We start from the raw sequence: 57671 nt of genomic DNA, 5'->3' as shown, positions 1-57671 counted from the left end.
TGAAGTTTCCGGGCACAAAAATTAGTTTCCCTTAAATTAAGCTTTCCAAAACGACCTTCATAATAATAATCATAGTCGATAAGCAGACTCACTGGAGTTTCTTGATGAACACGGCATCCACGCCCAAAACCACGGGGCCCGACATTGCCGGGCAGATTGCCTATGCCATGCGGAGCATGGGTGTTTCGCCGATCCCGCGTAACTACAGCCTCTTTTACGAAGCCTATATCGGTTCGAACCCTGCCCTGACGAAGGATCTGGCCGCGCTTGGAAACCGGGTCACGCAGGAGGATCTGGACGAGCTGTCCTCACGTTACGGGGAAGGCAATCCCGCCCGGTCCATCGACGATGCGCATGAGAAGCTCAGGCGCGAACTGGAGGGCCTCCTGGGCACGCTGAGGCGCGAACAATCCTCCATCGAAAACTACAACAGGATTCTCGGCGAAACGCGTCAGCGCATCGATGACAAGAATGCCGCCAGCAGCAATATTCTGAGGAATGCGATTTCGCTGCTGGCCGAGGCCACCGGCTCGAAGATCATCGACGGCGAAAAGACCTTCAACGATGTCAACCGCCATGCCGAGGAAATGCATCAGGTGCGTCTGGAGCTGGATGAGTACAAGCGCATCGCCAATACGGATTCGCTGACGCGCCTGTCCAATCGGCGCGCCTTCGACGACCGGCTGGCATCCATCTATGACAGCTCCATCGGCCTGCAATATACCACGCTCGTCCTGCTCGATATCGATCATTTCAAGCGGATCAACGACACTTTCGGCCATCCGGTCGGCGACAAGATTCTCGCCACCGTCGCCTCGGTCATCCGCGCCAATGTCCGCAAGGATGGTTTTGTCGCCAGAAGCGGCGGCGAGGAATTCGCCATCATTCTGGACGGCAATACGCCGGAAGAGGTGATGGTGATGTGCGAGCGCATCCGCCTGTCGCTGGAAAGCACGCCCTTCCGCAATTCGAGATCGGGCGCCGACTACGGCACGGTGACGATCTCCCTCGGCTTCGCTTCCGCCGCACAGGCCACCAATCCGAGCGAGCTTTACGGCCATGCCGACACCGCGCTCTACCATGCCAAGGAAACCGGCCGGAACCGCTCCGTCTATTACGAGGACGGCATGCAGAAGAATTATACCGGCAAGAACTGGCTGATTTATCGGACGTGAGGATGGTGGTGTGTGCGCTACTATCTCCTCCGTCATGCCGGACTCGATCCGGCATCCAGTCACGGCGCGTCTGCGCCGTGAGAAAAGCCTCTTGCGATCAAGGACTTGATCGCGCTAGACCCCGGATCCAGTCCGGGGTGACGGAGTGAGACGCTCCGCTTTCGCCAATGACGTAAGCCTTGCGAGGATTGCCTCAGCGGCCCAAGGTCGGTCGTTACTGCACCTCACCACATGGTCTTCGCCGCCCGCGCCGCCCATTCCCGGTCATAGGTCTCCTGATCGAATTCCGCCTTGGCCGCCTTGAGCAGAAGACCGGGTGTCGGAAGCGAGGCCGGGTCGACGAAATTATCGGGGTTCCATAGTTCCGAGCGCATCAGCGCCCGGGCGCACTGGAAATAGACTTCATCGATTGTCACCACAATGACGGTGCGCGGATGTTTGCCGTCCATCTCGAAGCTTTCCAGCAGGTCGGGATCGACGGAGACCACAGCACGGCCGTTGATGCGCATCGTCGTATTCGAGCCGGGTATCAGGAACATCAACGCCACGCGCGGATCGCGCACGATGTTCAGAAGCGAATCCACACGGTTGTTGCCGCGCCAGTCTGGCAGAAGCACGGTCCTCTCATCGGCCACCCGCACCACGCCGCCCTTGTCGCCGCGCGGCGAACAGTCCATGCCTTCCGGCCCGACCGTCGCCAGCGCCAGGAACGGCGAAGTCTCGATCATCAGCCGGTATTCGGCCGTCAGCGTGGCTGTCACCTTGGCGATCGATGCCTCGCTCGTGCTGTCATAGATGGCCTTCAATTCCTCAACCGTGCGAATGATCGTCATGTCCTATCCCTGCCAATTCCCTCTGTCGCCGCCGAAAGACCGGGGCGTGCTATTCCTCTGCGGCTTCTGCCTTTTCCCGCTCGGCCCGCTCGCGGGCGGTGCGGGCGGCAACGAGATCGGCCGGCTGGGCATTGCCGCGGATCAGCGAACGGCCGGCATAGATGCCGCCGACGACTTCCATGGCGAAACGTTCCTCGTCGCGGTCGCGGAATTCTTCCACCAGACGCGCGGCATCTTCCCGCTCCTCGCCCATGGCGCCAAGCACTTCCTCGCTGAAATTCAGCGCCGATTCCAGCGTCTCACGAATCTGGTAATCCACACCGGCCTTCAGAAGATCGATCGCGTGGCCGCGGTCATAGGCGCGGGCGAGAACCGGAACCAGCGGGAATTCGTGCTTGACGATCTCCGCGATCCTGACGGCCGCCTCCTTGTCATCGACGCAGATAAGCACGGCACGCGCCGTGCTCGCACCGGCAGCATGCAGGATTTCCGCCCGCGAACCGTCGCCATAATAGACCTTGAAACCGAATTCAGCCGCATCGCGCACGAAGTCGGCATCCTTGTCGATCAGCGACAGCGTATAGCCGCGCGCCAGAAGCGGCTGGCTGACGATCTGGCCGAAACGGCCGAAGCCGATGAGGAGAATGCTGCCCTCGACATTTTCAGGCACGTCGAGATCGTCGGTATTGGGAACCGCCGCCGGCACCAGCCGGTCATGCAGGATGACCATTAGCGGCGTCAGCACCATGGAGATGATGATGGTCGCCGTCAGTATGGCGTTCGCCTCCCGGTCGAGAATGCCGGCGCTGACGGCGGCAGAATAGAGCACGAAGGCGAATTCGCCGCCCTGCGCCATCAGCACCGCCCGTTCCAGGCTTTCACGCCTGGTGGTGCCGAGCGCCCGCGCCACGCCATAGATCAGGAAGGCCTTGAGCAGCATGTAGCCCGCAACGCTGATGACCACGAGCTGCCAGTTGGAGGCGATGACGGCAAGATCGATCGCCATGCCGACGCCGAGGAAGAACAGACCGAGCAGAATGCCGCGAAACGGCTCGATATCCGCCTCCAGTTGATGGCGGAAGGAGGATTCCGACAGCAGCACGCCGGCCAGAAAGGCGCCCATGGCCATGGAAAGACCGCTCACCTGCATCAGAAGCGCCGAACCCAGCACCACCAGCAGCGCCGCGGCCGTCATCACCTCCCGCGCACCAGAGGCCGCGAGCAGGCGAAAGAACGGGTTGAGAAGATAACGCCCGGCAAGGATGAGCGCGCCGACGGCGGCAAGCGCGATGCCGACGGAGGCCCAGCGCTCCGACGCCGCGACATGTTCGCCGCCGGAACCGAGGAAAGCGACAAGCGCCAGCAGCGGCACGATGGCCAGATCCTCGAACAGCAGGATGGCGATGATGCGCTGGCCTTTCAGGCTCGACATGCTGTTGCGCTCCTGCAGCATCTGCATGACGATCGCCGTCGACGTCAGCACGAAACCGGTGCCGGCGACGAAGGACATGATGACGGGAAAGCCGAGACCGACCCCGATCAATGTCAGACCCGCCATGCAGACCAGCACCTGCAGCGCACCCAGCCCGAAAATATCCTGCCGCATCGACCACAGCCGCGACGGCTGCATTTCAAGGCCGATGATGAACAGGAACATCACCACGCCGAGTTCCGCTATATGCAGAATGGCCTGCGAATCGGAGAAAAAACCGAGACCGTAAGGCCCGATCACCAGGCCGGCGGCGAGATAACCCAGCACCGAGCCGAGGCCGATACGCTTGAAGATCGGCGCGGCGACAACGCCCGCCGCCAAAAGCACGACCACCTGGGCCAGATCATTTCCGTTCGCTTCTACAGCCACACGCCACCCCGTTTAAATAGTGAGACAAGAGCTTTGCCCTCGTCCGATTATCGGCAACGCGCAAGAACATTTCCTCCGTCATGCCGGACTTGTGTGGACGTATTGTGGTTTACTTGATGCATAGGCCGGGATGCGCATCCCGGCCTATGCATCAAGTAAACCACAATACGTCCACACAAGTCCGGGGTGACGAAGCGCGGAGGCAACAACGTTGCCAAACGCACCAGTTCTTCAACCCCTTTGCCATCATTCTCACAAGGGCGCTTCCCTCGATGTTTTCTCTACCGGTATCGCGGTTCCCTGCTCAAGCCCTTTTCGGCGAGCTGCCGCTCATAATCCGCAAACAGCGCGTCCCCGGTCTCACCCAGTTCCTTCAGATATTTCCAGGTGTAGATGCCGCTATCGTGGCCATCGTCGAAAACGATGCGAACCGCATAATTGCCGGTGGCGACCATGGAACGGATGGTAACGTCGCGTTTGCCGGGCACTGTGACCTTTTGTCCCGGCCCATGGCCCTGCACCTCGGCCGAGGGCGAAAGCACGCGCAGCATCTCGGCCTGAAGGCGGTAAACGCTTCCATCATCGAAGGAAACGGTCAGTTCGCGCCGGTCTTTCGACACAAGCAGCTCGGTCGGCCAGGCATCGCTCATTTTTCACTTCCGCAAGCTCGTCATATGCGTCAGAATTACGGACTTGCCTCACGATAGGCAAGCCACTACATCAGCTAATAGAGCACACATTTGGCGTGTGAGCCCGGCGCAAGGCGCATTGAGGATGGAGACGTGAACGGTTTCTCCGGCTCGCTTGAAAAAGCGAAAACCCTGACGGAAAACAGCACACCGATGGTGGACCCTTTCGGCCGCGCCATCACCTATCTGCGCGTTTCCGTCACCGACCGCTGCGATTTCCGCTGCACCTATTGCATGTCCGAACACATGACCTTCCTGCCGAAGAAGGACCTTCTGACGCTCGAAGAACTCGACCGGCTCTGTTCCGTCTTCATAACGCGCGGCGTGCGCAAGCTGAGGCTGACCGGCGGCGAGCCGCTGGTGCGCAAGAACATCATGTCGCTGGTGAGGAACCTCGGCCGCCACATTGAAACCGGTATGCTGGAAGAGCTAACGCTGACGACAAACGGCTCACAGCTCGCCAAATTCGCCGTCGAGCTTGCCGATTGCGGCGTGCGCCGCATCAACGTGTCGCTCGATACGCTCGACCGCGACAAGTTCCGCCACATTACCCGCTGGGGCGATCTCGACCGTGTCATGGAGGGGCTCGACGCCGCCCAGACCGCGGGCATCAAGGTCAAGCTCAACGCGGTGGCGCTGAAGGACTTCAACGACGCCGAAATGCCCGACCTCATGCGTTTCGCCCATGGTCGCGGCATGGACCTGACGGTGATCGAAACCATGCCGATGGGCGAGATCGAGGAAGACCGGACCGACCGCTACCTGCCGCTTTCGCAGTTGCGCGCCGATCTGGAAAAGAGCTTCACGCTCATCGACAGCGATTACCAGACCGGCGGTCCCGCCCGTTACGTGACGGTGAAGGAAACCGGCGGCCGGCTCGGCTTCATCACGCCGATGACGCATAATTTCTGCGAAAGCTGCAACCGCGTCCGCCTCACCTGCACCGGCACGCTTTATATGTGCCTGGGCCAGGATGACGCCGCCGATCTGCGCACCGCGCTGCGCGCCTCCGGCAGCGACGCCTATCTTTCCAGCGCCATCGATGAAGCCCTTCTGCGCAAGCCGAAGGGGCATGATTTCATCATCGACCGCACCCACAACCGGCCTGCCGTCTCCCGCCATATGAGCGTGACCGGCGGCTGAGCGACGGCTGAAACTGTTTCTCGTCCACCCACCCATATAAACGGTTGAAATGCCGGCTGTGCCGTGCCACGTCTCTTTACATGGAGGAATGCGCGGTCACGCCGGAAAGGCGGCCCAAACCGCCCCGAAAGGGCGGCCGGGAAAACCGCGCATGGTCTGGGATATTTTGGAATGGCATTGACGGACAATACGCGCGGCGCCCTGTTGATGGCGCTCGCCATGGCAAGCTTCACGGCCAATGACGCCCTGACGAAATCCGTCACCCCCTATATCAACACCGGCCAGATCATGTTCGTCCGCGGCATCATGACGGTGGTGCTGATCTACATCGCCGCCCGCCATTTCGGCGCGCTCCGGCCGCTGAAAACCCTCATGCGCCCCATCATCATCCTGCGCTGTCTCTGCGAGGTGACGGCGGCCGTGCTCTATCTGACGGCGCTCGGCCTTATCGAATTTTCCAATGCCTCGGCCATATTGCAGTCCCTGCCCCTGGTGGTGACGCTGGGTGCGGCGCTGTTCCTGCGCGAACCCGTGGGCTGGCGGCGCTGGGTGGCGATCATCGTCGGTTTTATCGGCGTGCTCGTCATCATCAGGCCCGGCCCGGAAGGCTTCACGCCGGGTGCGCTTCTGGTCGTCGCATCGCTCGCCGTCACTGCTGCGCGCGATCTGCTGACCCGGAAAATGTATGCCGATGTGCCCTCGCTCGCCATCACCGTCATCACCGCCTTCGTCAACATGGCGGTGGGCGGCCTGCTGATCGTGCCCTTCGGCGGCTGGCAACCGATGAACTTCATGATCGTGTCGCATCTGGCGGCTTCGGCCATTCTGGTGCTCGTCGGTTATCAGGCGATCATACTGTCGATGAGATCAGGCGAAATCTCCTTCGTCGCGCCGTTCCGTTATACCGGTCTGCTCTGGGGTTTCATGATCGGCGTGTTCTTCTTCAACGAAAAGATCGATAATTACACCATTGTCGGCGCCATGATCGTCATCGGCTCCGGCCTTTATACCTTCTACCGCGAAAGCCTGCGCAAGCGCTCGCAGATGGCCAAGCGCGCAGCCGCCACACCCACCGCCGCAACCACGGTACGGCCGGCTTCCGTAACGAAAGCTGCCGTTACGGAAGAGGCGGGAGAATGACATGAACAGCGGCCGTTTTCTAGACAGGACCACCCCGCCCCACATCATCACGCTGGTCGTCATCGCCGGCGTCGCGGCGCTGTGCATGAATGTGTTCCTGCCCTCGCTTGCGGCCATGGCGGTTTATTTCGAGACCGACTACGCGGTGATGCAATTTGCCGTTTCGGGTTATCTTGCCGCCACCGCCTGCCTGCAACTCATCATCGGCCCGCTTTCCGATCTCTTCGGACGCCGCCCGGTCATGCTGGCCAGCATCGCCATCATGATCGTCGCAACGCTCGTCTGCATGCTGGCGCCCAATATCACCGTCTTCATGATCGGGCGCGTCGCGCAGGCGGCCGTCGTTTCCGGCTTCGTGCTGGCGCGCGCCATCGTACGCGATATGGTGCCGATGGAACAGGCGGCCTCGATGATCGGCTACGTGACCATGGGCATGTCCGTGGTGCCGATGGTGGGGCCGACGGTTGGCGGGTTGCTTAACGACATTTCCGGCTGGCAGTCGAGCTTCGCCCTCCTCTCCCTGCTCGGCGTCGGCATTCTGGTGCTCGCGTGGTTCGATCTCGGCGAAACCAACCATAATAAATCGGCGAGCTTTTCGCAGCAGTTTCACGCCTGGCCGGAACTTCTGCGCTCGCCGCTGTTCTGGGGTTATGCGCTGACATCGACCTTCTCGTCAGGCATGTTCTTCTCCTTCCTCGGCGGTGCGCCCTTTGTCGGCAGCGTGCTTTACGGGCTTGCGCCGGCCATGCTCGGCCTGCAATTCTTCTTCATGGCAAGCGGTTACATGCTCGGCAACTTCATCTCCGGCCGTTATGCCAGCGAAGTCGGCATTACCCGTATGATGCTGTCGGGCAATGTCATCGCCATTGCGGGCATCGCCACGACCATGCTGCTGATCTCCGCCGGGGCGGAAAGCGCCTATGCGTTTTTCGTGCCGCTCGCCTTGATCGGCGTCGGCAACGGCGTGACACTGCCAAGCGCCAATGCCGGCATGGTCAGCGTCCAGCCGCATCTGGCCGGTTCCGCCTCCGGCCTCGGCGGCGCGATGACCATCGGCGGCGGCGCCGCCCTCTCGGTGCTCGCCTCCTCGGTCCTGTCCAGAGAAGATGGAACCTGGCCGCTTCTTCTGGTGATGCTGGCGACCGGCCTTGTCGCCCTCCTCACCACCTATGTCGTAAGGCTGCAGGAAAAGCGGGAATGACGGCCCCTTTCGAAATACCCGGTCTCGTGCTCGCCGGCGGGCTTTCGCGGCGCATGGGCAGCAACAAGGCGATGGTGCAATTGGGCGATGCGCCCCTCATCTCCCATGTCATCAGCCGCATCACGCCGCAGGTCTCAGACGTCACCATCAATGCGGCCAATGGCTGGGCGGAGAGTTTCGGCCTGCCGCTGCTGCCCGATACGCTGAACGGCCATGCCGGGCCGCTTGCGGGTATTCTGGCCGGCATGCGCCATTTCCAGCACCGCGGGGATGCGGGGAGCCACTTTCTGACGGCGCCCGCCGACAGCCCGTTTTTTCCGGACGATCTCGTGGCGCGGCTTTGCGAACACCTGTCGGACAATGCAATCGTCATCGCCGCCTCCAGCGGCCAGCTTCACCCGGTTTTTGCGCTGTGGCCGCTGGCGCTGGCCGACGATCTCGAGGCGTGGCTGAAGAACGATGCGAACCGGCGCATCCGCGCCTATCTCGCCCGCCATGTCACCCTCGGCGTGGCCTTCCCGCCGCTGGAAACAGCAAAGGGCAGCCTCGATCCGTTCTTCAACATCAACACGCCGGATGAACTGGCGCTGGCGCGCAGCTATCTGGAGAACCTGCAATCATGACAGCACAAAAGGTCTTCGGCATCGCCGGCTGGAAGAACTCGGGCAAGACCGGCCTTGCGGTCCGTATCGTCACCGAGCTGACGGCGCGCGGCTACCGCGTCTCCACCATCAAGCACGCCCATCATGATTTCGATATCGACAAGGTCGGCGCGGATAGCTGGCGTCACCGCCAGGCCGGCGCACACGAGGTCACCATCGTTTCCGGCACCCGCTTCGCCATCATGCATGAATTGCGTGGCGAACCGGAACCCTCTTTCGAGGATATTCTCGCCCGCCTCGCCCCCTGCGATCTGGTATTGATCGAAGGCTACAAATACGAGCCCGTGCCGAAGATCGAAGCACGCCGGCTGGAGGCCGCCAAGACCGAACCGCTTGCGCCGCTCGATCCGCATATCGTCGCAATCGCCGCCGATCACGCGGTGACGGACACGGCGCTTCCGGTTTTCGATCTCGACGATACCGGCGCCATTGCCGATTTCATCGAGAGGACGGTGGGGCTGGTGAAGGGGTAATGCCCCTGAAACCGGGGATGATGTCCGAGTCGACTGCCTCCCCACTTCCGTCATACCGGCCCTGAGCCGGTATCCAGCCAGCCCAAGTCCTTGGGCTGAAAGGACTCCATCGCCGCGCCGACGCGCGTCGGCTGGATGCCGGATCAGGTCCGGCATGACGGAGGAGAAGTGCCGTGAAGCCCAAACCCACAACGACGACGCAACCTCCCGTGATCCCTCACCCCAAAAAAATGAAAAAGCCGGGCTCTTCACCCGGCTTCATCATTCCTTGAGACGCAATACCTATTCAAGGAAACTGGAGGGGTTCACCGGCGTCGCATCCTTGCGAACTTCGAAGTGAACCTGCGGACGCTTGGCGCTGCCCGTCATGCCCGATGTGGCGATGGTCTGGCCGCGCTGGACCTTCTGTCCGCGCTGCACGTCGAGATTGGCGGCGTTGCCGTAAACGGTGACCTTGCCGTCGTCATGGCGGACGAGAACCGTGTTGCCGAGCTGCTTCAGGCCGTTGCCTGCATAGATGACCACGCCGTTTTCGGCAGCCTTGATCGGCGTGCCTTCCGGAACGGAGATGTTGATGCCATCGTTGCGGCTGCCTTCGACATTGTCGCCGAAATTGTTGATGACCGCGCCGCGAACCGGCCAGCGATATTTGCCGATGCCCGTGGATTCCGGTGCGACGGAAGCCATGTCGGCCTTTTTCTCGATATCGCTGACACTGGCGGTGGCCGGTGTGGCAGGCGCAGTCGGAGCTGCGGCAGCAGCCGGTGCCTTGTAGGGCTCAGGCTTGGCAGATGCGGTTTCGACCGGCTTGGCCGCTTCCTTGGCGGGAACGGAAGCCGTCTTGATGGCATCCGTCGAAGCGCCGGGCATGTTGAGCGTCTGGCCGACGCGGATGCTTTCGTTGCTGAGACCGTTTGCCGCCTTGAGGGCAGCGACCGACACGCCGTTTTCGCGGGCGATCTTCGCCAGGCTATCGCCCGGCTGAACCTTGTAGCCACCGGTCGGCGGCAGCGGCTTGCCGCCGGGAGGCGTCAGCTTGCCGGTTTCGGAGGAAACCTTGTCACGGGCGGCGGCCTGCGACGGCAGCACGGCCACATTCCCTTCAGGACTACGCAGCGGTGTCGGCTGGTCGCCATTGCGGTTGAGAGCGATATCGCCGGCCGCGTCCTTGGCGGCATTGCGGACCTGACCGAACTTCGGAATGAGGATCGACTGGCCGGCCTGCGCCGAAGATGCGGTCTTCAGACCGTTGACGCGCAGCAGTTCCTTTTCCGGAACGCCGTAGCGGTTGGAGAGGGTCGCGATGCTTTCGCCGGGACGCAAGGTCACGGAGGAAGCGCCGTCGGTGTGCCAGCCGTTCTTGTCGGAACGAACGGTTGCGGTGGTCAGATTGTCGGTGACGGGAGCGGCAGCCTGCCGGGCGGGCGCTGCAAGAGACGGTGCGGCCTTGGGCTGAGCGGACGGGAAAGGCTGGGCCATGGCTTCGTTGCGGGTCGACGGATCGCGGCTTGCCACCGCCGTCGGCGCCGACAGCTCGGAACGCTGCACCGGAGAGGCCGAAGCCGAGCGGGCCGTGGAAGGCTGAACGCCGCCATAACCACCCGATTGCGGGTAGGAATTGCCCGCCATGTTCTGGTTGGCATAACCGCCCTGCGGTGCGGCAGAGGCGTAACCGCCATTCATGTCGCCCTGCGGAACCGGGGCCTGCCCGTAAGCACCGCCGCCCTGACGGGCAGGAATTGACGCCGTGGTCATCTGATCCGGTCCACTGGAAAAGAGGCCGCTGAACCGCGTTGCATCCGAGCTACAGCCCGTTGCGACGCTTGCCAGCAATGCCGCTGCGAACATTTTTGCGACTGATTTTCCGATTTTAGACGAATGTCTCATACGCATGACTCGATCTACACTGACGCCAACCCGCCGCATCGAGACCGATCCGGCACAAATTTCACTTCTTGCAAGGCCCATTTCCCGAGGTGGGGAAAACCATGCGTCGATGTTTATGATTAAAGCGCGTTAGTGTTACCACGCCGTTAAAACGTTAAGCCGTTCAGCGCTTTTTTGACACTTCGATAACCATGACGAAAACCGGATGCGTCATGTTGATACAATAATGATATTGAAAATCAGATAGTTGCGACAATTCAGAACATTAGGAGACAAAAATAGAATGTCTCCAAAATTTTCATTTTGTCACAAATGACGCGCAATATGAGTGCTGAGCGGCAGGTAAGGCGCCTCGAACAGCTCTTCCTTCTCGAAGCGGCTGCCAGTCTTGGAGAAGCGCGTCATCACGCAACGCTCGTCTTCGAGAATGATCGGCGCGATCATCATGCCGCCCGAAACGATCTGTTCGGCAAAGAAGCGGGGCATGGTGGTGAAGGCGGCGGTGGAGACGATGCGGTCGAAGGTACCCTCGCCCACCAGACCGTTGCTGCCATCCGCCTGACGAATGACGACATTGCGGATGGAGAGATCGTCGAGACAGTTCTGCGCCTGCTGCACCAGCGTCTTGTAACGCTCCAGCGAAAAGACGCGCTCCACCCGGCGAGCGATGATCGCGGTCATGAAACCGCTGCCCGTGCCGATTTCCAGCACGCGCTGGCCGGGTTTCAGCTGCAGCCGGGCAAGGATCTTCACCGCCATGTCGGCGCCTTCCATGAAGGCGCCGCAGTCGATCGGGATCGTGCGGCTGGAATAGGCGTCCGCCGCAAATTGCGGCGGCACGAATTTGGAGCGCGGCGTCTGCTCGACCGCCGTCAGAAGGTCGAGATCGGAAATTCCCTCGCCCCTTAAGCGGAGAACGAGAGCGGCAAAACCTTCCTTTTCGACCATTGCGGATTTCAATCGGCGACTCCGAATCCAAGTGCTTGCGCAACCCGATCCTTCACCGTGTAGTCCGTCAGGTCAAGCTTAAGCGGTGTGACGGAAATCTTGCCATGTTTCAAAGCGTGGATATCGGTGCCTTCGCGGAAGGTGCCGAGACGCTCGCCGAAGCGCAGCCAGTAATAGGGAAAACCGCGGCCATCCTGGCGTTCTTCCACCGTCAGGCCGAAATCGAGCTTGCCCTGCCCGGTCACGGAAACGCCCTGCACATCCTTGGGAGCGCAATTGGGGAAATTGAGATTGAGGAAGGTGCCATCGGGCAGTTCCACATTCATCAGCTTGCGCAGGAGGTCCGGCGCATAAGTCTCGGCCACTTCCCACGGCACGACGCGGCCATCGGCGTGGCTGAAGGCCTGGCTGAGTGCAAAGGAGCGCACGCCCTGCAGCGTGCCTTCGATGGCGCCGGCAATGGTGCCGGAATAGGTCACGTCATCGGCCATGTTGGCGCCGGCATTGACGCCGGAGAGCACGAGATCGGGCTTTTCCGGCAGGACTTCGCGAATGCCCATGATGACGCAATCGGTCGGCGTGCCGCGCAGCGCGAAATGCTTGTCGGATACTTTTCGCAGACGCAGCGGTTCGGACAAGGTCAGCGAGTGCGCAAGACCGCTCTGGTCGGTCTCCGGCGCGACGATCCAGACATCGTCGGACAGCGTGCGGGCGATACGCTCCAGCACTGCCAGACCTTCGGCGTGAATACCGTCGTCATTGGTCAGCAAAATCCGCATGTTTCTCTCTCCGCTGCTGTATCCCACTATGAGGACACAATGATTTCTCTCACAGAAGCACCCCCACGACCGTCATTCCGGCCTTGAGCCGGAATCCAGTCGACGCGCGTCTGCGCGGCGGGAAGAGTCTTTTTCAGCCCAAGGACTTGGGCTGGCTGGATTCCGGCTCAAGGCCGGAATGACGGCCGCGCCCTTAGAAGACGAACAATCAGGCCGCCTTCTCGATGCGCTTCAGACCGCCCATATAGGGCAGCAGCACGTCTGGAATTGTGACGGAACCGTCCTCGTTCAGATAATTTTCGAGAACCGCGATCAGGCAGCGGCCGACAGCCGTGCCGGAGCCGTTCAGCGTGTGCACGAACTTCGTCGCCTTGTCGTCCTTGCCGCGATAACGCGCATTCATGCGCCGCGCCTGGAAATCGCCGCAGACCGAGCAGGACGAAATTTCGCGATAGGTGTTTTGGCCAGGCAGCCACACTTCCAGATCGTAGGTCTTGCGGGCGCTGAAGCCCATGTCGCCGGTGCAGAGCGTCATGGTGCGGAAATGCAGGCCAAGGCGCTTCAGCACTTCCTCGGCGCAGGCCGTCATGCGCTCATGTTCGGCAACGGCGCTTTCCGCATCGGTAATGGAGACGAGTTCGCACTTCCAGAACTGGTGCTGGCGCAGCATGCCGCGCGTGTCGCGGCCGGCCGAGCCCGCCTCCGAACGGAAGGACGGCGTCAGCGCGGTGAAGCGCAGCGGCAGCTTCTCCTGGTCGAGAATTTCGCCGGAGACGAGATTGGTCAGCGTCACTTCCGCCGTCGGGATCAGCCAGCGGCCATCCGTGGTCCTGAACAGATCCTCGGTAAACTTCGGCAATTGGCCGGTGCCGAACATCGCCTCGTCGCGCACCATCAGCGGCGAGGACACTTCGGTATAACCGTGTTCGCCCGTGTGCAGGTCGATCATGAATTGGCCGAGCGCCCGTTCCAGACGCGCGAGCTGGCTGGTCAGCACGGTAAAACGTGCACCGGAAAGCTTGGCGGCGCGCTCGAAATCCATATAGCCGAGCGCTTCGCCGATATCGAAGTGTTCCCTGGCCTCATGGTTCCAGCCGGGCTTCTGGCCGACCACGCGGGTCACCACATTGTCATGCTCGTCATTGCCGTCGGGCACGTCGTCGAAGGGCATGTTGGGCAGGCGCGACAGTGCATCGTTGAGCTCGGCGGTGACCTGACGGTCCTCCTCCTCCGCGCGCGGCATGTTGTCCTTGAGATCGGCGACTTCGGCTTTAAGCGTTTCTGCAAGCTCCATGTTCTTCTGCGCCATGGCGGCGCCGATTTCCTTGGAGGCGGCATTGCGGCGCGACTGCATATCCTGCAGGGACTGGATGACGGAACGGCGCTTTTCATCGAGCGCGATCAGGCCGCTGGCGGCGGGCTCAGCACCTCGGCGCGCAAGCGCCGCATCGAAAGCTTCGGGGTTTTCGCGTATCCATTTAATGTCGTGCATCGTCGTTCCAGACCGTTGTTGCATCGTCGCGTTTTACAGCAAAACGCCGGGCATAAGCCCGGCGCGAGGAAATGTCGTGAGCGGCGAGACCTTCAAGAATGTCAGGTCTCCTCCAGCTCCGTGCTTGCGGATTCTGCCGCACGTTTCCTCTCCACGAGTCGAGCCATGTAGATGGAAATCTCGTAGAGAATGATCGCAGGCAGCGCAAGACCGATCTGGGACATGGGATCCGGCGGCGTCAGCACGGCGGCGACCACGAAGGCGAGGACGATCGCAAACTTACGCTTTTCCCGCAGCCAGTCGCTGGTCAAAAGCCCAACGCGCGCCAGAAGCGTGGTCACGACAGGCAGCTGGAACACCAGACCGAAGGAGAGAACCAGCGTCATGATGAGGCTGAGATATTCCGATACCTTCGGCATCAGCGAAATCGCCACCTCGCCGTCCTCGGGCAATTGCTGCATGGCGAGGAAGAACCACATGACCATGGGCGTGAAGAAGAAATAGACGAGCGCCGCACCGATGAGGAAAAGGATCGGCGACGCGATGAGGAACGGCAGGAAAGCCGCCCGTTCGTTCTTGTAGAGCCCGGGTGCCACGAATTTATAGAGCTGCGAGGCGACCACCGGAAACGAGATCACCATCGCGCCGAACATGGCGACCTTGATCTGCGTGAAGAAGAATTCCTGCGGCGCGGTATAGATCAGCGACGATTTCGTGACATCGAGACCCGCCCAGAGAACCGCCCATTTGTAAGGAATGACGAGCAGGTTGAACAGGTGCTTGGCGACGGCGAAACAGGCGATGAAGGCGACGAAGAACGCGCCGAGCGCCCAGATCAGCCGCGTGCGCAACTCCATGAGATGCTCGATAAGCGGCTGCGGCTTGTCCTCGATATCCCCGCTCATGCTTCATCCTTTTTGGGCTTTGCGGCCTTGGTTTTTGCCGTTTTCGCCGGCTTGGTCTCGGCCACGACCGCCTTGTCTGCGGCCGACTTCCTGACGGCAGCCTTTTTGGCGACGGCCTTCACGGTGGGATTGGAAACGGCGGGCTCACCGGTTTTCGCGGCGGTTTTCGCGGCAGTTTTAACGACCGGGGCGGTTTCGGGCGTTGCCGCTGCGGCCTTGCTGCGGGCGGCGCGTTTGGGCTTGGCGGCAACCGCTTCGGCCTCCACGGTCGCAATCGATTTCGCCCGCGCGCGCTTCGGCTTCTCCTCCGCAGCGACGGCTGCGGCGACCGGCGCGGCGGATGCGGCGACAACAGGCGGCGCATCCGGCAGCTTCATCTCCGGCTCGGGCACGCTCACCAGCGGCGCAACCGGCTCGCTTGTGACGGGCGCTTGGGTGGAAGACAGGCCGTCCGGCGGGGTGGTCGCCTTCTGCAGATCGGACTTGATCTCATTGCCAAGCTGGCGAAGCGGGTTCATCGCATCGCGCAGCGAATTGGTGGGGTTGAGATTGCGGACATCGGAGATGGTCTGGCGCACATCGTCCATGTCGGCCTCTTTGAGGGCCTCGTCGAACTGGGTGCGGAAATCCCCCGCCATCTTGCGAAGGCCGGCCATCGTCTTGCCGAAAGCGCGGATCATGGGCGGCAAGTCCTTCGGCCCGACGACCACGATCAACACGACCGCAATCACCAGAAGCTCGCTCCAGCCGATATCTAACATCAATATGCTCCCGAGACCCTAGCGCATCGGCCCCGAAAATCGGAATCGATTTTCGACCGGAACGATGCGCAACATACAAGTGGTAGAGCGTCCTTGTGCGTCCGAAAGAACGCACGGCGCTCTAGCGCCAGTCCCACACCAAGCGGCGACAGGCCGCTTACTTGATCTCGTCAGCCTTGTGGTCGACGGTCTTCGTGTTGGCATCGGCCGGCGGCGGCGTCTGGTCTTCGTCAGCCATGCCCTTCTTGAAGCTCTTGATGCCCTTTGCGACATCGCCCATCAATTCCGGGATCTTGCCGCGTCCGAAGAGGACGAGAACGATCACCAGCACGATGAGCCAATGCCACACACTAAAAGAACCCATAACTGAAACTCCTGAATTTCGCTTTCAGACGATGTAAGACGTTTGAAAGGCTTTTTCAAACGACAAATCGCCGCTTCGACAGCGAGTGCGCATAAAGTTTTCGTGGCCCCGCCAACAGGATGGCGATATCAGTCGTCGCCATCGCCCCCGCCAGGCGCAAGCAGGCCCAGTTCCTCGAGATCGAGCTGCGTGATCGGGTCTTCGTCCTCGCGCAATTCGTCGCTCATCATCGGCAGAGGAACGCCGAAATTGGAGGGAATGCGGCCCGAAAGCAGCCCTGCCCCCTTCAGCTCCTCGAGGCCCGGCAGATCGCGCAATTCCTCAAGGCCGAAATGGTCGAGAAACTCCACCGTGGTGCCGATCGTCACCGGCCTGCCGGGGGTACGCCTGCGGCCACGGAACCTGACCCAGCCCGCCTCCATCAGCACATCGAGCGTGCCGCGCGAGGTCTGCACGCCGCGGATTTCCTCGATTTCGGCGCGTGTCACCGGTTGATGATATGCGATAATCGCCAGAACTTCCAGCGCCGCGCGCGACAGCTTCTTCGGCTCCTTTTCCTCGGCGCGGATGACGAAGGAAAGATCGCCGGCGGTGCGGAAGGCCCATTGCCCGCCCACCTGCACGAGATTGACGCCCCGCTCCGCATAAAGAACCTTGAGATGCTGCAGAATGGCGACGACATCCATGCCGCGCGGCAGGCGCTCGGCGATGAAGGCCACGGAAACCGGCTCGGACGAGGCAAAGACCAGGGCCTCGGCGATCCGCTCGGCCTCCTTCAACTGGCGCTCGGAAAATACCGTGGGCTCGGGCTCGGCCCCGTCGGCCGCGATGGTGACCTCGGCGGTTTCATCGTCATTCATCATTGTCAGTCCTTTCGGCATTCACCGCACGGTCGTCTCGTCCACCCTTACGCATATAAATGGGCTGGAAAGCGCCCTCCTGCCGGATTTGCAGCGAGCCCTCGCGCACCAGCTCCAGCGACGCGGCAAAGGCGCTGGCAATCGCCGTCACCCGCATGGCGGGATCGGGCACATATTGCAGCAGATACTGATCGAGCACGGTCCATTCCCCGACATCGCCGAGGAGGTGGGTCAGAAGCTCACGCGCCTCGACAAGCGACCAGACCTGCCGTTTTTCAATGGTGACCTGGGTAATCGCCTGCCGCTGCCGCAGGTTGGCATAGGCGCTCAGGAGATCGTAGAGGTTCGCCTCATAGGCCGAGCGGTTGATATGGGGAATATGCTCCGGCGCGCCACGGGCAAAAACGTCGCGGCCGAGCTGGGCGCGGTTGACCAGGCGTTCCGCCGCCTCGCGCATCGCCTCCAGGCGTTTCAGCCGGAAGGCCAGCGTCGCGGCCATTTCCTCGCCCGAGGGACCGTCATCCTTCGATTGCTGCGGAATGAGGAGCTTGGATTTGAGGAAGGCGAGCCACGCCGCCATGACGAGATAATCGGCCGCAAGCTCGATGCGCACGCGCCGCGCGCTTTCCACGAATTGCAGATATTGTTCGGCAAGCGCCAGCACAGAAATGCGCGACAGATCGACCTTCTGCGTGCGGGCAAGATGCAGCAGCAGATCGAGCGGGCCTTCGAAACCCGCGACATCGATGACCAGCCCAGCCTCACCCGTCAACCGCTCCGGCGTTACATCCTGCCAGAGCTTGTCCATCGGTGTTGAATTGCGAGACTTGTCTGCGGCCATTGTTCCATCCGCCGGGCGTCCGGCCTGTCGTCCCGAGTAACGGGCCGCCGCCCGACTGTCAGGAAACGGCCCACATGGCGTTGAATTCGGCTCTCAGCTCCGCTTCGTCGGAAGGGTCCGCAACGGGGAAACCCGCTTCCACGGCCCGCACCCGCTCCAGCGAACGACCTGAAAGAACGGGAACCTCCTTCACGACCTGAAGCATTTCACCCATCACACCGTTGCAATGCAAGACTATATCGCAGCCGCCCGCAACAATATTCGCAGCTCTTTCACCGAGCGTGCCCTTCAGCGCATTCATGGAACTGTCGTCGGACATCAGCAGGCCGTCAAAGCCGATGCGGCCGCGAATGATTTCCTCGATGACCTTCGGCGAGGTCGTCGCCGGCCGCTCGCGGTCGATGGCGTTGAACACCAGATGCGCGCTCATCGCCATCAATTCGCGGTTCAGCGCCCGGAACGGTACGAAATCGTGGGCGTCCAGCTCATCGAGCGGCACATCGACGACCGGCAGTTCATGGTGCGAATCCACCATGCCGCGGCCATGGCCCGGCATATGTTTCATGACAGGCAGCATGCCGCCCGCCTTCAGCCCGTCGGCCGCCGCCTGCCCCATCTCGGCCACCATTGTCGGCGTGTAGCCATAGGCGCGATTACCGATGACATTACTGGCGCCTTCCACCGGCACATCAAGCACCGGCAGGCAATCGACATTTATGCCGAATTTCATCAGGTCAAACGCGTGCAGGCGCGACATCAGCCAGGCGGCGCGCAGACCCGCCCCCCGGTCACGCTCATAGATTTCACCGAGAATGCGGGCGTTTGGATAGGCCTGCAGGATCGGCGGCTTGATACGCTGCACGCGCCCGCCCTCCTGATCGATCAGCACCGGCGCATCTGGCCGCCCGACAGCATCGCGCATGGCGGCGACGAGATCGGTGATCTGCTGCGGCTCGCCAATATTGCGCCCGAACAGGATGAAGCCCCAGGGCTGCTCATCGCGGTAAAGGGCAATCTCGTCGGCAGTCAGCGAAAGCCCGCTGCATCCGAGGATCATAGCTTTGCAATCGGTCATGGTGTCACGCTCGCAGGAAATGGAATGGGAAATGGCCTTGTACCGAAAGGCGTGGGGAGGAGTGTCAAACTCTCCGCCGTCATGCTCGGGCCTGTCCCGAGCATCTGCAACCGACCGGCTGGCGAAACGTTGGCAGATCCTCGGCACAAGGCCGAGGATGACGTCGCGTGCGGAGAAAACCCTTCCCCACCTAAAGAAGGGTTGCCTTAGACGGCAACCCCAATCTTACGAGCCGTATTGGCCTCTATCACCGCGCCACGAGGCAGCTACCGCCGGCCGAGCGGAACTTTTCGCACAGCGCCACGGCTTCGTTCTTGTCACCCGCCGGGATGCGGACGCGGTAGAACGTGCCCTTGCCAGCGATTTCGGCGGCCTTGATGTCGACGCCGCGTCCACCGATGACCGAGCCGAACTTGGCCGACATGTTCTGGTAGGACTTCTGGGCTTCCGCCTGGCTCGGCAGCGAGGCGATCTGGATGTAATAGCCACCGGCAGACGGCGTGCTGGTCGCTGCAGGCGTCGCGGCTGCCGTCTGCTGCTGCGCGGCCTGCGGCTGCGCCGGAGCGGTCGCAGGGCGGACATTGCCCTGGTTGGTCACCGTTGCCACCACATTGGCGGGCTGCGAGGACGGACGCGCCGCTGGAAGCGGTGCTGCCGACTGCGCTGCCGGCTTGGCGGCGGCGGCAGGCGTATTTGCCTGGGGCTGAGCCTGTTCCGGCGCAACCGGAACCCGCGATGCGGCGATGACGGCGGGAGCGCCCTCACCCGGCTTTGCGGTCTGCGGTGCTGCAAGCTCCTCGACCTTGTCGGCCTTCGGCGGCTGGGCTGCCGGTACCTCGACTTCCTGGGCAACCAGCGTGCCGTCAGGCTTGACGATCATGGTGCGGACCTTGCGCGGCGAAACGCCGGTTGCAGCCGAACCTTCGCTCTGCGCGGCCTTTTCTTCCGGCGAAAGCAGGCGCGGATCTTCCGTTTCACCAACCGGCGTGCCGGCGGCTTCCATATCCGCGTCGTTTTCGCCTTCAAGCGGCAATTGTTCGGGGATCAGCGTACGCTGAACCACATCCACCGGCTGCTCGTTGCTGGAAATCAGTGCCGGCTGCTTCGGATCGGCAGCGCTGCCGCCAGCCACGCGGTCATAAACCGCCTTGTCCTGGTTCGGCACAACGCGACCGCCCGGATTTTCCGGCACGACCTTCATCGGATCGTTGTCGGCGGAGATGATGACCGGCGCGCCATTGGAACCGGTGCTGGACGAACCGCCGGAGACCAGCGCGTAAACGCCGCCACCGATCAGCACCAGACCGATTGCGGCGGCAACCGGCATGATCCAGCGGCGACCGCCGCGTTCATCTTCCTCACGATAGGCCGCCTGATGGTCGACATAGGTGTTTTCGGCATCGCGCTGGGCGCTGCCACGGGAAGCCGCAGCCTCCTGCATGGAGCGGCGGAAATCCTCTTCCAGCGCCCGTTCGAATTCATCGGCCTCTTCCGGAGCCTGCGCGGGACGCGCCTGGGCGGCGCCACGGTTTTCCGCGTGCTTATGACGGTCGAGACCGCCGGCAACCGCGGGCGCAAACAGCGTCGCAAGCTCGGTATCGATATCGAGATCTTCCTCGTGGCGGCGCGCGGCCGGCTTGGGTTCGAAAACCCCGACCGGCAGTTCCGGCACATCCATCTCGACGATGTTTTCCGGATGTTCTTCCGTCTCGCCGATCTGGGAAGGATCGAAAGGCAGGCTTTCCAGCGTCTGCGGCGCGGCCGGCTGCGGTGCTGCGGCGGCCGGACGCGGCTGAACCGCAGCAGCGGCCACGGGTGCGGCAACGGCAACGGGAGCCGGGCGCGGTTGAGGTGCCGGCTGTTCCCTCACCGGCTGCGGCGCAACGGCAGCAGCGGCAACCGGAGCGGCCGGCGGCTGACGAACGGGCTGCGGTGCGGGCGTAGGCGCAACTTCCGCCTCGGCAATTTCAGACAGGTCCAGATCAAGATCGAGATCGTCGAGCGCAAGCTCGAAATCATCGTCGTTGAAGCCAGCGAAATCCGTGAAATCAAGTTCTTCAGCGGGTGCTGCGGGCGCGGCAGCGACAATCGGCGCTGCCTTCACCGGCGCGGCGGCAACCACGGGCGGCTCCACCTTCGCGGCCTGCGCAGCGGGAACGTCCTGCACCAGCGGTGTTTCGCCGCGACCGGGAATGGAATATTTCGCGACGTCGTAAATCAGCTCGTCCATCGGCGAGAGATGTTTCGCTGCCGGCTTCTCGGCAGCCTCGAACGCCAGAGGCTCTGCGGCAGGCGCAAAGGTCTCGGCGACCGGAGGCATAAAGGACGGCGCGGTCTCTTCCGCCTTCACGACGGCAGGCGCTGGAACGGGCTCCACCTGCGGCTCGATACGGGCTGCGGCAGGCTGCTGCTCGGAACGCGGCTCGACCCGCTTCGGATCGGCGGCCGAAACATCCCGGCGCGCGCCGAAATTGGCGAGCGGCAGCCGCAGGCTGGAAAATTCCAGCGAAGAACGGCCGCCATGCGATGGCGGACGCACGGAAACCGGTGCGGGCGCCTCCTCGGCGACAGCTATTTCCACCTCATCGGCGAGATCGAAAGCCTGCGGCTCCGGCGCATAGGAATGAATATCGGCGTGAATGTTGCCCGAAACATCGGCCGGAAGCTCCGGCATCGTGTGCCATTCCGGCTCTGCGGGTTCTGCGGCCTGCGGCTCTTCCCATGCCACCTGCTGGGCGGCGGGCTGGTAAACCATCGGCTCGGCGGGGCGCGACTGGCGCGAATGCACATCGAAAACTTCCGCCACCGCGGAGGCATCGTCGCGGAAATCCGCGCGAATGTCCTGCGTGGTCGTTTCGACGTAGTTGTGAATATAGGCCTGATCGACTTCCGGAAGCGGCTCTTCGATCACCTCCGGTGCGGATGCGGCCACGGGCGCAGGTTCATCCGCCGGCGCAAGCTCTGGCTCGCGGCGGGCGAAAACCGATTCGACACGCTGCATGAAATCTTTGGGGTGGATGCCCGCACGAACATCGTTTGCCGGATCAAGAACGACCGGATCGGCGTGCGGTGCGTCGTAAACCTCGAATTCCCTCAGAAGCTCATCTTCGAGATTGAATTCGGGTTCGCGGCGGGTCCCCGATGGCTGAGCCTCGGAACCCGCATGCGAAGGACGATCTTCGAAGCCGACGATACGCGCCAGTTCTGCCAGAGGATCGTTGTCAGCGAACCCTTCGGACCGGGCGTCCCGGTTATACGCGACATTTTTTTCGACCATTACGTGTTCCACCATCTACGCATTGCAGCTCTTGCCAGCGTATTGTGAGCAAATAATGGTGATATGTTATCGCATTTCAGCAGGTGCGTCCGCTCCTAAAAGCGTAAGGCCGGACCTCAAAACATTTGCGACAGCATTCACCAGCCCAAGTCTGGCAATGCTCAATTCTCGGTTTTTATCGTTAATAAAACGTAATTCCGGCTGGTCTTTACCCTTGTTCCAGTGTCCATGGAAGGAACTGGCGAGATCGTAGAGGTAAAAAGCAAGCCGGTGCGGCTCATGCGAAAGGGCCGCCGATTCGATCAGGCGCGGATATTCCGCAAGCTTTGCAACCAGCTGCAACTCATTGATATCGCTAATCAAAGCAACAGAAGCCGCCATCTCCTCAGCCGAAGGAGAAAGCCCCGGAAACGCTTCCTGCGCCTGCCGGAAGATCGACATCGAACGGGCATGCGCATATTGCACGTAAAAAACCGGATTATCCTTCGATTGTTCGGTCACTTTCGCGAAATCGAAGTCCAGCGGCTCGGAATTCTTCCGATAAAGCATCATGAATCGCACTGGATCGCGACCCACTTCGTCGACAACATCGCGCAGCGTGACGAAGTCGCCGGAGCGCTTCGACATCTTCACCGGCTCGCCGTCACGGAACAGCTTGACGAGCTGGCACAGAAGCACCGTCAGTTTCGACTTGCCTTCGGAGACGGCGCGCGCAACCGCTTCCAGCCGCTTCACGTAACCGCCATGGTCGGCGCCGAGCACATAGATCATCTCGGAGAAACCACGGTCGAACTTGTTCTTGAAATAAGCGACGTCGGCGGCGAAATAGGTGTAGGAACCGTCCGACTTCATCAGCGCACGGTCCATGTCGTCGCCCACCTCGGTGGAGCGGAACAGCGTCTGTTCGCGGTCTTCCCAGTCTTCCGGCAATTCGCCCTTCGGCGGCGGCAGGGTGCCCTTGTAGACATGGCCCTTGAAGGTGAGATCGTTGATGGCCGAGAGGATCGGACCGCCATTGCCCTCATGCAGCGTGCGCTCCGAGAAGAACACGTCGTGCCGGACGTTGAGCAGCGCCAGATCCTCGCGGATCATCGCCATCATCGCGTCGATCGCCTTGTCCTTGACGATCGGCATCCACTTTTCCTCGGGCATGGCGCGCAGCTTGATGCCATATTCATCCGCCAGCGCCTGACCGACGGGAACGAGATAGTCGCCGGGATAAAGACCGGACGGAATGGTGCCGATATCTTCGCCAAGCGCCTCGCGGTAACGCAGGAACACAGAACGGGCCAGCACATCGATCTGCGAGCCGGCATCGTTGATGTAATATTCCTTGGTAACGCCATAACCGGCAAAAGCGAGCAGGTTCGCCAGCGTGTCGCCGACGACGGCGCCACGGCAATGGCCGACATGCATCGGGCCTGTCGGATTGGCGGAAACATATTCGACGTTGATCTTCTGGCCCGCACCGATGGTCGAGCGGCCGAAATCGACGCCCTGCGCGATCATGTCTGCCAGCAGACGCTGCCAGTAACCGACCGAAACCTTGAGATTGATGAAGCCGGGACCCGCGACATTGACGCTGTCCACATCGCCATCGGCCTGAAGAGCCGGCACGATGAGTTCGGCAAGCGCGCGCGGATTGGTGCCGAGCGGCTTCGCCAGCACCATGGCGGCATTGGTTGCGACATCGCCGTGGCTCAGATCGCGCGGGGATTCGACGGTAATTCGACTGAAATCGACCTTTTCGCGGTTCTCTTTCACGAGATCGAGGGTCTCGAGCGCGTTTTTGATCCTGGTATCGAAATCGGCAAAAATGTTCATCGTTCCAACCTGCGCGAAGGGCTTCTGTTTATATCCGGCCTTTTAACCGGGTCGGCTTCGCGATCGCCCGCTGCCCTATCGCAAATCGGGGGTGTGGTCAAACAGCCGCTGGTGGGCGCGCAGTGCATAACTGTCGGTCATGCCGGCCAGATAGTCGCCCACATGCCGGGCTTTTGCGGCCACGCTCATGCCGGAAATGCTGTCCACCCAGTAGTGGCTCTGCATTTCCGCCGGCGTCTCCATATAACGGTGGAAAAGATCGGTGACGATCTGTGTCGCGCCGGCGCGAATGCGCATGATTTCCGGATGCCGGTAGATATGGCCGAACAGCAGCTTCTTGATCTGCCGGTCGGTCTCGGCCATCTCGGGCGAGAAGGTCGCGACAGTAAAATCGGCAGCGCGGATATCCGCCGCACTCTTCGGCTTCAGACGGGCGAGATTCTGCTGCGCAACCCCGATCACATCCTCCACCATATGGGTGATCTGCCGACGCATGATCTCATTGGCGAAACGCTCCTTGTCGAGCACGGGATATTTCGCCCGCACCTCGGCCATCAGGCCGCCAAGGAACGGCACTTCCTCCAGCATCTCGAAGGTGAGATAACCGGCGCGCAACCCGTCATCGATGTCGTGGGTATTATAGGCGATGTCATCGGCAATCGCCGCCACCTGCGCCTCGAGGCTGGCATAGCTGCCGATTTCCAGATCCTGCAGCTCGCAATATTCGAGGATGGGCAGCGGAACCGGTCCCTTGATCCCCTCGCCCCTGGCATTCACCAGCGGGCCATTGTGCTTGACCAGCCCTTCGAGCGTCTCCCAGGTCAGGTTGATGCCGTCATATTCGGCGTAACGACGCTCCAGCTTGGTGACGATGCGCAGCGACTGGGCGTTATGATCGAAGCCGCCATAGGGCAACAGCACCGCATCCAGCGCATCCTCGCCGGTATGGCCGAAGGGCGTGTGGCCGAAATCATGCACCAGCGCCACGCCCTCTGCCAGATCCTCATCGAGCTTCAGCGCGCGGGCGAGCGCCCGGGCGATCTGCGCCACCTCAATGGTGTGGGTGAGACGCGTGCGATAATGGTCGCCGTCAGGGCTGATGAACACCTGCGTCTTATGCTTCAGGCGGCGAAAGGCCGTCGTATGGACGATGCGGTCACGGTCGCGCTGGAATTCCGAGCGCGTCAGGCTTCCGGTTTCGGGAAAAAGACGCCCGCGCGTGGTCCATGGATCCGAGGCGAAAACCGCCCTCTCGCCGCTTCCGAAACCCAATGCGCGCTGGTCTATGATCATGCATCCACCTGTTGTCTTCTCCAGCCGGGACTTCCTTTTGGTCTCGGCCATTGACCTTTTCATTCACCCTTCATACCTATCGCAGAGGTCGGCGCAAAGCATCATCGCCGCGCAGACCGCCTTCACACAGGCTATAGACCGTTAATTTGACCGGTTTATAATGGTGACAACGAGATTATTGCTCTCCGGTTCTTGACCCCGGCAGGAGAAACGACATGGAAAACAGCGACATTACCCTTTCTGAAGCTGCGGCGAAGCGAATCGCCCAGATCGTCGCGGCCGAAACCGGCAAACAAGCGCTGCGCGTCTCGGTGGAAGGCGGCGGCTGCTCGGGCTTCTCCTACAAGTTCGATCTGGCCGAAGACAAAGCCGATGACGACATCGTGATTGCCCGCGGCGACGCCAAGGTGCTGATCGACAGCCTGTCAGTTGTCTATATGGCGGGCTCAGAAATCGACTTCGTCGACAATCTGCTCGGCCAGTCCTTCCAGATCAAGAACCCGAACGCTGTGGCAAGCTGCGGCTGTGGCACCAGCTTCTCGATCTGACGATTCTATCCACCACATCCTCGCCACCGTTTTTCAAAAACGGTGGCATTCGCTTTTCCATCGGGTAAAAGTACCTCCGCAAAAGGGAAACTCCGATGAAGATTGCCACCTGGAACATCAATGGCGTCAAGGCGCGTATCGAAAACCTGTGCCAGTGGCTGAAGGATTCCTCGCCCGACATCGTCTGCCTTCAGGAAATCAAATCGGTCGATGAGGGTTTTCCCCGGCTGGAGCTGGAGGCGCTCGGCTATCACGTAGAGACCCATGGCCAGAAGGGCTTCAACGGCGTCGCCCTGCTGTCGAAGGTCAAGCCCGACGAGGTCAATCGCGGCCTGCCGGGTGACGATGCCGATGAACAGGCGCGCTTCATCGAAGGCGTGTTTTCCGTCGATGGCGGTGCCATCCGCGTCTGCTCGCTTTACCTGCCGAACGGCAATCCGCCGGACGATCCGGTGAAATATCCCTATAAGCTTGCCTGGATGGAACGGCTGCGGCATTTTGCCGAAGATCGCCTTGCGCTCGAGGAGCCGCTGATCCTTGCGGGCGACTACAACGTCATTCCCGAGCCCTTCGATTGCCACGACCCACGCGTGTGGGAAGGCGACGCATTGTTCCTGCCGAAGACCCGTGCCGCCTTCCGCAAGCTGGAAAATCTGGGCTTCACCGATGCCGCCCGTGCGACGACGGATGAAGCAGGACTTTATTCCTTCTGGGATTATCAGGCCGGGGCATGGCCGAAAAACAATGGCATCCGCATCGATCATCTGATGCTGTCAGCGGAAGCGGCCGACAGGCTGCAATCCGTCAGCATCGAAAAACATGTGCGAGCCTGGGAAAAACCGTCCGACCATGTGCCGGTCTGCGGTTATTTCGATTTCAGTCCGGTCGGCTGAGCCACTCCTGGCGGGTGGATAAAACCACCCCGATCAGCACCCTCAATCCGGATCGTTGAACTGCATGTTCTGCGCCATGGCGATGGCGGCGCGGCGATCGTTCTCACCGGCGAGCGAAAAAGCCTGCTCCTGCAGGTTCTGTATCCAGGTGCAGTCCGCTGCCGTGCACTTGTCGAGCGCCGCCGTCATGAATGCCAGCCCCTGCGTCGTCTGGCCTTCCTGGAAGATCAGGTTGCCGAAAATCGACATGGCGCCGGCATGGCCGTGCTTGCGGGCCTGGTTGAGCCACTTTTTGGCCTGCTGCACATCGGCGCGGCCGCCCTCGCCGGCGAGAATCATCTCAGCCAGACGGAACTGCGCCTCAGCGACGCCAAAGGTGGAAGCAACCTGGAAATAAAGCTGGCGGGCCTGCGACAAGTCCATCTTCACCGGGCTGCCGGGAATGCCGTGACGGTAATAATCGGCAAGGGAAAGCAGCGCATTGACGAAAAAGCCGGTATCTTCCGAACCCGGCTCCACGCCCTGATTGGCGATTTCGCTGTAGATCTTGAAAGCTTCGAAGTCGTTCTTGGCGACGCCATCGCCATAGGCATACATATTGGCAAGCGCCCAGCGCGAGCCGGTATGGCCCTTTTCAGCCGCGTAGCGATAGGCCTCGACGGCTTCGCCCTTGTTGCCGTTCTTGTAGGCCTTGAAGCCGAACTTGAACAGGTCGAAGGGGCCGGATTCCTTGGTCACGCCCGCATTGATGTCAAAAGCCGCAGCAGGCATTGCGAGCGACGCAAGCAACATGCCCATAAGGAGCGGCTTTAAAACGTTGGCTTCACATTTCAGCATTTCAGCGAACTTCTCTCAACTCTTCCCGGCATATAGCCAATACTTGCGGAATACTGCAAAGCCGAACCCCGCCGGGTCGCGATTTTTCGAACACACTGCGTCTTTCCGGCAGCACTTTCCAGCGCACCACCGGTGGTCTTTTGCGGCAATTGCCCTAATTTTCCAGTGAGACAGATATAGGCATAATTTCCGGCAACATAACGGCATTCCGTCATCCGCCGGTCAGCGCCAGACAAGAAAGCCGGGCGAAATTCCCGTATTACTTGCTTAAACGCTGAATCCAAACCCGTTTTCACTTTCTGCAACTCCGCAGGCCCACATCAAACGCCTGCATGTTCTTTCATTCCCGCGCCTTTAAACATAAGCCAAGCACCCTGTTTGTGGCGGGAAATGGACAGATATGCTCACATTCCAACGCGCCCACACGCTTGCAGAAAAGTGTTGCCAAATCGTCACAAAACTTTCGGGCTAGAAAATTTTATCGAGCAGGAATCATAGTCGCGCATGAAAAAAGGCCCGGTTGGTAAACCGGACCTTTATTTTAGCATCTACGGAAGGATGACGTCAGAACTTGACCTTCACACCGGTCGAGATGGCTGCGACGAGGTCGTTGCCGAAGTCGTAGCCCGCCTCGTTGCCGCAGGTGAAGCCTGCACCGCACGGTCCGCCATTGATGGACGAGCTACCGGAGGTCAGGAGGCCGAGAGCGCCGGCAATCTTGAACTCGATGTTCTTGTTCGGGGAGTAGACGATCTGCGTGCCCAGTGTCCAGGTGTCGGTCTGGGTGCCGATGACAGTCGACGTACCGCGATCCCAGGTCAGGCTCACAGCACCGCTCCACTGTTCGTTGAACTTGTGACCGACGCCACCCGAAATCGTCCAGCCGTCGCGATAAAACAGGTCAAGCGTGTTGAGCGTGTCAGCTCCGCTCGGAACGCACGGCGACGTGCCGACCGCGCAGAAAGGAATGACCTGAATCTGGCTCCAGTCCGTCCACTTCACGGAACCGAAAGCAAGCCAGTCCGGCGCGATACCAGATTGCACCTTGAGTTCGATACTGTCAGGCATGGAAACAGAGCCATAGATCGGCACGAGCTTGCCACCGTATTTCGCAAGCGTCGGAGAAATGGACGGCGGCGTCTGCGGGATCGCCCTGACGTCGGCGAAACCGGTCAGGTCGTGATCAACGGCGCTGTTGTAAACGAGGCTTGCACGGAAGGCGATCTCGGGAATCTCATATGCCATGCCGGCGCGCCAGCCCCAGCCGTCACCTTCCATCTCAAGTTTGCCAACGCCGCTGAAGCTGGACCAGGCCGGATTGAGGCCCAGAACGGCCGGCCCGAGAACCTGACGGTATTTATAACCGCTGAGTTCCTGATAGAAACCACCGCCTATAATCGAGAAGTCGCCCTTGCCGAGATCGAACTTCACCCGGCAGGTGGTGGCGTAATTGTGCGACTTGACCTTGGTTTCGATATTGTAGCTCGATCCCTGCCAGATACCGGGATTAAGATGCGCGCCCCAGGGCTGCGAATAGTCGAACATGCAGTCGCCGAAATCACCGATTGCCGCTTTGGCGCCGATCCGGGTCGACCAGAAGTTTTCAGAGTCATCTGCGCTCCTTGACCAGGCCGCAGGCAGCGGGCCGCTCTTCAGCGGATTGTCCCGGGCATTTTCCACCTTGCGCTGCGGCGCGACGAAGGTTGTAGAACTGTCGAGAACATAATCGGACGGATCGAACAGCAGGTCGATATTGTAACCGCCGCGCTCGAGGCCGCCAGCCAGTGAGGGCGTTACCGCCGCGATGCTGACTGCGAAACATACCGCGCCGCGAAAAATTGCAGTTTTTGCCATCTCTCTCCCCAATCAAGGCAATGTGATCATCAAAAGAGTGAAGCGCTTCGCAGCAAATGACAATCTGCCGCACTCTGGCACAGTTCTGCGACACTTCTCCATTTTTTACGTAAGAATTTCATGTCGATCCCCTTGCATAATCATTTTAGGTTATTTTTCTAATCCCATTGAAGCAATCAGACATAAAATGAAACAAACTCCCACTTGAGGCAGGAATTGTCGCCAAATAACCACACTCACGGGTTTCCCGAGGAAACGCGCTTATCAGGCCGTTTTTGTTGGATTTTTTGGCTGTTTCAGAGGTTTTTGGCCGGGCATAGCGTGAAATAATCGCTCTTTCGGCTGCCCATGATTCGCCGTTGCAGTGCAGCAATCAATCGATACGAGTTGTTACATAGAAACAAAAACGCCCCGTTTCGAACGGGGCGTTTTGTTTTCAGAAGAGAGCCGGAGGCAGCTATTACCCCGCTTCGCTGACCCGCGTGAGCGCCGTTCTCAGGCTTGCAAGCTGCACTTCCAGCTCTGCCTTGCGCTCGCGCTCGGCGGCGACCACTTCCGGATCGGCATTGGCCACGAATTTTTCGTTCGACAGCTTCTTGTCGATGCGCTCCATTTCCGCATCCACCTTGCCGATCGCCTTTTCGAGACGGGCTTCCTCGGCGGCCAGATCGATGAGCTTGCCGAGCGGCAGGCAAACCGTGGCCTCGCCGACGATGATCTGCGCGGAGCCCTTGGGCGCGACATCGGCGGCGCGGATTTCATCCGCCCGCGCCAAGCGCCGGATGGCGGCGGCGTGGCGGTCAAGCCGCGCTTCGGTGGAGGTATTGGCGCCGACAACCACCAGCGAAGCGGTGGCGCCCGGCGGCACATTCATCTCGGCGCGCGCGGAGCGAATGCCGGAGACGAGATCGATCAGCCAGTTGATTTCGGCCGCCGCGGCATCGTCGCGGAATTCCGGCACCGGCCAGTCGGTCAGGCAAAGCAGATTATCCCGCTCCTCGCCCTCGCCCGCCGTATGCGCCCACAGCTCTTCCGTCATGAAGGGCATGAAGGGATGCAGGAGCTTGTAGATCTCGTCCAGAACATAGGCCGCGCAGGCCTGCGATTCCCTCTTGGCCTTTTCGTCTTCGCCGCTGAAGACAGGCTTCAGCAGTTCCAGATACCAGTCGCAGAACTGGTTCCAGACGAAACGGTAGAGAATGCCGGAGGCGTCGTTGAAGCGGAAGTTCTCAAGCGCCGCCGTCACGTCGCGCGCCGTATTGGCAAGCTCGGTCAGAATCCAGCGGTTGATGGTCAGAGACGCGGTTTCAGCGAGGAAATGCGGGTCGCGCTTCACGCCGTTCATCTCGGCAAAACGCGTCGCATTCCAGAGCTTCGTGCCGAAGTTGCGATAACCGGCGATACGCGCCGGGTCGAGCTTCACGTCGCGCCCCTGCGCCGCCATGATGGCAAGCGTGAAACGCAGCGCATCCGCACCATATTCGTCGATCAGTTCCAGCGGATCGATGACGTTGCCCTTGGACTTCGACATCTTCTGGCCGTTCTTGTCGCGAACCAGCGCGTGGATATAGACCGTGCTGAAAGGCTCGACCGGGTTGCCGGCATCGTCCTTCATGAAATGCAGACCCATCTGCATCATCCGCACCACCCAGAACGGGATGATGTCGAAACCGGTCACCAGCACGTTGGTCGGATAATAGCGCGCCAGTTCCGGTGTCTGCTCGGGCCAGCCAAGCGTCGAGAACGGCCAGAGCGCCGACGAGAACCAGGTGTCGAGCACGTCTTCGTCGCGGGTCAGGATTTCACCCGGCTTGAAGTTCTCAAGCTTCTCCTCGACCCAGGCCTTCCACGGACCTTCATGGGCGATGTAGTGCTGGATGGCCGCCTGAAGCGCCTCTTCTTCGGTCTTCTCAACGAAGACCTGTCCGTCCGGGCCATACCATGCCGGGATCTGGTGACCCCACCACAATTGCCGCGAGATACACCAGGGCTGGATGTTCTCCATCCACTGGAAGTAGGTGTTTTCCCAGTTCTTCGGCACGAAATTGGTGCGGCCTTCGCGAACGGAGGCAGTCGCCGGCTGGGCCAGCGTCTTGTTGTCCACCCACCACTGGTCGGTCAGGCGCGGCTCAATCGGCACACCGCCACGGTCGCCATGCGGCACCACGTGCTTGTGCGGCTCGATCTTGTCGAGCAGGCCGGCTTCCTCGAAGATTTCGACGATGATCTTGCGGGCGGTAAAGCGGTCCTGCCCTTCCAGACGATCCCATGCGCCATGCAGCGCCGCGGGATGGCTGAGACCCTCGAGGAAATCCTCGTTTTCCTTGATGGAGATGGTGCCGTCGATATTCATGATGTTGATGGCGCGCAGGCCGCAGCGCTTGCCGACTTCGAAATCGTTGAAGTCATGCGCAGGCGTGATCTTAACCGCGCCCGTGCCGGCTGTCGGGTCAGCATAGTCATCGGCGACGATCGGGATTTTGCGGCCGACGATCGGCAGGATGACATGCTTGCCGATGATGCCCTTGTACCGTTCATCCTTCGGGTTCACCGCAACGCCGGTATCGCCGAGCATGGTTTCGGGCCGCGTCGTGGCGACGACGATATAGTCGCGCGTTTCGAACTCGGTGGGCTTCCCCTCCTCGTCGAAAGCGACCGGATATTGATAGGTGACACCCTTTTCCAGCGGATAACGGAAGTGCCAAAGGTTGCCCTTCACCTCGATCTGTTCGACTTCCATGTCGGAAATCGCCGTCTGCAGCTTCGGGTCCCAGTTGACGAGGCGCTTGTCCTTATAGATCAGGCCCTGCTTGTAGAGCGTGACGAAAACTTCGAGAACCGCCTGCGACAGCCCCTCATCCATGGTGAAGCGCTCACGCGACCAGTCACAGGAGGCACCAAGGCGTTTCAGCTGGTTGAAAATGAGACCGCCGGATTCGGCCTTCCACTCCCAGACCTTCTCCACGAAAGCCTCACGGCCCATATCGCGGCGGCCCGGAAGCTGCTGTTCCATCAGCTTGCGCTCGACGACCATCTGCGTGGCGATGCCGGCATGGTCCATACCCGGCTGCCACAGCACGTCCTTGCCGCGCATGCGCTCGAAGCGGACCAGAATATCCTGCAGCGTGTTGTTGAGCGCGTGGCCCATATGCAGGGAGCCGGTCACATTCGGCGGCGGGATGACTATGGTGAAGGTTTCCGCGCCCGGCTTGGCGTTGGCGCCGGCACGAAAAGCGTTAGCCTCGTCCCAGGCTTTGGCGATCTTCGGTTCGACGGATGCGGAATCGTAGGTCTTTTCGAGCATTTCCTGACCTGAATTTTAGAGTTCTTGTGTGGATTTTTTAAATAAGGATGGACGGGAGAGAGTCAACAGAAACCCGCCCGCGAGCCAACCATTGAGCCGACCCACGGGTGAATATGACCCCATAACACCTTCATCTTCAACAAAAAAGCCGCCCCGATGCCGGAGCGGCCCCTGTTTCGTCGCATCCGCCGCAATCGCACATGCGGCCGGAGCGGAACTTAACGGCGCGAACCGCGCGCCACGCGCTCGATTTCCTCGCGCACCAGACGCTCCACGAGCGTCGGCAGATTGTCTTCCAGCCAGTCCTGCAGCATCGGGCGCAGCATTTCGGCGGCCATATCCTCGATCGAGCGCCGCTCGACGCCATCGAAAACCTCTGCAAGCTCGCTGAACGAACGGGCGATCTGCGCACCGGCAGCGGCGGAAAGAAGATTGAGCGACAGACCGCCCTCGACACCCGCCTCGTCTTTTGCCTGTGGCTCGGCCAGATCGAATGCCTGTTTCTCAACGGCAGGCTCCAGCACCGCTATGTCGAAACGCTCCGCTGTCAGCGGCGTTTCGAGGGCGCCGCGCAGAGAAAGCTGATCGAAGCGGTTTTCGGCCGAAGACGCGCTTTCGATGGCGGCAGCGGCAGCGCGATCCTCGGCGGCAAAAGACACCGGCTGCTCGCTTACGCCAGATGCCGGCTGCTCGCTCACGCTCGCGGCGGCCGCAGCCGCCATCAGCGGCCGAACATCCGTCGGGCGCTGCGGTGCGGCGCGTTCGGAAGACGGCGCGGACAAAGGCTGCGATACGGTCGGCGCAGCAGCCGACGGCGCGGTCTCGGCCGCGCCACGCTGGGCCTGCACGGCGAAAGCCTGCGGCCCCATGGCGGCGTTACGGTCTGCGGCGGCACGCACACGGGCGGCGACATCTGCAAGCGACATGGTCTTCTCGGCGGCGCTTTCCTGCCGTTCAGCCATGGGCCCTTCAGAAATCGGCGAAAAATCCTGCGCAGGCCGTGCGCCAAAAGCCTGGTTTGCGGCGGGGGGAACACGCGCCGGCGGGCTGATGGGCTCCGCCACGAAGGCTGCTTCGCTCGCAGCCTCGTCTTCATCGTCATAGACCGGCGGCAACTGCCCGGAAAACGCACCGGCAGGTCCGGTCTCGTTGCTTTCGATGATCCGGCGGATAGACGCCAGAATCTCTTCCATGGACGGTTCACGCGCTACGCTTGGCTGAGCCATATCAATCCCCGGTTTCCACTCTTCGAACGCCCTTGCCGCATCCCTCGGACACCGGATGAGCGCTCCTTGACCTGTTCAATTTTCACATCGCGTTTTCGACAACCGAAATCGATTGTCACACCGATGCTCTGAAACATGGCCGGCCAAGCGCCTGAGCATTTCGCCGTCCCTGTCGCAGGATCATGCGGGGCAGAAATACGCACACCCCGAATCACCCTTAGTTTAGGTCAGCATAGCGAGGAACTAAATCACTGATTCGACAAGTTTCGTGATGATGCACAGCTTTGTGAGAACCACCCGAAAAGAAGCGCTCCGCCGGCAAACCGAACATAAAAACGCCGGGGCAGAAACTCCGCCCCGGCGTCAGAAAGAAGATGATCGTTTGCCGATCAGAAAACGAATTCGGCGGCCTTGGCAAAACCCGGCAGCGGCTTGACCGAAGCATTGAAGAAAGTGGCGGCCGATGTGCTGTTGCCATCGCGGCGATAGACGGTGGCCTTCGCGGCGCCGCCATATCCGACGACGACAACCAGACGGCCGCCGTCACGCAGCTGGTCGGTCAGTGCCGCCGGCACTTCCTCCACCGAGCCGTTAATGAAAATGAGGTCATAGGGTGCTTCACCCGCATAGCCCTTTTCGAGGTCGCCGGTTACGACGGCGACATTGTCATATCCGAGCGAGGCGAGCGTCTCGGTCGCCTGTGCGGCCAGCGCCTCATCGCTTTCAAGCGAAACCACCGAACCGGCAAGCTGCGAAAGGATGGCAGCCGCATAACCTGCGCCGCCGCCGACTTCCAGCACCACGTCCTCCTTCGACACGGCCGAAAGCTGCAGCAGCTTCGCCAGCGGCGAGGTCTTCATGACATAACGGGCCGGACGGCCATCGCGGGCGGGACAGATCTGCAGGTCCTCATCCACATAGGCGATCTGCCGCACGCCCGCCGGCACGAATGCCTCGCGCGGCACGCTCAAAAACGCCTTCAGCACGGAATGCGACGTCACGTCGGTCGTGCGCAACTGGCTGTCGACCATATTGGCGCGTGCGGTTTCGAAATCCATCATATCGTATCGCCTCAATTTCACGGATGCCGGTCGGGAAGCCTCGGCTCCAAAAGCTCAAAACGGCAGGGGCTCCCCCTCACCTTTGGATAATCTCATAATTGCCCAAGCGCACGCTTTCAAGCGCGCTAAGCCGGATGTGTGGGAAAAAGCGAAATCGTCGAAATTCTTGTGGCCTCAACAAATGTCGGCCGCAATAGATATTGCAGTCTATATCCACTTAACATTTCAGCGCCGCCATCGCGAAATAATTGTCGAGGCTGACATTACACGATTAGAAAACCGTTTCTTGAATATTAACGAGAATCAATTACATATATATCGCGCTCGGGAGCCTGACATCTATGGCGTCGAGGCTACGGCCTCGCCCGGCGTCTACTTTCTATCAAGGTCTTTTCTGAACTTGTCACGCGGATGGTGGACAATGCCATGACCTTGAATCGTGCCATCAGGTTTCGCTCTAATCCGCCGCTTAAGGATTTTTGCTAGTTCACCGTCTTTTGTTGAATAGGCACGATGGATCGCGCCAGAAACAAAATCAGCTAGCTGTATGCCGATTGAATGACATGAATCCTGAAGTAGAAGGCCCTCAATCAATCTATTGTATCCAGATACTGATTTTCCAAATTTAGCCAAGAGAGCATCATGATGCGCTCTGAATAATCGATCATTATCGCGGCCTCTGTGATCAGCAATTATTATTCCAAGACTTTTATTGTCCTGGAGAAAATACTGAAACCTTTCTGAAAGCGGCTTGTAAGCGAAATGATATAGCTCCTGCTGGTTTGTCACCGACGCATACTCAAATGCTGCACCAATATCAGTAATACAAGCGATAATTGTTACACGAGAGCCTGCAATTATATTCGCGAGTTCAAGACTTAATTTTTTTCGCTCTTCTCCGCTTTTTCCAAGCATAGGATTGTCGGAGGAAGAATTGTGTGGTGAAAAAAATCGCCATTTTAGCTCACCTTTTATCTTATTTCGCGTGCAGTAGCCCCGGATAACAGCTGCGACATCCCGCCAGTCTTCATCTTTTATGATAATCGCACCGAGCGTAAAGTACGGCCGCTCTGGATTTGGTGACGAAGGCGGAGTGCCGCTTTCATCTACAAAGCACAGATGCATCAATCCCCCCATCAGCGCGCCATTTTCGCACTAGCAAAAATGACCAACGCGTTTAGGAAGTCAAGCATCTGCAGTGCAGACGACCGGCGCAATACAGAAAGTCTAATCCAACTCCAGCAGATCGTATCGCGTTGCATCGCACATGCGATCTGGGATATCCCTGTGGTGAAATTTTTGGAGGCCTCGCCCGGAATTGAACCGGGGTACAAGGATTTGCAGTCCTCTGCGTCACCACTCCGCCACGAGGCCTCACACGCTTATCAATCAAGCGATGGCGGGCATTTAGAACGAATCCATTATGGGCGCAAGAGGGTTCGTTCCGAATGTGGTGTTTTTTCGGATCGGACCGGCACACCGCTAAGGCAAGCCGCTTAAGCACTTAAGATTCCGAAGCTTTTTGTATCTGCCTTATATTTCAGAAGAAACAAAGCCCGCATCCGGCACGTTTGCGCCGTTGCGGGCAATGCTGCATTTCCTGTACCAGCCGGTCAGATCCGCCCAAGCAGAACGAGGATCAGGACGATGACCAGAACCAGTCCGAGACCGCCTGACGGGCCATAACCATAATTATGGTAACCCCAGCTTGGCAGTGCGCCGATCAGGAAAAGAATGAGCAGGATGACGAGGATGGTGCCGAGCATGTGTAACCCTCCACTATTGGCATGTGTCCTGCCTGTTTGAACGATAAAACGCGCAAAAAGTTCCCCTTCCTGTATAGCCGGCAGCATAACGGTGGACAGCCATCCTCTTCCGTTTCAACGGGTTACACTGGAAGTTCGGGAATGCCGCCTTGGCTGCTCCGTCTCGGGAAAGTAATTCCCTGGCTAATTATATCGCCGCAAAAAGCCCCTGAAGGCCCGCGGCAGGCCGGCCTTCACCGGGATCGACCAAAGCAGCGATTTATTCGAGGTAATTTCTCGGCCTATGTCTATCGGCAGTTGTCCGTCATATTAGCGCCAGTCCCCCGTACCCTGAAACTGGCGGGAGACGGAGAGATCTGGCATCACTGGCAGTGCGCCAGATCTCTCCCGCCCCTCCCCACGCTCCTCGAATTCTCCTTTGCAGGCACACGGATATTTTACCGACTGTGTTCTCGTTCCCCTTGCCTTGCCGGTTTCACTCCGGCTAGACCCCGGACCGGGAGGGAGAAACGAGAATCATATGTCCGGTTTTGCGAACCTCATCCCGCTTTTCATCTTCGGCCTCCTCGTCTACTTTTTCTTTCGCTGGGTCGCGCGCGACATTCAGAATCCGAAGAGCAAATAGTCGGGGAAATCGTCTCCGGCCCCCTGCCCTCCGGGAACGGCCGCGCCTCGACATCGTTTTCACGGACGCACTTCGGAGGACAGGATGAAAACGCTCGTATCATCGGCCGCTATCGCGCTTACACTGGCGCTTGCCGGATGCACCACGGCCGGACCGGCCGCCTATGTCGGCCCCGCGCCCTATGTCGAACCCATTCCCGGCAGCATCATCTACAGGGGCCAGCCGCGCACCAAACTGACGAAATCGCCGATCGGCAGTACCTTCACCCACGAATTCCGCATCGACGGCAGCACGCGGGCGGTGGAAACCTACCGCATCGCGCCGGACCGCTCGCTGGAACTCATCGACCGCCGCATCATCCGCGAATGGTTGTTCGGGCGCGACGACTGACCGCACCGCAACGGCGCGAAACGGGCCGGGAACGGGATTGCGCATCCCGACCGCTTGGTTTAGAGCCGGGCGCAACAACCATAGTGGATAGGCGATGAATACGCGCTGGCAAAAACCCGTCCTGATCGCGTTCGAAACGCCGGGCGACTATACGAGCATTGACACCACGCAGGCGGCCTCCTGGGCGCTGATCGAGGATTGGCCGATCGAAGACGGCGATGCGCTGGACAGGGCGCTGCTGATCTGCGCCGCCGTCGATGCCGGCAGGAAGAAGCCCGAGGATGCGCGCAAGGCGTTTATCGCAGCCGCAATCGAAGCCGGCCTCGATATCAAGGCCTGACGGCGGAACACCAGCTGGCCGTCGACTAAAAAATGCCGCCTGCGGCGTCAGCTTTTCAGGATAAGACGTGGGATGGATCGCAACAGATGGAAACTTCCGGAAACATGAAAAAAGCCCTGTTCATTTTTCTCCTCTCCTGCCTGGCGATCGGCCTTCTCGGCCACCTCGTGGTGGCCTTCGTCGTCACCGGGTGAAGCGCCAAAATCCTCTCCGCCGGAAGACGGGGCGAGTGGACATTGGAATTTCCTGAATTTCATTCTTTCGTTATGGAACCGCGATAAACTCTGATCGTTCTCTTTTCACCCAACAGGAGGAGGATCGGAATGCGTGACGGATTGAACGGTTTTCTCGAAATCTCGATGCTCGGCTTCGTGGTCGCAAGCTGCCTTTTCATGGTCAACCTACGGATCTGAGCCACGGCAAAAATTCTTCTTCGACACGACCGGCGACGTGACGTTCCGGTATTAAAAAATGCGGCCTTGTGGGCCGCATTTTTTTTCAACAGATCATCCAATTAGGCGGAAAGCTTGGCGGCGAGTTTCGCCACATGCGCGCCCTGGAAACGGGCGGCCTCCACTTCGATTTCGGAAGGCTGGCGCGAGCCGTCGCCATCGGTGATGGTGGAGGCGCCATAGGGCGAGCCTCCCTTGATTTCATCGACGCCCATCTGGCCCTGGAAAGCATAGGGCAGACCGACGACCGCCATGCCATGGTGCAGGAAGGTGGGGATGAAACCGAGGATGGTCGATTCCTGGCCGCCATGCTGGGTGGCGGAAGAGGTGAAGGCTGAACCGACCTTGCCGACCAGCTTGCCGCTGAACCACAGGCCGCCGGTCTGGTCCCAGAAATTGCGCATCTGCGAGGCGACCGTGCCGAAACGCGTGCCGGCGCCGACGATGATGGCGTCGTAATCCGCCAGCTCGTCCACCGTCGCCACCGGAGCCGGCTGATCCAGCTTGAAATGGGAAGACTTTGCAATTTCTTCCGGAACGAGTTCGGGAACGCGCTTCACCACGGCTTCCGCGCCGGTGGACTTCACGCCCTCGGCAACGGCATAGGCCATTTTCTCGATATGGCCGTAAGAGGAGTAATAAAGTACCAGAACCTTCGTCATTCTCTTCGTTTCCTTTGCTGGAACTGTTTCCGGCGTACCGGCGACAAGCTTCTTTAAAAACTCAATGATAATCGGCTTTGACCCGTAAAAAACGTATGACAAAAAGGTAGCGGACGGATGGGTCCGCCGCCAGCCGGGGATTGGCATACGCACTGTTCACGATGAGTGAACGCCCGGAGCCATCGTCAACCAATCCCCCTTTTGCGTTTCTTCAAAACCGCTTTGCATTCGCGCTGGTGCGGCGTTAACGTCGGGTGAAACAGATGACGAGTGCAACCATGTCCAATCCCTCCTCCGCCCAATCCGTCGTGACCGCCGCCATGCTTGCCATTGGCGACGAACTGCTTTCGGGCCGCACCAAGGACAAGAATATCGGCCACCTCGCGGATGTCCTCACCATGTCCGGCATTGACCTGAAGGAAGTGCGCATCGTCGCCGACGAGGAGGAAGCGATCGTGGAAGCGCTGAACGCGCTGCGCGGCCGCTATGACTATGTCTTCACGTCAGGCGGCATCGGCCCGACCCATGACGACATCACCGCGGATGCGGTCTCTGCGGCGTTCGGCCTGCCCTGCGAGCACGATGCCGAGGCGCTGCGCCTGCTGGGTGACATGTATCGCGTCCGCAAGATGGAGTTCACCGAGGCGCGCAAGCGCATGGCGCGCATGCCGAGGGGGGCCGCTCACATCGCCAATCCCGTTTCCGTCGCCCCCGGCTTCGTCATCGGCAATGTTTATGTCATGGCCGGCGTGCCGCAGGTGTTTCAGGCCATGCTGGACAATGTCATGCCGACGCTGCGCACCGGCGCGAAGGTCATGTCGCAGGCGGTGCGGTCGCCCTATGGCGAAGGCGATATCGGCACGCCGCTAAGGGCCATCCAGAAAGCCCATCCCGAAACCAGCATCGGCTCCTATCCCAAATATGACGGGCAGCGCTTTTCGACGGAGATCGTGGTGCGCGCCCGCGACGCCGGCGTCCTGAAGGCGGCAGCAGACGCGGTTGCCGCCATGATCGAGACTATCAGCCATGAAAAAACACTGGCAGCCAGCAAGGGCGATGCAACCGCCTAAGGCAGAAAAAGCTTGAGACAGAAAAGGCTTGAGACGGGAAGCTTTGACCAAAATCAAGGTGGCGGCCTGTAAAGGCGGCCACTCTCCCCCTGAGCATTACAGGAAAAGCGGAACAGCTTTTCCGTCCGGACAATGCATAAAACAGAGACTTGGATCGATCTGGCGATTCGAAGAAAAGTCAGAACGATCTGAAAACGACATGTCACCGAGGAGAGAGAAATGGGTTACAAGACGATATTGGCAGTGGTCGACAATGTTTCGAACACGCAGAAGCTCGGCGAATTCGTGGTAAGCCTTGCCGATCAGTTTTCCTCGCATGTGATCGGCCTGCATATGGAAACGCTGGCCGCCGTTCCCCTCGTCGCGCCGATGGAAATTCCCGACCCCGCCACCGTGCAGGCGCTGCAGGATGTGGCGCATAAGGAAACCACCGACGTCGGAACCATCTTCAAGCGTACGCTGGCCGCCAACGGCATCTCGCATGAATGGCGCAGCTTCGTCACATCGGTGGGTTACGCCTCCGCATCGGCAATCGACAGCGCCCGTTGCGCCGATCTCATCGTCGCTCGCCAGAGCAGCTCTTCCGCACTTTCCGACAGCCGCTCGGATATTGACGGTTTCCTCTATGAAAGCGGCCGCCCCGTTCTCCTCGTACCGCATGTGCTGACCGTTGCGAAACCGATCAAGCGCGTCCTGATCGCCTGGAATGGCTCGCGCGAGGCGACCCGCGCCACCTTCGACGCCCTGCCCTTCCTCAAGGCAGCCGATAGCGTCGAGATATTCTCCGTCGATCAGGCCGAGAGCGAAACGCAGTCTTCCGGCCTCGCCGGTGCGGAACTGGCCGCCACGCTCGCCCGCCACGGCGTCAACGTTACCGTGACCTCGCAGGAAAAGATCGCCGGCGTCTCGCCGCAGGCCGCCATCGAAAACCGGCTGTCCGATAACAGCATCGACCTTCTTGTCATGGGCGCTTACGGCCATTCCCGCTGGTGGGAACTGCTGTTTGGCGGTGTCACCCGCACCCTGCTCGATTCCATGACGGCGCTGACGCTGCTGTCGCGTTAAAACCGGTGGAAGTGGATTGAGCTACAAGACCGTGCGGAAAGCTTGCCTTTTTGCCGGTCTTGCGGCTATTAGCCAAAGCCATCGACAATTTTGACCAGATGGTAGACGACATGTCCCTTCCCGATAAAGCCTTTCCCGTCTCCTGGGACCAGTTCCACCGCGATGCCCGTGCGCTTGCCTGGCGTCTTGCCGGTCTCGACAAAGAGTTCCGCGCGATCGTCTGTATCACCCGCGGCGGCCTCGTGCCGGCGGCGATCATTTCCCGCGAACTGAATATCCGCCTGATCGACACGGTCTGCATCGCCACCCGCCATGATTACGTCAATCAGGGCGAAACGGTTCTGCTGAAGGGTGTCGCCCCGGAACTTTCGGCGGATGGCGGCGAAGGCGTGCTGGTGCTGGACGACCTGACCGATACCGGCAAGACGGCGCTCGAAGTGCGCGAAATGCTGCCCAGGGCGCATTTCGCCTGTGTTTACGCCAAGCCGAAGGGCGTGCCGACCATCGACACCTTCGTTACCGAAGTCAGCCAGGACACCTGGATTTATTTCCCCTGGGACATGGGCTTCACCTATCAGGAGCCGATTGCCAAGGGATCGCGCGGCTGACCAGCCCCGCAGGGGGAAATGACGCTTTGAAACCGCCCCATCGGGGCGGTTTTTTTGTCGGGAAACGCCTTTCTGACGACAGCTAAAAAACACGGAAAAACCGCAGTGTCGCCTTTATGCCGCACCCCGGAAATGCGGGGTTTTGCCTTTCCCTTGCGGAAACCAGCCTCGCGCAAGCTTCAAACTTTCCCGCCAAGTCACTGATTTTTCTAAGAGCTTTTCCTATCCCCGTTTTCCACAGGCACTCCACACAATATCTTGTGGTTAAAAATGGGTTTCAATCTATGGCTTGACGAATCTGTGCCGCGAGAGGAAAGTGATAATTATGTTGCGGCGGCAACGGACCGGAAAGTAACGAGGCCGGTTCCTCTCCATCTCCAGCGCGCATGTCCAAAGCGGCGTCCCGGCCATGAGGGGGCGGTTCGCCGCGGGCTTTTGCGCGCCTTTTCGGAACCGCCAAAAACATGACGCGGGGACTGGCGGCAGGAAGCTGTTGATACTATATTTAGTATTCCATGACATGCTTGCAGCCGAATAAGCCACGAGATACAGGGATGACATCCAAGGATGAACATCACTTTCAGATCGGCAACAACCGGCTGCGCGAAGGCATCGCACGGCTGGACCGGATTTTTGCGCCCTGCACCGGGCGCCCAATGGACGAGGACAGAAACCATGCGCATTGAACGCCGCTTCACGAAGCCCGGCCAATCGCCTTATGCGGAGATCGACTTCCGCAAGGCCGTCAGTGAAATCAAGAACCCGGATGGATCGATCGTGTTCCGTCTGGCGGATATCGACGTTCCCGCGCAGTTCAGCCAGGTTGCCACCGACGTTCTGGCGCAGAAATATTTCCGCAAGGCCGGCGTGCCGAAGTTCCTGAAGAAGGTTGAGGAAAACGACGTTCCTTCCTTCCTGTGGCGCTCTGTGCCCGATGAAAAGGCGCTGAAGGATGTGCCGGAAGCCGAACGTTTCGGTTCCGAGACCGATGCGCGTCAGGTTTTCGACCGTCTGGCCGGCACCTGGGCCTATTGGGGCTGGAAGGGCAAATATTTCTCGTCCGAAGAAGATGCGCTGGCCTTCCGCGACGAGCTTGCTTACATGCTCGCCACCCAGCGTGTTGCCCCTAACTCCCCGCAATGGTTCAACACCGGCCTGCACTGGGCCTATGGCATCGATGGCCCCGGCCAGGGCCATTTCTATGTCGACCCCTTTACCGGCAAGCTGACCAAGTCCAAGTCCGCTTACGAACATCCGCAGCCGCATGCCTGCTTCATCCAGTCCGTGGAAGACGACCTCGTCAATGAAGGCGGCATCATGGATTTGTGGGTGCGTGAAGCGCGCCTGTTCAAATACGGTTCCGGCACCGGTTCCAACTTCTCCTATCTGCGCGGCGAAGGCGAAAAGCTTTCCGGCGGCGGCCGCTCCTCCGGCCTGATGAGCTTCCTCAAGATCGGCGACCGTGCAGCCGGCGCCATCAAGTCCGGCGGCACGACCCGTCGTGCGGCGAAGATGGTCGTTGTCGATGCCGATCACCCCGATATCGAAGCCTATATCGACTGGAAGGTGAACGAGGAGCAGAAGGTTGCCGCGCTCGTCACCGGTTCCAAGATCGTCGCCAAGCACCTGAAGGCGATCATGAAGGCCTGCGTCAATTGCGAGGCTGACAATGGCGATTGCTTCGACCCGGCCAAGAACCCTGCCCTGAAGCGCGAAATCCGCGCTGCCAAGAAGGACATGGTGCCGGAAAACTACGTCAAGCGCGTCATCCAATTCGCCGAACAGGGTTACAAGGACATCCAGTTCAAGACCTACGATACGGATTGGGATTCGGAAGCCTACCTCACGGTATCCGGCCAGAACTCCAACAACTCCGTCTCGCTGAAGGACGACTTCCTGCGCGCTGTCGAAAATGACGGTGACTGGAACCTCACCGCCCGCAAGGACGGCAAGGTCATGAAGACGCTGAAGGCCCGCGACCTCTGGGAAAAGATTTCCCACGCCGCCTGGGCATCGGCAGACCCCGGCCTGCACTTCAACACCACCATGAACGACTGGCACACTTCGCCGGCCGCCGGCCCGATCCGCGCTTCCAACCCGTGCTCGGAATACATGTTCCTCGACGACACGGCCTGCAACCTCGCCTCGCTGAACCTTTTGCAGTTCAAGGATCAGGCGACGAAGCGCATCGATATCGCCGATTACGAACATGCCGTTCGCCTGTGGACCGTCGTGCTCGAAGTGTCCGTCATGATGGCGCAGTTCCCGTCGCGCCAGATCGCAGAACTTTCCTATGAATACCGCACACTCGGCCTCGGTTACGCCAATATCGGCGGCCTCCTGATGTCCTCGGGCATTCCCTATGACAGCGCCGAAGGCCGCGCCATTGCCGGTGCGCTCACCGCCATCATGACCGGCGTTTCCTACGCCACCTCGGCCGAAATGGCCGGCGAGCTTGGCCCCTTCCCCGGCTTTGCGCCGAACCGCGACAACATGCTGCGCGTCATCCGCAACCACCGCCGCGCCGCTCACGGCCAGTCGGAAGGTTATGAAGGCCTGTCGGTCAACCCGGTCGCGCTCATCCATGGCGATTGCCCGGATCAGGACCTGATCGCCCATGCCGTTGCCGCCTGGGACAAGGCGCTGACGCTCGGCGAACAGCACGGCTACCGCAACGCCCAGACCACCGTTATCGCGCCGACCGGCACGATCGGCCTCGTGATGGATTGCGACACGACCGGCATCGAGCCCGACTTCGCGCTGGTGAAGTTCAAGAAGCTCGCCGGCGGCGGTTACTTCAAGATCATCAACCGCGCGGTTCCGGATGCGCTGCGTTCGCTCGGCTATTCCGAAAGCCAGATCGCCGAGATCGAAGCCTACGCCGTCGGCCATGGCAATCTCAACCAGGCGCCCGGCATCAACCCTTCCACGCTGAAGGCCAAGGGCTTCACCGATGAGAAGATCGAGGCCGTCAATGGCGCGCTGAAGAGCGCCTTCGACATCAAGTTCGTCTTCAACCAGTGGACGCTCGGTGCCGACTTCCTCAAGGAAACGCTGAAAGTTTCCGACGAGCAGCTCTCCGACATGAGCTTCAACCTGCTCGAGCACCTCGGCTTCGGCAAAAAGGACATCGAAGCGGCAAACGTTCACGTCTGCGGCGCGATGACGCTGGAAGGCGCACCGTTCCTGAAGGCCGAGCATCTGCCCGTCTTCGATTGCGCCAACCCCTGCGGCAAGATCGGCAAGCGTTACCTCTCGGTGGAATCGCATATCCGCATGATGGCGGCGGCACAGCCCTTCATCTCCGGTGCGATCTCCAAGACGATCAACATGCCGAACGATGCGACCGTCGAGGATTGCGGTGCAGCCTACATGCTCTCCTGGAAGCTGGCGCTGAAGGCAAACGCCCTTTACCGCGATGGTTCCAAGCTTTCCCAGCCGCTCAATGCGTCGCTGGTGGAAGACGAGGACGAAGAAGACCTGATCGAAGAGCTGATCCAGCAGCCGGCTGCACAGCAGGCCGTGACGATCACCGAAAAGATCGTCGAACGCGTCATCGAGCGTGTCTCGCGTGAGCGTGAAAAGCTGCCGAACCGCCGTCAGGGTTACACCCAGAAGGCGACCGTTGGCGGTCACAAGGTCTATCTGCGCACCGGCGAATTCGGCGATGGCCGCATCGGCGAAATCTTCATCGACATGCACAAGGAAGGTGCGGCCTTCCGTGCGATGATGAACAACTTCGCCATCGCCATTTCGCTCGGCCTGCAATATGGCGTGCCGCTGGAAGAATATGTGGAGGCTTTCACCTTCACCAAGTTCGAACCGGCCGGCATGGTGCAGGGCAACGACGCGATCAAGAACGCCACGTCGATCCTCGACTACGTGTTCCGCGAACTCGCCGTCTCCTATCTCGGCCGCCACGATCTGGCCCACGTCGATACGTCGGACTTCTCCAACACGGCGCTCGGCAAGGGTATCCAGGAAGGCAAGACCAACCTCGTTTCCACCGGCTGGACCCGCGGTTACAAGCCGACACTGGTTTCCAGCAATGGCGGCGAACGGTCTTCTTCCGAGCCGAAGGGCTCGGCAACGGCAGCCCCTGCCCGCGCCTCGGCCAACGTCACCTCCTTCGCCGGCTCCGCCGCCCGCAAGCTGGAACCGACCGTCTCCATCGCAACCTCCGAAATCGTCTCCTTCAAGCGGGACTATGAAGAACGCGCCAGGGAACTGGCCGAAGAAATCGCCGAGGAAGTGATCGACGACGTCGCCCAGGAATCCCAGCAGACGGCAACCGCCCTCTTCTCCGACAAGGCCGCCGCTGACGCCGCATCGGCCAAGACGGAAGCCAAGAAGGTGGAAAACGAACGCCGCATGCGCTCGATCGCTCAAGGGTATACCGGCAACATGTGCTCGGAATGCCAGAACTTCACAATGGTGCGGAACGGCACTTGCGAGAAGTGCGATACGTGCGGTGCGACGAGCGGTTGCAGCTGAGCGTTAGCTTAGGCACCAAAAAATGATTAGTCTTGAGGGCCCTTTCAGATATGAAAGAGCCCTTATTGTTTTGATGTTTTATTTATTGCAACTACTGGAAACCCGTAGTTCAGAATGTTATATTTCGAATGGAATGCGCATAAGGCGTCAGCCAATCTCGCCAAACATGGCGTCAGTTTTGAAACCGCCCGCAGGGTTTTTGACGATCCGTTTGCCGTGGATATCGAGGATCGTTCAGCGAACTACGGTGAAGTCCGACGACGTATAGTGGGTTTGGGCAACGGATTGGTTCTGACCGTGATCTATACCGAACGAAGCGAAGTGATCCGAATCATCTCCGCACGAAAGGCGACACGCGCAGAGCGCAAGGAATATGACGACAATGGCTGGTAAAACCGATCAAACCGACTGGGTCCGTCTTCACACCATGAGTGACGAGGAAGCGCAGGCCAATGCGCTGGCCGACCCTGATAATCTACCGCTTTCCGCCGAACAGCTCGCCGCAGCTCCCAGAATGCCCCGCATCAAGATCATCCGCCGGGCGCTGAAGCTGACGCAGGAAGAGTTTTCCGTGCGTTATCATATTCCGCTCGGCACCCTGCGCGATTGGGAACAGGGTCGCAGCGAGCCGGATCAACCGGCCCGCGCTTATCTAAAGGTTATCGCCGTCGATCCAGAGGGAACGGCCGCCGCCCTTCGTAAAGGCGCGGCCTGACCGACCTCACCCCATAAAATCCACCAGCAACTTCACATTCAGCCCCGCAATCACCACCGCGATCAGCCACGCAAAGGCTGAGAGCCAGAGCGGTGAGCGCAGCTCGCCCATCTTGGCCTTATCGGCGGTGAACATGACGAGTGGGAAGACGGCGAAGGAGAGTTGCAGGCTGAGCACCACCTGCGTCAGGATCAGCAGTTCCGCCGTGCCGCTATCGCCATAGAAGATGGTGACGCCGGCGGCTGGGACGATGGCGATGGCGCGGGTGATGAGGCGGCGTAGCCAGGGGGCGAGCCGCATCTTGAGGAAACCTTCCATTACGATCTGCCCGGCAAGCGTTGCCGTGACGGTGGAGTTGATGCCGCAGCACAAAAGCGCCACGCCGAACAGCGTCGGCGCAATGGCAAGGCCGAGCAGCGGTGCCAGCAGATTATGGGCTTCGCCGAGTTCGGCAACGGTCGTCTGCCCCGCCTTGTTGAAGGTCGCCGCCGCCAGAATGAGGATCGAGGCGTTGATGAGGAGCGCGAACATCAGCGCGATGGTGGAATCGAGCGTGGCGAATTTCAGCGCCTCGCGTTTTTCGGCAAGCGTCTCGCCGATTTCGCGGGTCTGCACGATGCCCGAATGCAGATAGAGATTATGCGGCATGACGGTTGCGCCGAGAATGCCGAGCGCCAGATAGAGCATGTCCGGATTGGTGACGATCTCCGTCGTCGGCGCGAACCCAAGGATCACCTGCCCCCAGTCGGGATCGGCAAGCGCCACCTGAATGGCGAAACACACGGCGATGACGCCGAGCAGCGTGATGACCAGCGCCTCCACCCAGCGGAAGCCGAGCTTTTGCAGATAAAGGATCAGGAATACATCGAGCGCGGTGATGAGAACGCCGAGTTCGAGCGGAATGCCGAAAATGAGGTTGAGGCCGATGGCCGTGCCGATCACCTCGGCGATATCGGTGGCAATGATGGCGATTTCGGCCAGCAGCCACAGCACCATCGCCACCGGCTTCGGATAGGCATCGCGACAAGCCTGGGCGAGATCGCGGCCGGAGGCGATCGCAAGACGGGCGCAGAGCGATTGCAGCACGATCGCCATGATGTTCGAGACCAGCGCGACGGTGAGCAGCGTGTAGCCAAATCTGGAGCCGCCGGCGAGCGACGTCGCCCAGTTTCCGGGATCCATGTAACCGACCGCAACGAGATAGCCGGGGCCGAAAAAGGCCATCGCCCGGCGAAACGTGCCGGCATTCGGTTTGACGCGGATCGAGCTGTGAACGTCGGACAACGAGAGATCGTCGCCGTTCCGTCGCCATCCAAAGACTGGCTTATCCATTTTCTGCGCTTTCAAATGGGAGATTGAATTGATGCAATTGCAAATCATTCGCATAAGCGGCAGCGACTGGCAAGGGGAGTTTTACGGCCGGATATCGGCGTTCGATGCCGCAGGCGCGTGTCCGGTTCGGGCGCGAACCGACACACCATCACTCGCTTATGGCTGACCCTCCTCTCCTTCCCGCCGTGCGCCGGCTGGATTCCGTCTAAGGCAGGGATGATGACGGTCGGGGGAAAGGGCGGCAGCGAATGCGGAGAGGCTGTCATCTCGAGGGCCTCACGGCGTTGTCATCGCCCTGCCCCGTCGATTTCGGAACGGCCGCACACCCGCCTGCGTTGATCTTTCAGGAAGCAACCTATTGCGGGAAAGCTCATGCGACAGGGCCACAAATTCAGCCTGGTGAACCATCCGAGCCGATGGCCGAAATATATCATGGCGCACAGAAAGCCGCGCGACTGGCTGATGACGATCAGCGGCATCGTGCTGCTGTTCATCGTCGCCGCCGCGGTCGCCATGGGTTATCTCGTCACCAGCCATCCCGGCAAGCCGGAGCCCAACCCCGGTATCGTGGAGGAACAGGCAGCGGAAAACGGCGGATAGGTTGCGGCGCGGAACGCGCCGCTTATCAGCTCAGGCCCGCAAGGTGCCCGCTGAACTGCGCCTCGTGCAGCCGGCTGTAATGGCCCTTGGCGGCCAGCAGCTCGGCATGGGCGCCGGTTTCGGCAATGCCGGTCTGGTCCACCACCACGATGCGCGAGGCGTCACGGATCGTCGCCAGCCGGTGAGCGATGACGAGCGTGGTGCGGCCTTTGGCAAGCTCCGTCAGCGATTGCTGGATGGCGCGTTCGGTTTCGGTGTCGAGCGCCGAGGTCGCCTCATCGAGAATGAGGATCGGCGGGTTCTTGAGGAACATGCGTGCAATGGCGAGACGCTGTTTCTGGCCGCCGGAAAGCTTGACGCCGCGCTCACCGATGACGGTGTCGAGCCCAAGCGGCATGGCCTCGATGACGCCATCGAGACGGGCGCGCCGCGCCGCATCCATGATATCCGCATCCGAAGCGCCGAGCCGGCCATATTCGATATTCTCGCGGATCGTGCCGCCGAACAGGAAGACATCCTGCTGCACGATGCCGATCTGGTTGCGCAGCGAAGCAAGCTTCATCTTGCGGATATCGATGCCGTCAATGGTGATCGCGCCGCTGGTGACATCGTAAAAACGCGGCAAAAGCGAGCAGAGCGTCGTCTTGCCCGCCCCCGAAGGACCGACAAAGGCCACCGTCTCGCCGACGCTGATCTTCAGATCGATATTGGTAAGAACCGTCTTGCCCTCGGCATAACCGAAGCCGACATGGCGATATTCGATATTGCCGCGCAGCAACGGCGCTTCCACCGCATCCGGCGCATCGACGATATCAGGCGCGGTGTCCAAAAGCTCGGTGAAGCGGCGGAAACCGGCAATGCCCTTCGGATAGGTCTCGATGACGGAATTGATCTTTTCCACCGGCCGGAAAAACACGCCCACCAGCAGCAGGAAGCCGACAAAGCCGCCTTCCGTCAGGCTGCCCGTCAGCACGAACCAGGCGCCGCAGATCATCACGATCATCTGCGTCAGGCGCATGCTCATATAGCTGAGCGAGGTGCTGGCCGCCATGATCTTGTAGGCATCGAGCTTGGTGCGGCGGTATTTCTGATTGTCCTTCTCGAACAGCGCCCGCTCGTGATCCTCATTGGCGAAGGCCTGCACGACCCGCATGCCGCCGACATTTTCCTCGATACGGGCGTTGAAATCCCCTACCCGGCCGTAAAGCGCGCGAAAATTCTGCGTCATGCGGCCGCCATAACGGCTGGTCACCCAGGCGGTGACGGGCACGACGGCAGCGGTGATGAGCGCCAGCGGCACATTGACCGACAGCATCAAAAGGAACGCGCCGATGAAGGTCATGATGGCGATGAACAGGTCTTCGGGGCCGTGGTGAGCCACCTCGCCGATCTCTTCCAGATCCTTGGTCAGCCGCCCGACCAGATGGCCGGTCTTCTGGTTGTCGAAATAACGGAAGGAGAGCTTTTGCAGATGGTCGAAGGCCAGACGCCGCATGTCGGTCTCGATATTGATGCCGAGCATGTGTCCCCAATAGGTGACGGTCGCCATCAACCCGGTATTCAGCACATAGATAAGCAGCAGCCCCACGGAGGCGGCAAGGATGATGGCCCATTCACCGCCCGGCAGCAGCACATCCACAAAGGCCTTCACCGCCATCGGAAAACCGAGTTCGAGCACGCCCGACAACACCGCGCAGGAAAAATCGAGAATGAACAGACCGCGATAGGGGCGATAATAAGCGAAGAAACGGCGGAGCATGGCATGACCTGGAGATCGGGCGCGGCAACCTTACGCCGCAAGAAAAACGGAGTTCAATTGTCATATTTCAATGCGCGCGCCAAGACCGATGTTCTATTTTTACCAAAATCGTTCAATAGGTTCAGCAATAAACACACAACGGTAATGTGATCCGATTATATTGCACTTATATGTATCGGTGTGACAGAGTGAATGCACCCTTCGGGGAGAATGCGAGAAAGAGCCTGCCGTGAGTAACATTGACAGCCGTAAGCCCAGTGGCGAACCGAGATGGCTTGGTCCCGCCAGCCCGACGCGGATCGCCCTGATCCCGCCCATCTCGGCTGCGCGCTGGCTTCTCGTTCTCGTCGCCCTTGCCGGCATTTATTTCTTCCACGGCTTTCTCGTCCCCGTTCTCGCCGCCCTCGTCATCGGTTTTGCCAGCTGGCCGGTTTATACCCGGCTTCTGCGGCAGGTGGGCGGCAACACCACGCTCGGCGCTACCATCGCCATCATCCTCATCCTCGCCTTCCTCGTGGTGCCGATCTTCATCGCCGCCTCCTATACGGCAAGCGAAATCCGCGAATGGTTCGGCTGGGCGGTGCATGTCAACAAGACGGGCGCCCCCGTGCCGGACTGGATCGCGGCGCTGCCCGCCGTCGGCCCCTGGCTCGGCGAACAATGGGTGAAATATATCGGCACGCCGGGCGCCATCGGCGAGCTCATCCAGCTCGTCAGCGGTGCCAATATCGGCAATATCTACCGGGCGATCCTCGCCGCCGGCAACGGCGCGTTCCACCTTGTGCTGACCCTGCTGTTCATGCTGATCGCGCTGTTCTTCGTCTACCGCAACGGCGCGGGCTTCACCCGGCAGGTCGATCTGGTCGGCGAACGCATCCTGCCGACGCGGTGGGAACGCATTTCCCGCGTCGTGCCCGCCACCATCAGCTCCACGGTCACAGGCATGACGCTGATCGCCATCGGCGAAGGCATCATCCTCGGCATCGCCTACTGGATCGCCGGTGTGCCCTCACCCGTCACGCTCGGTGTGCTCACCGGCGTCATGGCGCTCATTCCAGGCGGTGCGCCGCTCTCCTTTACGCTGGTATCGATCTATCTGGTCGCCAGCGGCTCGCCCGCCCACGGGCTGGCGCTGTTTGTCTGGGGTTCGGTGGAACTCTTCATCGTCGACAAGACCATCCGTCCGAAACTCGTCGGCGGGCCGATCAAGCTGCCCTTCCTGCCCACCTTTTTCGGCCTCGTCGGCGGCGTCAAGACCATGGGCTTCCTCGGCCTCTTCATCGGCCCGGTGCTGATGGCGCTCCTGGTCGCGATCTGGCGCGAATGGGTGCGTGAGGTGGAAATCTCCGCCGCCGCCAGCGCCGAGGTTCCGCCCCCACCGCCCACGCAGGAAAACGCCGTTGATGAGGTTGCCGCGCTCGAAGACAATAGCGAGGAAACGACGGCGTTTCGGAAAGCGGCGTTTTGATCGGTGAAGCCTACGGGCACACGCCTCGACGCTGGTGCCTATAGATAGTCCTTAAACGGCGCATCCGTCATGCTCGGGCCTGTCCCGAGCATCTGCCACCGATTGATTCTACGATACGTGATTGGATCCTCGGCACAGGGCCGAGGGATGACGTGCAGGATACGGCAATCTCGCGCCGTAGGCCTAAAGCACCTTCTCCATGAACAGGCTCAGCGGATCCGGCCTGTAGGGCGCAAAGGCCTCGATCTCCACAAACCCCGCCTTGCGGTAAAGACCGATCGCCTCCGGCTGGCTGATGCCGGTTTCGAGGCGGATGGCGGAAAGGCCAAGCTCGGCGCCGCGCGCGACAAGCGTGTCCATGATCAGCTTGCCGATCCGCAATCCCCGTGCATCGGGATCGACGAACATGCGCTTCACCTCCGCCGTGCCGTCTCCCGCCTCCACCAGCGCGCCGCAGCCGACCACGCGGCCATCGTGCCGGGCCACGAAAAACGAGACATTGTCCTGCTCGAGCGCGCCGATATCGACCAGATGATTGCTCTCGGCCGGGTAAAGCGAGGCCATATAGGCGTTGGAAAGGTCGATGAGGCGCAGAACCGCATCCTGCCGGGGTGTTTCAAGCGTGATTTCGGTGGCCAATGCGATGCCTGCCTTCTCTATAAAAATGCGTATTTCGTCGTAATATCACTGCAATCGGGATAGATGAGTTTCTAGAGCATAAATCCCGACAGAGGCAACACACTCCATGAAAACAGCCCTCGTTCTCATGACCTTCCTTGGCTGCGACGACAGCGCCACCGATTGCCATTACCTCGCCACCTCCCAGCAGCGCTGGACGAGCATCGAACTGTGCGACGCCGTGTCGGAAAAGGAGCTGGAGCGTTACGCCAACGCGCCTTACCCAGTAGTGGTAGCCGTATGCCAGACACCGGGCGAACAGGCTCCGCAGACGGCCGGCGCGCAACCTCCCGCCTCGGCGCCTGCCACTGCACCGCAGGCAACGGCAGCGGTTACGCCGAAGGAAGAGGAAAGCCTCACCAGACAGGCAATCAGCCGCGTCAGCCGTATCCTGCCTTCCACCGAAGGCATAAAGCATCTTTTGGGAACGCCGGTGAGGATGGTTGAAAACAGCTATTCGTGGATCGCCAAGCGGTTCGATAAGTGATTGCTGGGAACCGATCTTCCCTCATTCCTGTGCTTGTCACAGGAATCCAGTCGACGCGCGTCCGCGCGGCGGAAGGAGTCTTTTCGGCCAAAGGACTTGGGCTGGCTGGATTCCTGTGACAAGCACAGGAATGAGGGTGAGAGGATGCACCCGCGGAAACCCGGACCTCACGCCGCCTCGACTGTCAGCGCCTCCGCATAATACCGCGCCTTCTGCCGCTCTTCGGCGATGGCGAGCTTGCGCACGGCATGCAGCAGTTCGAACAGCGTTTCGGAACCGTTGACGTCACGGAAATGCGCCAGCAGTTCCGCCGAGACGGAGGCCGCCACATCAGAGAGCTGCGAGCGGGCGGCACGGCGCCACATCAGCGTCGCCTCGATGAAGACGTCGACAACATCGCCGAAAAGACCGACCGACTGGAACAGCGCCTTCAGGGCATGCGGCCGTCCGGTCGCCAGAATGGCGCGCACCTTGCGGTCATCGAGACCGGAGAGATTGACCATGGTCGCCGTGAAAAATTCCAGCCGGCCCGAACAGACGGCATGGATGAGCAGCGCCGGCGTCAGTTCCAGCCGCTGGCGCAGATGCTCCACCAGCGCCGGCAGCTCCGGCGAGGAGACGCTGGCGGCGATAAGGATGGTGGCGGAATCTTCCGCCTCGCGGAAAAGACTGTCGGCGCGGTTGCGTGCGATCATTGCGTGAACCAACGCGGAGCCCGCGAGAGCTTCGCTGATGCGGCCCATCAACAGGTGACGTGCATCGGCGGGCAGCGCCTCGCGGCGGAGCAGGAGGTCGCGAATATCGGCGTCCGAGCCATGGCGCTCGGCGATGCGCCTGAGCGAAAACGGCGTGATGAAGGCATCGTCGTTTTCGAGCAGGATGATGGTTTCCGGCAGGTCGCCGACTTCGGCAAGCGCTGCGCAGACACCGCGCGGCAGGCCCGGCCTTGCGGCGATGAGCGCGCGCGTCAGGCTTTCTCCACGCCCGGCGAGATCGACCAGATCGGCCTCGCCGAGAACCGGTGAGCGTGCAATGACGGTACAGGCAATTTCCGGCTGGTCTTCGGCGAGTGAAACGAGAATGGCGCGCGGTGCGTCATGGGCATCCGCCAGCGCTTCGGCAAGCGCCAGTCGCACACGCGGCGAAGGATCGTCGAGCAGATAGGTCATCGCCATATAGGCGGCATCGCGGTTCTCGCGCGCCATGTCGGACTGAAGATAGGCACGGCCGAGAGCATTGGCGGCTTTCGCCCGCTCGGTCGATCCAGCCTTTTCAGACCAGCGAAGAAATGCCTGTACGATCACCTGAGCCTCGAAAACATTCGCAACAATGGATGGCGGCATCATCGCCGCCGCCATGTATAAAACTCTAGGCGCAAATGGTTTACGTTTGGTTCACCATAAAAATTAACCGTAGTCGAACAAGGACTATATTGACGGCGCAGTAGAGGGGCGCTGCAGCTGGAATACATCACTGCCGCCATCGCAGTAATCCATATAGCCCATGCGCGCCACGGGTCGCGACAGCCCCATATCGATGCGCCCGTCGCGAATGATCGTTTCATCGATATGGATCGCCATGACCTGTCCGATCACCATCCACGAATCCGCCGGCTGGCCGTCAACGTCCTTAAGCTGCTGTATCTGGGTCACGCGGCATTCCAGAACCGCCAGCGCCTCGCCCACGAAAGGCGCATCCACCACCCGCCCGTCGACAGCGGTGAGACCGGCAAGGGCGAACTCATCGACATCATAGCCGACGGGTGCAGAAGACGCATTCATCCGGTCCACCAGATGGCGGCTGACGAGATTGGCGGTGAAGACGCCGGTTTCCTCGACATTGCGCAGGCTGTCCTTCCTGCCGCTGGAGGAGAACATCACAAGCTTTGGCCGGTCCGAAATCGCATTGAAGAAGGAATAGGGCGAGAGATTGAGGGAACCGTCCCTGCCCTTCGAGCCGATCCAGCCGATCGGACGCGGTGCGACGATGGCCTTGAACGGATCATGCGGCAGGCCATGCTGGTTGGTGTCCGTGGTGTAGAACATCAAACGTCCCCGACCCAGGTGACGACATCGGCAAGCTCCGGCCGCGGCCGCTCCACCGGCGGGAATGTCGTCGAGCCGATATGAATGAACCCGGCCACCTTCTCTTCCGCGCCGACCCCGATTTCCGCGAGAAATGCGGAATCGAAAGCAAACCATTCCGTCAGCCAGTTCGCTGCAAAACCGCTGGCATTGGCGGCGAAGATGAGGTTGAGGCACACAGCACCGGCGGACATGACCTGTTCCCATTCCGGAATCTTGAAATGCGGTTTTGCGGTGCTGATGACGGCGATAACGACGGGCGCGCGGGTGAAGCGGGTGCGTTCCGCTTCCTGCTGCTGCAGGTCCAGTTCCGGGTTCTTTTCAAGCGCGATCCTCAGCGCCGTCTCACCGAGACGCACGCGCTCCTCGCCGCGATAGACGACGAAACGCCAGGGGGCGAGCTTGCCATGGTCAGGCACGCGCACGGCAAGGCGCAGGATGTCCTCGATTTGCCCCTTCGAAGGCCCCGGCTCGGCAAGTTGCAGGGCCGGCGTGGAACGGCGAACCTTGAGATAATCGAGGAGCTTGATATCATTTGTCATGATCAAAAATCTTCCATTCTGCTGTCATCGCAAAAACATGGGCCTTGAAATAGCCACGGCATTGGTTTTGAAGTGATCCGGGAAAATCAAGAAGTCAATCGGTATCGAAAATGTCGGCAATCAAAATCGCGGCACGTCTGACCATTGCATGTGCCGTGCTTGGTCTTTTATCGCAAGCCGCATTTTCACAGGACGCCTTCAAAGACTTCAAGCAGCTCGGCGGCACGCCGAAAATGCCGAAGCTGAACGCTTTCACCGCCCCTTCCGCACCCAACGCCCCGGAAAGCACCGCCCGCGATATCAACATGGAAGCCAAGCTGACCAGCGAAGGCGAAGCGGTGAAGGAAGGCCTGTCCTGGCGCGTCTTCAGCCCCATTCCCGGCGCGGACGGCAAGTTGCCGATGCTGGCAAGTTCGGAAGGCGGCTCGGCGGAATTCCATCTGGTGCCGGGCGAATATTTCGTCAACGTCGCCTTCGGCCGCGCGGGCGTTACCAAGAAACTCAATGTCCCGACCTCCGGCAATGTGCAGAAACAGGTGCTGATTCTCGATGCCGGCGGCTTCGTGCTGAATGCGGTTGCGGGCTCCGACAAGCAGATTTCAAGCAACCAGCTCAAATTTTCCGTCTATTCGTCAGACGCCCGCCCCGATGGCGAGCGCGGCCTCGTCATGGCCGATATCAAGCCCAACACCATCGTGCGCCTGAATGCCGGCACCTATCACGTGGTTTCCGAATATGGCAACGTCAATGCGGTGGTGCGCGCCGACATCCAGGTGGAAGCCGGCAAGCTGACGGAAGCGACCCTGCAGCATCAGGCCGCGCAGATCACCCTCAAGCTCGTCTCCGAAGAAGGCGGCGAAGCCATTGCCGATACGGCCTGGTCGGTGCTCAACGGCGGCGGCGACGTGGTGAACGAAAGCGTCAGCGCCTTTTCGACCATGGTGCTGGCGGAAGGCGAATATACCGCCATCGCCCGCAACAAGGACAAGGTCTACCAGCGCAACTTCAAAGTAACATCCGGCCGGGATTCGGACGTGGAAGTGCTGATGAAGGATCAGGCTCCGGAAGATATGACCGGGGATTTCGAGTAGGCTCCACAACAGCCTCGGCGCCTCTGGCGTCTTTTCTCTGCCTTATGCAAGGCGTCATCCTTGGGCTTGTCCCACTACTGTCCGGTTTAAATTTGCGGCCATTGGAAGGCCATCTGGTTTTGGTTTCTGGGTTTGTCCGGTGGCGGGTTTAGAAGCCGATCGGTGCGTCGCCGGTGCATGAGGTTTGCGCGTACCAGCCGGGCGAAGGCGAGTGGGCTTGGCACGGTCTTCTGGTCA

52 protein-coding genes, 1 tRNA gene and 1 pseudogene are annotated in these 57671 nt (G+C 60.3%); 21 read left to right on the top strand and 33 right to left on the bottom strand.

All coding sequences use genetic code 11. From position 1 onward, the window contains the following. Positions 1 to 104: 104 nt before the first annotated feature. Positions 105 to 1175, top strand: coding sequence for a GGDEF domain-containing protein (locus tag ACQZ40_RS19975; RefSeq protein WP_078053072.1), 1071 nt, complete (start codon positions 105 to 107; stop codon positions 1173 to 1175). Positions 1176 to 1399: 224 nt separating this feature from the next. Here ACQZ40_RS19975 and ACQZ40_RS19970 read toward each other — a convergent pair whose 3' ends face one another. The 3 genes from ACQZ40_RS19970 to ACQZ40_RS19960 form a co-directional block, all read right to left on the bottom strand. Continuing rightward, positions 1400 to 2008, bottom strand: coding sequence for a pyridoxamine 5'-phosphate oxidase family protein (locus ACQZ40_RS19970; protein WP_080816895.1), 609 nt, complete (start codon positions 2006 to 2008; stop codon positions 1400 to 1402). Positions 2009 to 2057: 49 nt separating this feature from the next. Continuing rightward, complete coding sequence (locus tag ACQZ40_RS19965; protein WP_174036058.1) at positions 2058 to 3869, bottom strand: monovalent cation:proton antiporter-2 (CPA2) family protein; 1812 nt, start codon at positions 3867 to 3869, stop codon at positions 2058 to 2060. A gap of 281 nt (positions 3870 to 4150) precedes the next feature. Next, entirely contained in the window at positions 4151 to 4519 is a 369-nt protein-coding gene (locus ACQZ40_RS19960; protein WP_003522738.1) for a gamma-butyrobetaine hydroxylase family protein, read from the bottom strand. A 132-nt stretch (positions 4520 to 4651) separates the two neighbouring features. On the opposite strand from ACQZ40_RS19960, the gene moaA reads away from it, so the two are divergent. The 5 genes from moaA to mobB all read left to right on the top strand — a co-directional run bounded on the left by moaA (position 4652) and on the right by mobB (position 9177). Further along, positions 4652 to 5701, top strand: coding sequence for a GTP 3',8-cyclase MoaA (gene moaA / locus ACQZ40_RS19955; RefSeq protein WP_448748543.1), 1050 nt, complete (start codon positions 4652 to 4654; stop codon positions 5699 to 5701). A gap of 171 nt (positions 5702 to 5872) precedes the next feature. Further along, positions 5873 to 6841 (top strand): DMT family transporter, encoded by a 969-nt coding sequence (locus tag ACQZ40_RS19950; RefSeq protein ID WP_078053075.1) that lies wholly within the window; start codon positions 5873 to 5875, stop codon positions 6839 to 6841. A 1-nt stretch (position 6842) separates the two neighbouring features. Continuing rightward, positions 6843 to 8042 (top strand): multidrug effflux MFS transporter, encoded by a 1200-nt coding sequence (locus tag ACQZ40_RS19945; RefSeq protein ID WP_448748542.1) that lies wholly within the window; start codon positions 6843 to 6845, stop codon positions 8040 to 8042. Continuing rightward, a complete protein-coding gene (gene mobA / locus ACQZ40_RS19940) occupies positions 8039 to 8665 on the top strand; it encodes a molybdenum cofactor guanylyltransferase MobA (protein ID WP_174036062.1) in 627 nt (208 codons plus the stop codon). The genes ACQZ40_RS19945 and mobA overlap by 4 nt, the downstream gene beginning before the upstream one ends. Beyond that, positions 8662 to 9177 carry a molybdopterin-guanine dinucleotide biosynthesis protein B gene (gene mobB, locus ACQZ40_RS19935; RefSeq protein ID WP_448748541.1) on the top strand — a complete coding sequence of 172 codons (516 nt, stop codon included), beginning with the start codon at positions 8662 to 8664 and terminating at the stop codon, positions 9175 to 9177. The genes mobA and mobB overlap by 4 nt, the downstream gene beginning before the upstream one ends. 282 nt (positions 9178 to 9459) lie before the next feature. Here mobB and ACQZ40_RS19930 read toward each other — a convergent pair whose 3' ends face one another. The 13 genes from ACQZ40_RS19930 to ACQZ40_RS19870 form a co-directional block, all read right to left on the bottom strand. Beyond that, positions 9460 to 11025: a LysM peptidoglycan-binding domain-containing M23 family metallopeptidase gene (locus ACQZ40_RS19930; protein ID WP_174056869.1), complete on the bottom strand. Its 1566-nt coding sequence runs from the start codon at positions 11023 to 11025 to the stop codon at positions 9460 to 9462. 345 nt (positions 11026 to 11370) lie between these two features. Beyond that, the gene (locus ACQZ40_RS19925) at positions 11371 to 12024 is read right to left on the bottom strand and encodes a protein-L-isoaspartate(D-aspartate) O-methyltransferase (protein WP_003522731.1); all 654 of its coding nucleotides are present in this window, start codon (positions 12022 to 12024) and stop codon (positions 11371 to 11373) included. Continuing rightward, entirely contained in the window at positions 12021 to 12791 is a 771-nt protein-coding gene (surE, locus tag ACQZ40_RS19920; protein ID WP_003522730.1) for a 5'/3'-nucleotidase SurE, read from the bottom strand. Before surE ends, ACQZ40_RS19925 begins: the two co-directional genes overlap by 4 nt. A gap of 208 nt (positions 12792 to 12999) precedes the next feature. Beyond that, positions 13000 to 14283: a serine--tRNA ligase gene (serS, locus tag ACQZ40_RS19915; RefSeq protein WP_448748540.1), complete on the bottom strand. Its 1284-nt coding sequence runs from the start codon at positions 14281 to 14283 to the stop codon at positions 13000 to 13002. 101 nt (positions 14284 to 14384) lie between these two features. After that, a complete protein-coding gene (gene tatC, locus ACQZ40_RS19910; protein WP_065655994.1) occupies positions 14385 to 15188 on the bottom strand; it encodes a twin-arginine translocase subunit TatC in 804 nt (267 codons plus the stop codon). Then, positions 15185 to 15949 (bottom strand): Sec-independent protein translocase protein TatB, encoded by a 765-nt coding sequence (tatB, locus tag ACQZ40_RS19905; RefSeq protein WP_448748539.1) that lies wholly within the window; start codon positions 15947 to 15949, stop codon positions 15185 to 15187. The genes tatC and tatB overlap by 4 nt, the downstream gene beginning before the upstream one ends. 157 nt (positions 15950 to 16106) lie before the next feature. Beyond that, complete coding sequence (locus ACQZ40_RS19900; RefSeq protein ID WP_003509722.1) at positions 16107 to 16313, bottom strand: twin-arginine translocase TatA/TatE family subunit; 207 nt, start codon at positions 16311 to 16313, stop codon at positions 16107 to 16109. Positions 16314 to 16441: 128 nt separating this feature from the next. Beyond that, on the bottom strand, positions 16442 to 17176 hold the full coding sequence (gene scpB, locus ACQZ40_RS19895; protein WP_125146669.1) for an SMC-Scp complex subunit ScpB: 735 nt from the start codon (positions 17174 to 17176) through the stop codon (positions 16442 to 16444). Beyond that, complete coding sequence (locus tag ACQZ40_RS19890; protein WP_003522723.1) at positions 17166 to 18014, bottom strand: segregation and condensation protein A; 849 nt, start codon at positions 18012 to 18014, stop codon at positions 17166 to 17168. Before ACQZ40_RS19890 ends, scpB begins: the two co-directional genes overlap by 11 nt. A 58-nt stretch (positions 18015 to 18072) precedes the next feature. Beyond that, entirely contained in the window at positions 18073 to 19089 is a 1017-nt protein-coding gene (gene nagZ / locus ACQZ40_RS19885; protein ID WP_448748538.1) for a beta-N-acetylhexosaminidase, read from the bottom strand. Positions 19090 to 19336: 247 nt separating this feature from the next. Next, positions 19337 to 22366, bottom strand: a complete 3030-nt coding sequence (locus ACQZ40_RS19880; protein ID WP_448748537.1) for an SPOR domain-containing protein — start codon at positions 22364 to 22366, stop codon at positions 19337 to 19339. A 66-nt stretch (positions 22367 to 22432) separates the two neighbouring features. Beyond that, positions 22433 to 24190: an arginine--tRNA ligase gene (gene argS, locus ACQZ40_RS19875; RefSeq protein ID WP_065655999.1), complete on the bottom strand. Its 1758-nt coding sequence runs from the start codon at positions 24188 to 24190 to the stop codon at positions 22433 to 22435. Positions 24191 to 24265: 75 nt separating this feature from the next. Then, complete coding sequence (locus ACQZ40_RS19870; protein ID WP_078053126.1) at positions 24266 to 25483, bottom strand: deoxyguanosinetriphosphate triphosphohydrolase; 1218 nt, start codon at positions 25481 to 25483, stop codon at positions 24266 to 24268. 215 nt (positions 25484 to 25698) lie between these two features. Between ACQZ40_RS19870 and erpA the strand changes: the two genes are divergently transcribed. Continuing rightward, a complete protein-coding gene (gene erpA / locus ACQZ40_RS19865; protein ID WP_065656001.1) occupies positions 25699 to 26031 on the top strand; it encodes an iron-sulfur cluster insertion protein ErpA in 333 nt (110 codons plus the stop codon). Positions 26032 to 26126: 95 nt separating this feature from the next. Continuing rightward, on the top strand, positions 26127 to 26924 hold the full coding sequence (xth, locus tag ACQZ40_RS19860; RefSeq protein ID WP_078053086.1) for an exodeoxyribonuclease III: 798 nt from the start codon (positions 26127 to 26129) through the stop codon (positions 26922 to 26924). 42 nt (positions 26925 to 26966) lie between these two features. On the opposite strand, the gene exoR is transcribed toward xth, so the two are convergent. The 9 genes from exoR to ACQZ40_RS19815 all read right to left on the bottom strand — a co-directional run bounded on the left by exoR (position 26967) and on the right by ACQZ40_RS19815 (position 36972). Beyond that, positions 26967 to 27761: an exopolysaccharide production regulator ExoR gene (gene exoR, locus ACQZ40_RS19855; RefSeq protein ID WP_003509731.1), complete on the bottom strand. Its 795-nt coding sequence runs from the start codon at positions 27759 to 27761 to the stop codon at positions 26967 to 26969. Beyond that, entirely contained in the window at positions 27755 to 28057 is a 303-nt protein-coding gene (locus tag ACQZ40_RS19850; RefSeq protein ID WP_223215637.1) for a hypothetical protein, read from the bottom strand. The genes exoR and ACQZ40_RS19850 overlap by 7 nt, the downstream gene beginning before the upstream one ends. A gap of 268 nt (positions 28058 to 28325) precedes the next feature. Next, positions 28326 to 29615 (bottom strand): outer membrane protein transport protein, encoded by a 1290-nt coding sequence (locus ACQZ40_RS19845; protein WP_448748536.1) that lies wholly within the window; start codon positions 29613 to 29615, stop codon positions 28326 to 28328. A 460-nt stretch (positions 29616 to 30075) separates the two neighbouring features. Then, positions 30076 to 32919: a valine--tRNA ligase gene (locus tag ACQZ40_RS19840; protein ID WP_448748535.1), complete on the bottom strand. Its 2844-nt coding sequence runs from the start codon at positions 32917 to 32919 to the stop codon at positions 30076 to 30078. Between the two features lie 218 nt (positions 32920 to 33137). Next, positions 33138 to 34145, bottom strand: coding sequence for a cell division protein PopZ (gene popZ, locus ACQZ40_RS19835; RefSeq protein WP_142845136.1), 1008 nt, complete (start codon positions 34143 to 34145; stop codon positions 33138 to 33140). Positions 34146 to 34534: 389 nt separating this feature from the next. Further along, positions 34535 to 35206, bottom strand: a complete 672-nt coding sequence (locus ACQZ40_RS19830; RefSeq protein ID WP_065656006.1) for a protein-L-isoaspartate O-methyltransferase family protein — start codon at positions 35204 to 35206, stop codon at positions 34535 to 34537. A gap of 372 nt (positions 35207 to 35578) precedes the next feature. Next, a complete protein-coding gene (locus tag ACQZ40_RS19825; RefSeq protein ID WP_448748534.1) occupies positions 35579 to 36331 on the bottom strand; it encodes a DUF3800 domain-containing protein in 753 nt (250 codons plus the stop codon). A gap of 175 nt (positions 36332 to 36506) precedes the next feature. Further along, a tRNA-Cys gene (locus ACQZ40_RS19820) sits at positions 36507 to 36580 on the bottom strand. A 239-nt stretch (positions 36581 to 36819) separates the two neighbouring features. Next, entirely contained in the window at positions 36820 to 36972 is a 153-nt protein-coding gene (locus ACQZ40_RS19815) for a DUF3309 family protein (RefSeq protein WP_003495626.1), read from the bottom strand. 709 nt (positions 36973 to 37681) lie between these two features. On the opposite strand from ACQZ40_RS19815, the gene ACQZ40_RS19810 reads away from it, so the two are divergent. Together ACQZ40_RS19810 and ACQZ40_RS19805 are read left to right on the top strand one after the other, a co-directional pair. Then, positions 37682 to 37987: a hypothetical protein gene (locus ACQZ40_RS19810; protein WP_174039228.1), complete on the top strand. Its 306-nt coding sequence runs from the start codon at positions 37682 to 37684 to the stop codon at positions 37985 to 37987. A gap of 94 nt (positions 37988 to 38081) precedes the next feature. Further along, positions 38082 to 38327: a DUF982 domain-containing protein gene (locus ACQZ40_RS19805; RefSeq protein ID WP_065656008.1), complete on the top strand. Its 246-nt coding sequence runs from the start codon at positions 38082 to 38084 to the stop codon at positions 38325 to 38327. 514 nt (positions 38328 to 38841) lie between these two features. Here ACQZ40_RS19805 and wrbA read toward each other — a convergent pair. Then, a complete protein-coding gene (gene wrbA, locus ACQZ40_RS19800; protein ID WP_448748533.1) occupies positions 38842 to 39441 on the bottom strand; it encodes an NAD(P)H:quinone oxidoreductase type IV in 600 nt (199 codons plus the stop codon). 278 nt (positions 39442 to 39719) lie between these two features. On the opposite strand from wrbA, the gene ACQZ40_RS19795 reads away from it, so the two are divergent. The 7 genes from ACQZ40_RS19795 (at position 39720) to ACQZ40_RS19765 (ending at position 47393) form a co-directional block, all read left to right on the top strand. Beyond that, complete coding sequence (locus ACQZ40_RS19795; protein ID WP_448748570.1) at positions 39720 to 40511, top strand: competence/damage-inducible protein A; 792 nt, start codon at positions 39720 to 39722, stop codon at positions 40509 to 40511. Between the two features lie 219 nt (positions 40512 to 40730). Next, complete coding sequence (locus tag ACQZ40_RS19790; RefSeq protein WP_448748532.1) at positions 40731 to 41576, top strand: universal stress protein; 846 nt, start codon at positions 40731 to 40733, stop codon at positions 41574 to 41576. A gap of 110 nt (positions 41577 to 41686) precedes the next feature. Then, positions 41687 to 42184, top strand: a complete 498-nt coding sequence (gene gpt, locus ACQZ40_RS19785; RefSeq protein ID WP_404502579.1) for a xanthine phosphoribosyltransferase — start codon at positions 41687 to 41689, stop codon at positions 42182 to 42184. Positions 42185 to 42738: 554 nt separating this feature from the next. Then, on the top strand, positions 42739 to 42870 hold the full coding sequence (locus ACQZ40_RS19780) for a hypothetical protein (protein ID WP_448748531.1): 132 nt from the start codon (positions 42739 to 42741) through the stop codon (positions 42868 to 42870). After that, positions 42860 to 46678 (top strand): vitamin B12-dependent ribonucleotide reductase, encoded by a 3819-nt coding sequence (locus ACQZ40_RS19775; RefSeq protein ID WP_137453112.1) that lies wholly within the window; start codon positions 42860 to 42862, stop codon positions 46676 to 46678. Before ACQZ40_RS19780 ends, ACQZ40_RS19775 begins: the two co-directional genes overlap by 11 nt. 114 nt (positions 46679 to 46792) lie before the next feature. Then, positions 46793 to 47071: a BrnT family toxin gene (locus ACQZ40_RS19770; RefSeq protein WP_020808953.1), complete on the top strand. Its 279-nt coding sequence runs from the start codon at positions 46793 to 46795 to the stop codon at positions 47069 to 47071. After that, entirely contained in the window at positions 47061 to 47393 is a 333-nt protein-coding gene (locus tag ACQZ40_RS19765) for a helix-turn-helix domain-containing protein (RefSeq protein WP_162934085.1), read from the top strand. Before ACQZ40_RS19770 ends, ACQZ40_RS19765 begins: the two co-directional genes overlap by 11 nt. A gap of 6 nt (positions 47394 to 47399) precedes the next feature. Here the strand turns inward: ACQZ40_RS19765 and ACQZ40_RS19760 are convergent, their stop codons facing one another. After that, on the bottom strand, positions 47400 to 48725 hold the full coding sequence (locus ACQZ40_RS19760) for an Nramp family divalent metal transporter (protein WP_185740892.1): 1326 nt from the start codon (positions 48723 to 48725) through the stop codon (positions 47400 to 47402). Positions 48726 to 49097: 372 nt separating this feature from the next. Between ACQZ40_RS19760 and ACQZ40_RS19755 the strand changes: the two genes are divergently transcribed. Next, complete coding sequence (locus tag ACQZ40_RS19755) at positions 49098 to 49325, top strand: hypothetical protein (RefSeq protein WP_003523379.1); 228 nt, start codon at positions 49098 to 49100, stop codon at positions 49323 to 49325. Between the two features lie 25 nt (positions 49326 to 49350). On the opposite strand, the gene ACQZ40_RS19750 is transcribed toward ACQZ40_RS19755, so the two are convergent. Further along, a complete protein-coding gene (locus ACQZ40_RS19750) occupies positions 49351 to 51084 on the bottom strand; it encodes an ABC transporter ATP-binding protein (protein WP_448748530.1) in 1734 nt (577 codons plus the stop codon). A gap of 229 nt (positions 51085 to 51313) precedes the next feature. Between ACQZ40_RS19750 and ACQZ40_RS19745 the strand changes: the two genes are divergently transcribed. Then, positions 51314 to 52552, top strand: a complete 1239-nt coding sequence (locus tag ACQZ40_RS19745) for an AI-2E family transporter (protein ID WP_065656017.1) — start codon at positions 51314 to 51316, stop codon at positions 52550 to 52552. 183 nt (positions 52553 to 52735) lie between these two features. On the opposite strand, the gene ACQZ40_RS19740 is transcribed toward ACQZ40_RS19745, so the two are convergent. Then, positions 52736 to 53191 carry a GNAT family N-acetyltransferase gene (locus ACQZ40_RS19740; RefSeq protein ID WP_448748529.1) on the bottom strand — a complete coding sequence of 152 codons (456 nt, stop codon included), beginning with the start codon at positions 53189 to 53191 and terminating at the stop codon, positions 52736 to 52738. A 106-nt stretch (positions 53192 to 53297) separates the two neighbouring features. On the opposite strand from ACQZ40_RS19740, the gene ACQZ40_RS19735 reads away from it, so the two are divergent. Beyond that, positions 53298 to 53717, top strand: coding sequence for a hypothetical protein (locus ACQZ40_RS19735; protein ID WP_448748528.1), 420 nt, complete (start codon positions 53298 to 53300; stop codon positions 53715 to 53717). Positions 53718 to 53884: 167 nt separating this feature from the next. On the opposite strand, the gene ACQZ40_RS19730 is transcribed toward ACQZ40_RS19735, so the two are convergent. The 3 genes from ACQZ40_RS19730 to ACQZ40_RS19720 all read right to left on the bottom strand — a co-directional run bounded on the left by ACQZ40_RS19730 (position 53885) and on the right by ACQZ40_RS19720 (position 56343). Continuing rightward, a complete protein-coding gene (locus ACQZ40_RS19730) occupies positions 53885 to 55075 on the bottom strand; it encodes a DUF2336 domain-containing protein (RefSeq protein WP_448748527.1) in 1191 nt (396 codons plus the stop codon). A gap of 69 nt (positions 55076 to 55144) precedes the next feature. Next, the gene (locus ACQZ40_RS19725) at positions 55145 to 55762 is read right to left on the bottom strand and encodes a flavin reductase family protein (RefSeq protein WP_065655140.1); all 618 of its coding nucleotides are present in this window, start codon (positions 55760 to 55762) and stop codon (positions 55145 to 55147) included. Continuing rightward, positions 55762 to 56343 carry a nitroreductase family protein gene (locus ACQZ40_RS19720; protein WP_448748526.1) on the bottom strand — a complete coding sequence of 194 codons (582 nt, stop codon included), beginning with the start codon at positions 56341 to 56343 and terminating at the stop codon, positions 55762 to 55764. The genes ACQZ40_RS19725 and ACQZ40_RS19720 overlap by 1 nt, the downstream gene beginning before the upstream one ends. Positions 56344 to 56453: 110 nt before the next feature. On the opposite strand from ACQZ40_RS19720, the gene ACQZ40_RS19715 reads away from it, so the two are divergent. Continuing rightward, positions 56454 to 57434: a hypothetical protein gene (locus ACQZ40_RS19715; RefSeq protein ID WP_220318675.1), complete on the top strand. Its 981-nt coding sequence runs from the start codon at positions 56454 to 56456 to the stop codon at positions 57432 to 57434. A gap of 86 nt (positions 57435 to 57520) precedes the next feature. On the opposite strand, the pseudogene ACQZ40_RS19710 reads toward ACQZ40_RS19715, so the two are convergent. Then, positions 57521 to 57671 (bottom strand): annotated as a pseudogene (locus ACQZ40_RS19710) (IS4 family transposase); the annotation flags it as partial.

The organism is Agrobacterium sp. 16-172Ci (assembly GCF_053522725.1).
Note: the sequence above shows the minus strand (reverse complement) of the source record. Positions and strands in the feature narration are given on the sequence as shown.

Bases quoted from the DNA above. Each gene is read 5' to 3' on its own strand.
- ACQZ40_RS19975 (WP_078053072.1), top strand. From the start codon at position 105: ATGAACACGGCATCCACGCCCAAAACCACGGGGCCCGACATTGCCGGG.
- ACQZ40_RS19970 (WP_080816895.1), bottom strand. From the start codon at position 2,008: ATGACGATCATTCGCACGGTTGAGGAATTGAAGGCCATCTATGACAGC.
- ACQZ40_RS19960 (WP_003522738.1), bottom strand. From the start codon at position 4,519: ATGAGCGATGCCTGGCCGACCGAGCTGCTTGTGTCGAAAGACCGGCGC.
- ACQZ40_RS19950 (WP_078053075.1), top strand. From the start codon at position 5,873: ATGGCATTGACGGACAATACGCGCGGCGCCCTGTTGATGGCGCTCGCC.
- ACQZ40_RS19945 (WP_448748542.1), top strand. From the start codon at position 6,843: ATGAACAGCGGCCGTTTTCTAGACAGGACCACCCCGCCCCACATCATC.
- mobA (WP_174036062.1), top strand. From the start codon at position 8,039: ATGACGGCCCCTTTCGAAATACCCGGTCTCGTGCTCGCCGGCGGGCTT.
- mobB (WP_448748541.1), top strand. From the start codon at position 8,662: ATGACAGCACAAAAGGTCTTCGGCATCGCCGGCTGGAAGAACTCGGGC.
- ACQZ40_RS19930 (WP_174056869.1), bottom strand. From the start codon at position 11,025: ATGTTCGCAGCGGCATTGCTGGCAAGCGTCGCAACGGGCTGTAGCTCG.
- surE (WP_003522730.1), bottom strand. From the start codon at position 12,791: ATGCGGATTTTGCTGACCAATGACGACGGTATTCACGCCGAAGGTCTG.
- serS (WP_448748540.1), bottom strand. From the start codon at position 14,283: ATGCACGACATTAAATGGATACGCGAAAACCCCGAAGCTTTCGATGCG.
- tatC (WP_065655994.1), bottom strand. From the start codon at position 15,188: ATGAGCGGGGATATCGAGGACAAGCCGCAGCCGCTTATCGAGCATCTC.
- tatB (WP_448748539.1), bottom strand. From the start codon at position 15,949: ATGTTAGATATCGGCTGGAGCGAGCTTCTGGTGATTGCGGTCGTGTTG.
- ACQZ40_RS19900 (WP_003509722.1), bottom strand. From the start codon at position 16,313: ATGGGTTCTTTTAGTGTGTGGCATTGGCTCATCGTGCTGGTGATCGTT.
- scpB (WP_125146669.1), bottom strand. From the start codon at position 17,176: ATGATGAATGACGATGAAACCGCCGAGGTCACCATCGCGGCCGACGGG.
- ACQZ40_RS19890 (WP_003522723.1), bottom strand. From the start codon at position 18,014: ATGGCCGCAGACAAGTCTCGCAATTCAACACCGATGGACAAGCTCTGG.
- nagZ (WP_448748538.1), bottom strand. From the start codon at position 19,089: ATGACCGATTGCAAAGCTATGATCCTCGGATGCAGCGGGCTTTCGCTG.
- ACQZ40_RS19880 (WP_448748537.1), bottom strand. From the start codon at position 22,366: ATGGTCGAAAAAAATGTCGCGTATAACCGGGACGCCCGGTCCGAAGGG.
- argS (WP_065655999.1), bottom strand. From the start codon at position 24,190: ATGAACATTTTTGCCGATTTCGATACCAGGATCAAAAACGCGCTCGAG.
- ACQZ40_RS19870 (WP_078053126.1), bottom strand. From the start codon at position 25,483: ATGATCATAGACCAGCGCGCATTGGGTTTCGGAAGCGGCGAGAGGGCG.
- erpA (WP_065656001.1), top strand. From the start codon at position 25,699: ATGGAAAACAGCGACATTACCCTTTCTGAAGCTGCGGCGAAGCGAATC.
- xth (WP_078053086.1), top strand. From the start codon at position 26,127: ATGAAGATTGCCACCTGGAACATCAATGGCGTCAAGGCGCGTATCGAA.
- exoR (WP_003509731.1), bottom strand. From the start codon at position 27,761: ATGCTGAAATGTGAAGCCAACGTTTTAAAGCCGCTCCTTATGGGCATG.
- ACQZ40_RS19845 (WP_448748536.1), bottom strand. From the start codon at position 29,615: ATGGCAAAAACTGCAATTTTTCGCGGCGCGGTATGTTTCGCAGTCAGC.
- ACQZ40_RS19840 (WP_448748535.1), bottom strand. From the start codon at position 32,919: ATGCTCGAAAAGACCTACGATTCCGCATCCGTCGAACCGAAGATCGCC.
- popZ (WP_142845136.1), bottom strand. From the start codon at position 34,145: ATGGCTCAGCCAAGCGTAGCGCGTGAACCGTCCATGGAAGAGATTCTG.
- ACQZ40_RS19830 (WP_065656006.1), bottom strand. From the start codon at position 35,206: ATGATGGATTTCGAAACCGCACGCGCCAATATGGTCGACAGCCAGTTG.
- ACQZ40_RS19825 (WP_448748534.1), bottom strand. From the start codon at position 36,331: ATGCATCTGTGCTTTGTAGATGAAAGCGGCACTCCGCCTTCGTCACCA.
- ACQZ40_RS19815 (WP_003495626.1), bottom strand. From the start codon at position 36,972: ATGCTCGGCACCATCCTCGTCATCCTGCTCATTCTTTTCCTGATCGGC.
- ACQZ40_RS19810 (WP_174039228.1), top strand. From the start codon at position 37,682: ATGAAAACGCTCGTATCATCGGCCGCTATCGCGCTTACACTGGCGCTT.
- ACQZ40_RS19805 (WP_065656008.1), top strand. From the start codon at position 38,082: ATGAATACGCGCTGGCAAAAACCCGTCCTGATCGCGTTCGAAACGCCG.
- wrbA (WP_448748533.1), bottom strand. From the start codon at position 39,441: ATGACGAAGGTTCTGGTACTTTATTACTCCTCTTACGGCCATATCGAG.
- ACQZ40_RS19795 (WP_448748570.1), top strand. From the start codon at position 39,720: ATGTCCAATCCCTCCTCCGCCCAATCCGTCGTGACCGCCGCCATGCTT.
- ACQZ40_RS19790 (WP_448748532.1), top strand. From the start codon at position 40,731: ATGGGTTACAAGACGATATTGGCAGTGGTCGACAATGTTTCGAACACG.
- gpt (WP_404502579.1), top strand. From the start codon at position 41,687: ATGTCCCTTCCCGATAAAGCCTTTCCCGTCTCCTGGGACCAGTTCCAC.
- ACQZ40_RS19780 (WP_448748531.1), top strand. From the start codon at position 42,739: ATGACATCCAAGGATGAACATCACTTTCAGATCGGCAACAACCGGCTG.
- ACQZ40_RS19775 (WP_137453112.1), top strand. From the start codon at position 42,860: ATGCGCATTGAACGCCGCTTCACGAAGCCCGGCCAATCGCCTTATGCG.
- ACQZ40_RS19770 (WP_020808953.1), top strand. From the start codon at position 46,793: ATGTTATATTTCGAATGGAATGCGCATAAGGCGTCAGCCAATCTCGCC.
- ACQZ40_RS19765 (WP_162934085.1), top strand. From the start codon at position 47,061: ATGGCTGGTAAAACCGATCAAACCGACTGGGTCCGTCTTCACACCATG.
- ACQZ40_RS19760 (WP_185740892.1), bottom strand. From the start codon at position 48,725: ATGGATAAGCCAGTCTTTGGATGGCGACGGAACGGCGACGATCTCTCG.
- ACQZ40_RS19755 (WP_003523379.1), top strand. From the start codon at position 49,098: ATGCGACAGGGCCACAAATTCAGCCTGGTGAACCATCCGAGCCGATGG.
- ACQZ40_RS19750 (WP_448748530.1), bottom strand. From the start codon at position 51,084: ATGCTCCGCCGTTTCTTCGCTTATTATCGCCCCTATCGCGGTCTGTTC.
- ACQZ40_RS19735 (WP_448748528.1), top strand. From the start codon at position 53,298: ATGAAAACAGCCCTCGTTCTCATGACCTTCCTTGGCTGCGACGACAGC.
- ACQZ40_RS19730 (WP_448748527.1), bottom strand. From the start codon at position 55,075: ATGGCGGCGGCGATGATGCCGCCATCCATTGTTGCGAATGTTTTCGAG.
- ACQZ40_RS19725 (WP_065655140.1), bottom strand. From the start codon at position 55,762: ATGTTCTACACCACGGACACCAACCAGCATGGCCTGCCGCATGATCCG.
- ACQZ40_RS19720 (WP_448748526.1), bottom strand. From the start codon at position 56,343: ATGACAAATGATATCAAGCTCCTCGATTATCTCAAGGTTCGCCGTTCC.
- ACQZ40_RS19715 (WP_220318675.1), top strand. From the start codon at position 56,454: ATGTCGGCAATCAAAATCGCGGCACGTCTGACCATTGCATGTGCCGTG.